Genomic DNA, 43,047 nt, shown 5'->3' with positions numbered 1-43,047 from the left:
GTAATACGGGACGAACTTGTGGGCGCATTCGGCTTGCGCATCGCGAGTGGTGCGGCGGGCGGCTTGCCATCCCTCGCGGAAAGCCCATTTCCAAAACGGGTCGAGCCCTTGCCCGCGATCATTTCCGAGTGCATCTAACGCCGCCTCGCATTCCGCATCGTTTGGCGTCTTGTCGTTTGGATGTTGGTGCATTACGCCGCCCCCTTGTTCACTGCCTGTTCGATGGCACTACCGGGCAGTGTGTCCTTATAGAAGTTGATCGCCTTTGCAGCCAATTCGATCAATTGGCCTTCGAACGAATCGGCCGTTGTCGAATTCCACATCTCGACCACATCGTGCAAGTCCATCACGAACGGCTTCGCACGCGGGGCGCACTCGGCTTGCGGGGCGGTGTAGACGATGCGCACTTTGTCCGGGCAGTTCGTCAGGTTGTTGCGATAGCTGACCTCCGATTGGTCCCGCCAATCACCGCTCGCGAGCCGATACTGATACACCGCCTCACCCTTGCCGCCATCCGGCACGGCAGACGATATAGCGGCGCGGGCTTGCCACATGCGCCACGACATATCGTTGTTGGTGATCGCCTGCTCTGCGACTCGCTTCGCAATGTCGGTGTTCTCAATGATAGAAAGCTCGTTCATGAGCGCCGCAATGAACTGCTCACGCTCCGCTGCTACGTCTGCGCGGTCATTGGTATTGGTCATGGTGTCTGGTCCCGTTATTTGATGGTGATGTCAGGAACGATCACCGACGGCTTGAAGATCACCCTGTAGTGGTAGGCACTGACATTGGCCCCTTCAAGTTGCTCGACGAAGTACGTCACGTTGTCGGAGAGGCCCAGGAAGTGCTTTTTGAAACTGGACGGCCCCGTCTTGCAGGTGATCGACACTTCCCGGCTTTTGTCGGCGTTGCCGAGCGAGCACAGGCCTTCGATGCTCAACATGTAGTCGCCGGTGATGCCGTTGTAGAACACGACTCGTCGATTGATCTCGAAGTTGTCGGCGGCCTTCGACAGGTTCCGTGACGCCACATCCGCATCATTGCAACCAGACAGGGATGCCAGCAGAGCAACCAACAACACAGACTTTTTCATTTTTCATTCCTTTCGTAGGCGCATGAGAGCAGGATCGCCTTTTCAAGCTGACGCACGCGGCTTTCAAGGTCTTCGATTCGCTGCTCTAGACTGCGTTTTTGTTTAGCCGTGCAAGACCCGAGGCAACGGCTGCTGGTGAAACAATCTCCGCTTGCGACCGTGCAGTGCGAGTGCGGGTAGAACTCTCCGTTATGTTTAGGCATGGGGTAGGTGCGTGAGAGCGGCGGTCTTGGCGGGGGTCATGCGTCTAGATCCGACGCCCGCGAGTGCCGCGATGCTCGTTGATCGCCATCTTGCGAACGATCTCCGATTCAAGATCGATCTCTTGCCACTTGGCGAGATCGGCCACGCGCAGGATGATGTCTGCGAGTTCCTCGCCGAACGCGTCGGTCGGCTTATCGCCTCGGCACTCGTTGACGGCCTCGCCGACCTCGGACGCGATCAACGCGAGTGCTTCGAGCACGGTCTTGTTATGCCAGCCCATGCGCTCAACCCAGTCGTACTGTCGGTCGCACATTTCGCCAATCGTCAATTCGCTCATGTTCATCTCTCTATCGTGTCCGGCGCTGTGCGCCATCAAAGCTTCTTGAATTCAACGACCCATACCCACGGGTCGGACGCCCACGATTCGTTGCCGTTGATCGACGTCCACAGGCGGACGAAGCGCTCGCGTGCGTAGCCCGGGATGCTCGTGTTCGTGCGATCCACGCCTTCGGCAAGTGCGTCAGCATCTGTTATGTCGTGCAGGCGCTCGACGCGCACGCTGGTCACTTCAAGCGTGATGCGCGACGCATAGCGCGGCATGTGGATGGACGGCCTCCACTTTCCATCGATGGTCGACTCGGTCGCATAGCCGGCGGCATAGGCGAATGGGCCATCCTCGTCACGCGTGGCGCCGATAGCGGCGGGAGCGTGGTTCCACGTCTCGCGGACCCAAAGGCTATCTCCGGGCATGCCGTAGGGGCAGGGGATCAGGTCTATCTCCGGGAAGTCGGTGCCGATGCCCCGACGCACGAAAACGCCAAATCGGCCTTTCTTCGGGTGGGGCGAGGAGATCCGCCCGAAGAAAGGCGGGACTTCGAACGCCCAGCCATCTGAGGGTTGTTGCGCAATCACGCGCCTCGTCTGTGTCTTACTGCCGTCTAGCAGCGCGCGCACCATCGGGCCGCTGAAGAGGATCGGTCGTTCGCTCATGATTTCTCTCTATCGTGTCCGGTGCTGTGCGCCATTAGTCGGCGGTTGCCTTCACGGCGCGTTTGCCGCGCCAGCGCCATCCGGGTGCGATCGCCTTCGTGCTCATGCGCTGCCAGCGCTGGTCGCGAGTCATCGGTTCGACCTCGTCCGGATCGCCGCCAAAGTTCTCGGGAACGATGAACGCCCAGTAGTGGACATCGATCCAGATTGACCGGGGGCATTCCTCAGTCCACTCGGGCTCGTAATACCCGCTCATGTAACCGAAGACGGGCGAGCCCTTGATGTCGACGTTGTTCGGATGCTCCTTGCGCGGGCAGGTGCGTACATCGTCGTCAAGATCGGCTTCAGTCCAGCCCGAGGTGCCATGCGATCGCAACAGTTCAATCGCGCGCTTTGCCTGCTTTTTGTAGATCCGTCCGTTCATGAAATTCTCGTTATTCAGTGAATCACCAAAGACAAAGCAAACACCGCTGCGATTACAGCAAGCACGATGTCGGAGCTGGTCACGCGGGTTGTTCGGTCGGAACGCGCGCAGCGTCGTACTGGCGGATGGCCCATGCGATCGCGTACAGGTTCCAGAGGAAGTGGAATGTGTACTCGTTGCAGTTCCATTCCCAGCAGTCTTCGAACAGGCGCGGGAAGTCCTTCGACTCGAAATCATGCATGTGTCTGAACGCTTCGCCGCCGTGTCCGTCTTCGACGTAATCGAAGATCTCGTCATTGATCTCCTGCCAGAGATCAGCGCGCTGCTCTGCTGTCGTCTCGTAGCCCTCGAGACAGCTATCAACCCGGTCCTTCACCCGAGCCTTGAATTGCGATGCAGAGAACCGCTCAGCTGCACCCTTGCCGTATCCGTCGCAGCTGACAGCCTGGAGCTTTTCAGCCCAATATCCCTCGTTGACGTACAGCTTCTTCGGGTCATTGCCGCGATCAGTCCGGAAGAACTGAAACATATCGGTCAGGCGCGAAAACACATACGTCCCGCAGTCGCCACGAATGCAGAGCGCACCGGGCCACGTCAAAATCTCGAACCAGTAGCTGCTGTCGCCGTCCGCTGCGCGGAACTTGATGTGCCGATCGACACCGTCGTCACGGACAACGGTCATCTTGTGGTTGGCGACGTCGCGTTCGAATCGTTTTTGATCACAGGTCATGCTGTTCTCCGAATAAGTGCCGGATATAAGCGCCGGCGCGCTCTCCACTGTTTGGGGCGCCCACCATCCAGCACGTCGGAGAACACGCGATTTCGCCAATTCCTATTGGCTGGTGGGGGCGCTTGAAGGGTTAGGCGGCTTGCTGGCGGAGCATCGCTTGCTCGCCTGAAACCGCTTCGATATGCCGAATCAGAGCAGCGCAAATCTGCGGGAAGATTTCTTCGTGATAGAGCTTTGCTGCCTTGCCCGTGGCGGCATGCACAAAGCCGAGACTTGCCAAGCCATCGGCGGTCAAGGAAATGGGCGCCAGGCGCTCATTGATCTGTCCGAGGCGCAGTGTGGGCGCGGCATCGGAAGTGATCCGAGCAGGGGCGGTCCACGGGGCGAATTGCTCTTGCTTCGCCGAAATCGGCGCGGGCGATGTAGTCACCGGCGCCGGTATCTTGGCTTCAGCTTTCTCCTGCTCTTCCTTGCGGATCCGTTCGCGCTCTGCTTCGATCCGTTTTTCCTCTGCAGCCTTGTGATCCGAAATCCGCGTCCGGATTACCAACTGAAGGTCTTCAATCGGCTTTCCAACCAGAGCCAGCTTGTCGGCAAACAGGAACTCATAGCCGACCGACTCATCCTTGATACAAGCAAGACTCGTCCGGATTCGCTTTGCGGACGCGTCAGCCTCAATCTTGGCGTTTGCGAGAACCGTGTTCGCCGCGTCCTGGATGCTAGCCACGGTGCGTTTTCCCTTCGCCGCACCCGCGAAGTCCGGTGCCGTCAGCACGATCCAAGGACCGCCGGTCTCTTCCTTCAGGCCGGCGATGTGCTGCTCATACATCGCCTTTGCCTTCAGGATGATGCCTTCCTTGATTTCGACTTTCCGGCGGCTGACCAGCTTGTCGAGCTCGAGACGAACGGCTCGCGCCTCGCTACTGATTGCGTCGATGGTCTTGAACAACTCATCGATGCTTTGCGTCTGGCTCAGCGCATGCTCTTTCGCCGCTTCAAGGCGCGATTCAACCTCGCCGCACCATTTGACCGTCTTTTCCGCGTCGGCGAAGTGTTGATCGGTGACCAACTCCCGGTTGATGCCTGCGAACACGGCGAGGGCGTGGTCCCTGAATTCGATCAAGTTGCTCGCCGTGACTTTGCCGGTCACCTCGACTCGGAGCGCGGGCAGCGTTTCGGGCGTGCGGCCGATCGGCTTGACTTCGACGGCTTCCGGTACATAGGCGGCGAGATCCTTCTTGAACTGTGCCCACCCGGCACGAATCCGTTCGTGCCATGCCGGATCCGGAAAGACCTCCATGTATTCCATGTTCTCCCGCGTGCCATCCGACACGGTGAAGATCACTTTCTTTGCGCCCGTCACCATCATGACCTGCTGGCACTGCGGCTGGTGCTCCTCCGGGAGAATCTTGTTGCGCACCGATTCGGCGAGCGCGGCGTTGTGTTGCTTGTGCTCAAACGCCAGTTCCTCCGACATCGTCAAGCCGTCACAGGACGCCGACAGATCGCCATCCGAACAGGTCACCGGATACAGATCTTCGCCGATCAGATCTTCGATGATCGGACGGGCCAATGCTTCGACTTCGTGCCCGTAGTCGAGGATGTTCTTTTGGACCCAATCGCTAAATTCCTTCGCGGTACCGGTATGCTTCATATGAAGCAGCTCGGTGCGCTTAACCTTGGACGACAGGCCGAGCATCGCTGCGGCCTCGCTGGCGCCAAAGTGATGCAGGCGGAAGTTCGCCCATTCGTCCGTGCCTTGGACGAGGTTGTGAATAGTGCGGTCAGTCATTCTCGTGGCTCCAGGCATCGATGGTCATCTTCTGGTCTTCGGAAAGGCGCGTCTTCGTCTCGATCATCTTGACCAGATCGTCCACCGTCTTTTTCTTCTCGACGATCAGCTTTCGCCATTCCGGTGTCTTGGCCTGGAATTGCTCGTCGGAACAAGCAGGAATCTGCTTTCCGCTCTCCGGCTCAGCGCCAGCGGTCTGCTCTGCCTTGTTCTCCATGACCGATTTCCAGGTGGCTTCACCATCCTTGATCGCTCCGTAGATGCCCCGCAGATCGACGAGCTCAGTAGGTGAGCATGCGTCGAGCGAGTGGCCGAGGTAGCGCGTCAGATCCTCCGCCTTCACCCCAATCTCGCCAAACGCGTCGGCGATCTTCTTGCGCTCGGCGGCCGGATCGCGTGCCGCTTCGTCCATGCGGACCGACTTGATGATGTCTTCTGCCTCGTCCTGCAGATCGCCGGGTACGATGCGCAGGCCCAGCGTACGAATCGCCTTCGAGATCAGAGCGGCCCGCTTGTTCAGCAAGTCGTCATCGTTGGCCGTGACCGTGTACGTCATCTTTCCGTAGCTGTTCTTGCGGACTGAAATGTACGAACCGTCATCCATCGGCTTGGAGCGCTCGACGGTCTTGGACACGCGCACGTCGAGCGGATAGGTCACGTTCGATTCCAGATCCGTCACGGCGACGCGGTGCACCTCCTTGGCGTCATCCTCGAAGATCATGGATGTCTCGATCAGCACGTTGGTCATGCAGCGGAGCGCCACCTCGACGAACCGAATTCCGAGGCCCTCGACGCCCTGCCCGATCGGCTTGCGGTAGTACGCGCTTTTGTTGTGCGCGAACGACGGGCGCCGACACTCGCGGATGATGTCCTGACGGACCTGATCCCAATTCCGCGGACGTTGCATTGCCATGATGTAGCGGGCTTCGACCATCGCTTTCGCTTGTGCGGCAACTGCGGTCGAAGCGGTTTCGACGAGCGCCGTCGTCGTCTGATGCGCGCCGAATTCTTGGCGCACGGAAAGTGCTGTGCTCACACAACCTCCGAAGGTTTGTTCTCAATCGCCAAAAGCGACTGAATCTGTCCGTTTATTTCCGTGACCCGAGCGGTGAACGCTGCACGGAGCTTTTCCTTCTCCCGCTCGAGATTCGCCACCAGGCCGGGGCGAAGGTCGAAGTCGTCCGGAATCTCGACCGTGAATTCGTGATCGCAGACCTTGACCGTGTGTTCATCGGAGGCGTCGAAGCTGTAGAAGGTGTAGCTAGGCGCCCTCTCCCACCGGTGTTGCAGGGCGAATATCGCGCCCTTGATCGTTATCGTTGCCATCCCCTACCCCTTGGCTTAAGCCACGTTCACGTACGCAAAGTGCCGTGCGATATGTGGTGCTATATGCGCCGTTCCGATCGCCATCGGCTTGAGGCCGAGCCGTGCGTTGCGCTCTCTTTTCTCGGCCAACTGGGCGTCATTCATCGCAGCCAGATGACGCATCTGCGCTTCCATGCGCTCCGCTTGAGTAAGACGAACGGTTGTCGTCACCAGGCGAAGGTCAACCATTTGTAGGATGGACATTTCAGATTCCCAGAATTTGCTTGATAACCAGTGCGCCGAACGTCCCGACGAGCCCCAATGAAGCGCCGATCAGAACTGCCGTATGCACGCTGATGACGCGGTCGATGCGGCTCTCTTGCTCCAACTTCCGGCGGCCGGCGGCGCTGATGTTGACGATCACACCGGCGCGGTCATCGACGATTTCCCATGCGGTCATTTCGGCTCCTTCACTGCCTGTTCGTTGGCGGCTGTGCACGCTGCTTCAGGGGTATCTCCTTGCCCGCGTGCCAACACCTTGCGATTCCGGTCGTCGTCACGATGGTTAGAGCAAATCCACGCCATCCAGCCGGTTCGCCGCGTGTATGCCAGTTCGAAATATGCGTAGTCGTTCTTTTCCAACTCTTCGGCATGACGCGCTACCAGTTGGCGGATAGCATCACGCCGGGCGCACTCGGCTTGCTCACCGTGGGCGGCGATGTGCTCGATTAGCGACAACTGATCGCGCTTCCAATCGTTCTCGTCGTGCACGTAGCCAAACCGCTCGCACAGAAGCCGATGGAAATTCTTGAAGTCTTGCTCACTCATTTCCCGCTCCGTGCCTGTTCGATGGCGCGCTCCACGTACCGAAGCGCTGCTTTCCAGCCTTGACGCGCGGCGTGCGTCCTTTCATTCAGGAACAGCCAGTGCAGCGGGTGCTGCGACATGTCGTAATTCGCCTCTTGCGCCCACGCTTCAAACTCGTTCTGCTCCTTTCCGTCGCACACGATAGGGATCGCACGCGGTGCGCATTCGGCTTGCGGGGCAGTGAAACAATCCTCTGTCGCGAAGAACCCCCCGCCGTATTGAGGGTGGTGAAACTCCACTAGGTCGCCCATGTTGACCATGCGAATTTCACTCGCCACCGCCTCACTCTTGCCGATGGCTTTCGGTCTGGCGTATAGCTTTGTCCCAATGGGAAGCTTCTTAAGCACTTCCTCTTGAATCACAAGGTCGCGCTCTGCGAATGCATCAGGGTCGCCATACTTATTGACGACCTCCGCCACCGCCTCACCATTGCCGCCCACCGACGCCATAGCGGCGCGAGCAATGTGCAGCGCCATGTCGACCGTCACGGGATCTCCCCAACCGGCCTCGTCTGGCATCACTGAACAGGCGAAGTCAAAGTCTTTCCGGCGCTGTTCCCGCTCCGCCGCATCTACCGTCGTCATACATTCCCCCGTTGCACTCGCGGCATCGTGTCCGCGTCGAGCTTTTCATATCGGTCATCGTCCCAAGACGCTGCTCGCTCGGCCTCAGTCAGCGGCGGCTCACTATCTCCCATCGCTTCGTCTAGGTCGCGGTCTAGCCAGCGGTCGTATGCGTTCCAAATCGCTTTGTTGTTGTTGGACTTACTCATAGCAGTCCTCAATTCGTTAAATAGTGACTCGCCATCATGGCAAGGACCGGCAGCCTGTCATGTCTGCCAGTTTTCAAGCGCTTCTCAGATCAACGGCTTACTTATACTGCCTTCACCCGTTTTAGCTCCACGCTACCTTGCCATCATGGTCCGGGCATCGCACCCGGAAGGCACTTCGGTGAGCCGTGCTGGCAGGGGGGATTTAAACCTTCAGCGCAACGAGGTTGATCAGGTCTTGCACCGTCTGGACCTTCTCGGCGGCCTCGTTATCGTCCAGCTCGATGCCGAACTCGTCTTCCGCATTCATGATCAATTCAAGGAAGTCGAGCGAATCGGCGCCAAGGTCTTTGACGATGTGCATATCGCCCTTGAGGTCCGACAGATTGATGCCTAACTGGTCGCTGATAACGTCCTTGACCCGCTCTTCGACGCCGTTGATAAGAAATTCGCTCATGTTTTCCTCGTTGTTAAAACCGCTCTACCGCCGGGCGGCGCCTTGGATGAACGCCACGGCCATCAATACCAGCGTGATCCAAGCGCCAAGGCCGGCGTAGAAATAGGTCATGTTCAAGTTCATTTCAGGCCCTCGATCGGTTCAAACAGCTTCGCCAGGAAGCGCTCATACGCGGTCTCGTCGACCTCGTTCTGCTTTCGCTGCTGTTCGGTCAGCCATCCCTGCGTGATCTCGACCCAGTAATCCAGAGCATTCTTCTCAAAGCCCATATTTCCTCCTCAGCACCAAACCACGTCACGACTGATATCCACGCTTCGCACAAGACGCGAATTGCGGTATTCGTCGTAATGCGCCGCGAAGCGCAGGATATAAGTCGATACGCGCGCACAGGTACGCGCGCCGAAGTCCTGATAGAACGCCATTCTTACCCCCCTCAAACGGATCATGATGATGAGCCCGATTACCGCCTCGGCTACGCAGCCGATCAAAGCTAGAATGACCACGTTGGCCTCTTAGTAGTGCGAAGGGCGTCGGACAAGGCGACGCGGTTGATATCGTTTGGTTGCAGCGTTTCGTGAATGGCGCTATGGGCCGGCCTGTGTTTCCGGTCTGCTACGGGTTCACCTCAAAGGGTTTCCACCTGCCAGCGCACGTCGCAAGGGCCCGACGAGCCCCGCACAGCGCCATTCACGAAAAACTGCTACACGCGCGGCGCTAGCTACTCCCGGCCTAGCCGGCTCCAGCTGCCGCGTGGTTTCCTACTCAATCCCTCAAGTGTTCTATAGCGCCATCTGGGAGCCAGGCACTTGAGAGATAGGCCCCGATCTTTTCAGCGGTAGGGCGTTGAGCGCTCCCTTGCGGGTATCTCTTCTATCAGGGTTAAAGATCAAACCGCGGTCCAGCTCTGCCGGGGCGGGTGCTGCGTCCCTTGCGGGTTGCGCCGTTTGGCGCGGTGTTTCGGTGTAAATGAACGATAGCAAACGCTCGCGTATAACGCAAGCAAAAGCTATCGCTCATATGCGAAATTTTTTTATCGCTGTGTTGTGGCAACGCAAACGTCGTGCATCACCTAGACTGAGTCGGTGAACAGGAGACGACCATGTCGCCAGCTGATGTGCTGACTATCTTCGAGCGCCTTAATACTGAGGGCCGCGCGGACGTTCCGTTGGATGAGGCATGCGCTGGTTTTGCCGGCTGGCTCGCAGAGAGGTGGGAGGAGTTCGAGGGCGACGACTTGACGATGTTGACGTCTGTTGGTGCCACGCTATGGCGCGAAGGATTTGCGCAGCGCCAGAAATAGAAAACCCCGCTCGGGGCGGGGCGGCGTCACGCGGGGTCTCGGCTCAGCTCATGATGGAAGACGGCGGCGCTACTTGGCCCTGAAGACTCGATAGCATCCAGACATCGGCGAAACGGCTCAGAATGAGTGCCTCCTGCTGGGCGCGCTTCGAATCCTCTCGATCGTCAATGATGACCCTTATATCCGCAGCCGCGTTGGACGGAATCCCTCTCACATCGGCAAGCTTTCTGACCTCTGCAGCCGTCGACTGCGGTTTTGACGACACTACGTCTATCAACTCACCGTCCAGCAAGAAGTGGAAGTCGTGCGAACGGCCGGAGATGCCTGTCATGGGCTGATCGCGCAGCAGATCCAACTTTGGCTTCCATTGTCTGAGGTAGAACTCGACTTCGTTTGCCAGCGTTGTTGCGTCCGTCGTCATGCCGGCATTTTCGGCTTCCCATCCCGCGATCTCCAGAATAGCGGTTACGACGTTGCGAAATGCGTCTTGAGCGTTGGACGCCATTGCAACCGCGGAAATCTCACCATCGTCCGACAGTTCCGCGCCCGCTTCCCTTGCTAGACGACGCAACGGGGACAGCGAGCGATTGTCGCGGAACTTAATTCCTGAGCCGGCGATGTGGAACATCGTATCGCCGCCGTCGAAAAAACGGATCGTCTTCCCCGCCTCTTCCGCGAACACGTGTATCCCATCCCCGTCGAAGTACTCAAAAGGCGTCGAGATGCAATGCACGACGTCGCCGCCTGGCTGCTGCAGGGGGCGGCACTTGAACCCGATCGTCGTGAAAAGTTGGGCGCAGTTCATTGTCTACCGAAGTTTGAATTCCAGAGGCGACTCGATCACCTCGTCAAACTGAATGTTAACCGCATTGCAAAAATGCTCAAGTGCTTCTTCGAATGTTTGCGGGAACGCTGAGGATCCAAAGCAAATCCGATCCGTTCCGATATGTTCGTGTGGCCAGTCATGGTCTTCCGGATCGCAAAGCGGAACGTTGCTTGTATCAAGCTGGTACGCCCGCTTCGGAGCCCCGAACTCTAACCGGAAGAGAGAAAATTTGAAGCTTTCCCTGAGTGGCCTGACGCTCCGTTTGCATATTAGTTCCACCGTCAGAGCCTTTTTATACAACCCTCCCGGCGTGATGACGCCGGTGACGAGTGCCCAAGACTCGATCCGGCCGCTTGACAAGGCGATCCATGCTGCCTCTGGGGCTGACTTCTGGACAGCCAGAAGTTCATCGGCCTCCTTTCGAGGAAGATCTAAATGGTTCGCCATCGAGTGCAGTTCGAAATCGACATGAAACAGTTCGCGAGGTTTCCGTGGAAGCTTTTAACTCCACTCGGGGACGGCACAGGGGCGAGAATGGACGGCGCAGGGCGACCTAACATCTAGACGCTTCGGTACATCCCAGATCCGCGCGGCACGATCGCGCCGACTCGATGAATGCTGAGCACAATGTTCAGCGGTCGGGTCATTGGCGGGACGCCATTGTTGATGGACCCAAGACAGATTTCATCGTCTCGGACCCATAGCAGCTCCTTGACGACGGCGCTCCCGTCTGTGAACTTCACCACGACGTCGTCGCCTGGCAGCGCTTCGAGGCCCGGCTCGACAACTATATATTCACCGCTCTTGATTCTAGGGCGCATGCTATCCCCACGGACCCTTAATCCATATGCGGTCGGATCGGGCGAATAAATGTGGAGCCACCCGTGACCCTGGCCCGGCGGATAGTCGTCGATGCTTATGAAACCGTCCGGCCCTCCCTGCACTTCCCCGACCACAGCGATATCCCTCCCCGCCCTGAGGCTCAATGGCTCGCTAACGTTTGCTTCTGTTTCTGGCGAGACATTGATGCTAGGCCGATGGTCACCGGGCGAAGTCGTGATAAAGCCGGACTTTTGCTCTATATTCGGTAATTCAGTGGGTGCTGAAATATGCTTACCAAGTAATTCTTCCTCAAGGCCGAGGTCGAAGTACAGCGGGGCCAGCTTCAGATCAGCCTCCAGCCTGCGCGCTACGCCTTCTCGGAAGCCCTTTCCGCTCCGATAGTTCGCGTTGAGGATCTGCCGCAACCGTACTGGATCTTGATTGTGCATGCGTGCGAACGCCGCAACATTTCCTCCCGCCTCTTTGTCGACGAGCTCTTTTAGCCTCTTCCGGCGATAAGCATCGATATCCATTTGCGCATTACACCCGAAAACTAGCATTTGCTGTGTTCGCAAAAGCTATCTTTTGACGAGCATCTGCTTGCTTTGTGCGAAAGCAAATGCTATCGTATACGCCATGGATATCTTTCACGCCTACCTCAAGAAACTGACCAAGGACGAGCGCCAGTCGCTCGCCGATCTGGTCGACACATCGGTCGCCTACCTCTGGCAGATCGCCTACAAGCAGCGCCGCTGCAATGAGTCGATGGCTATCGAAATCGAGAAGGCGTCGAAACGAGCTGTCCGCGTCGAGGACCTTCGGCCCGACGTTGATTGGGCCTACATCAGGGACTCGGCTCGATCCATCGCTGAAAGCGGTGCCGACATTGTAGACCGATTGAAAGCTTCCGACGACGTGCAGCCTCCTGCGGGAGGCACGAATCGGAAGCGCAAGGAGGCGAAGCTCCGGGTTTAGAAGGTTGTTGTCCATAACGGTTTTTGGTTTTCGTTTTATCGGAGGTCGCATCCTCCCTTTTTTTGGTCGTTAGCAGAAACCCTAACCGACCCTAATTTGGCGGGACGCTAAGGGAAGAAGTGATGAGCCGTTATCTATCAATGGTTTAAGGGCGCTAGCCGGCACCTGGCCAAAAGAGCCAGACCGATTCAACCAAAACATACGAGGGCGCTAAACAGCGCTTCTGGATGCAAACCAAATTGTTCTACGAAGACGAGTTTGAAGCCCTCCAGCTGATGGTTAGCAGCAGCGGCAAGTCGGTCAAAGAGATCGCCGGGCACCTGTGGCCCGACATGAAGCCCGAAAGCGCCTACGCGAAGTTGAAGGCGTGTCTGAACCCGAAGGGCGACGAGAACTTCCGGTTTAGCCAAGTCCTCGAACTCATGCGCTTCTGCAACTGCTACGACCCGCTCTATTACGTATGCGACGAGACCATGCATGCCCGGCCGGATCGCAAGGCGCCCGAGGATGACGTGGTGAAACTCACGGAGACGATCCAGGCGGCTGCCGACGTGCTCACCAAGGCATCGGCTGCCCTTGAGCGCATCCAGAATCAAACGGCCATGATGCGGCCGGTTCCGCGGAGAGCAGCATGACCCGCGCGCTGATCTTCCTTTGCTCCCTCATCTGCATGTGCGCTCTGCTCACGTGGGTTGGCAGTCTCCTTATTGAGAGGCTGTAATTGAACGACCTGCCGGAACCGCTGACGCCAGCTGACTGCGACTTGAAGGATTTCCCCTTCATGCCGCTCGAAGTAGCACGCTTACGCCGCTCGAAGGCATGGCTTGTGGCAAAGCGCACGCCGGCGCTCGCCTTTTACATGATCAACCTTTGGACGGCGTCCTGGCACGACAAGCCTGCTGCGTCGCTCGAAGATGACGATGACGTGCTGGCTGACCTCGCCATGTGTGACCCGCACAAATGGACGAAGCTGAGAGCCGATGTCCTTCACGGATGGGTGAAGTGCACCGATGGTCGTCTCTACCATCCTGTTGTCGCTGAGAAGGCTCTTGATGCGTGGAATTCCAAGCTCGATCAACGATGGAAAACAGAATGCGCTCGCATCAAGAAACACAACGACCGGCACGGGACAAAGATCCCCCGTCCTACTTTCGACGAGTGGATGTCCCAAGGTTGTCCCTCGGGACAGCGACTGCCTGTCCCTAGGGACAACTCCGGGACAGACTCCGGACAAGTTGGGGAAACGCCATCCAAGAGAGAGGGAGAGGGAGAGGGACAGAGAGAGTCTTTAAAAACTACCGTACCTACCGGTACGGGCGCCGAAGCGCCGAGCGGGATGAGTTCGCAGGAATCGATTTTCAGGATTGGCGTGCCTTGGCTGGTCAGCCATGCGGGCACAAACGTCAAAGAATCGAACATTCGCTCAATGTTGGGCGGTGCTGTGAAGCAACTTGGCGACGATGGCGCGTGGGCAGTGGTGCAGGACTGCATGCGCGAAACGCCGATTGAGCCTGTCGCCTGGATCGCGGCTGCAATCAACGCCCGCATTCCTGCTGGCAAGGGCAAAGGGAAGCAGAGTCGCCACAGCGGCTTTGACAAGATCGATTATCGAGATGGGGTGAACGATGATGGAAGTTTCTGAGGCGAAGGTGTCCCGTACGAGCGAATGCGACCGGCATGGATCGTACGAAGAGTCGGGCGTGACGTTGCCGTTCGGATCGCGGCGCACGATCTGGTCCGGTTGCGTTGCCTGCAATGCGGAGCGGCGTGAGACCGAGGAGAAGCGGCGTATCGCTGAAGAAGAGGCTCAGCGCCAGCGCCGCCTCGAGCAGCGTCTGAGCACGTCAGGAATCCCGCTGAGGTTTCGCGACCGGACCTTCGATAACTTCGTCGCGGATACGGATGCAAAGAAAACCGCGCTGCAGATTGCAGCCGAATTCGTCGACCAGTTCGCTGATCATGCCGAGCGCGGAACGACGGTGATCTTTTCCGGCAAGCCGGGAACAGGCAAAAGCCACCTGGCGCTCGCCGCGGCAATGGCCGTCATGAAGTCGTCGACGGCGCTCTACGTCAACGCGCTCGATCTGATCCGCATGGTTCGCGACACATGGCGCCGTGATTCCGAGATGACGGAAAGCGCCGTTCTCAACGAACTTTCGGCCGTAAGCCTACTGGTGATCGACGAGATCGGCGTTCAGTACGGCACGGAAGGCGAGCAAGTCATCCTGTTTGACGTTCTGAACCGCCGGTATCGCGATTTGATGCCGACGATCCTGCTGACGAACCTCGGCAAGACCGGCATGAAGGAATTCCTTGGAGAGCGCAGTTTCGACCGTCTCCGCGAAGGCGGGATCTGGGTGGCGTTCGACTGGGAATCCCACCGCGGCGCCCGCAAGGCAGCATGACACCGGAGCAAGCGGCCGAGGTCGTTGCCGAAATTGCAGAGTGGCCTTTGCCTGAGCGACGGGCCTACATCAAGCAGATCCGAGAAGCGTTCGGCGATGCGGCGGCAAAGCAGATCGAGGCTGGGCTAACCGAATTGTGGAATCGTAGGTAAGGGAGCGATGGAAATGGAACGAGGTACGGGCGTGGCGGATAGTACTCCTCAAAACAAGACGATTCTCGCGATCGATCCGGGAACAGAGAAATCCGGCTGGTGCATTTTTCAGGATGGAAAGGTGTCCGACTCCGGCATTGACGAGAACGACGTCATCTTGAGCCTCGTTTATGGATGGCTTGGCGGCCCAATGGCGATCGAAATGGTTTCCAGCTACGGAATGCCTGTCGGTCGGGAAGTCTTCGAGACTGTGCTTTGGATCGGGCGATTTGTCGAGGCACATCAATCGCCGGAATCTGTCCGCCTCGTGTACCGCAAGGACGTGAAGTTGCATCTGTGCGGATCGCCGAAGGCAAAGGACGGAAATATTCGTCAAGCCCTGATCGACATGTTTCCGCGCACTGGCGGAGGGAAGACGCCGCAGGTTGGTACCAAGAAGCAACCCGGTCCGCTTTTCGGCGTGTCGTCGCACGCTTGGTCCGCGCTTGCGGTTGCCGTCTATGCGACGCATCAACGTGAACTGGAGGCCGCCTGATGGCCCGCTCCCAAAAGCCCCGCAAGAAGTACCAGCCGGCTCGCTGGCTCGAGCGCATGGTCAAGGCTCAAGAGACTCGCATGGATGTCCGGCCGTTGGATGACGACAAGCAGCGCGACCTAGGCATCGCCTTTCGCGTCGCGTTCGACCTGATGATCCACGGGGGTGACGAAAGCGCATGGCACACGTTGGCTCAAGCGCTGAATATCGCCCTCGTCCTTTGCGAAGACGACTTCGGGAAGGCATACGAGCCCGACCTGAAGGCGGCGCTTGAGGGCCTGGTCCGCGCGAAGGAGCGATTTAACCGAACCGGCAAATGGGGATTCGACGGCGGCGCCATCCAGACGATTCGCTTCGGTCTGGAACTGCACGAAGAGCAGATGCGAGTAGCGGAGCGGTCGGCTGTTCGTCGAGCGATTCGCGAAGTCGAGCGTCGCATTGACAACGGTGATGTCTATCAGGAGGCCGCTTGATGTACACAAAACCATGGCTAGTTTCCGAAGAAGCGACGCTTCGAACAATGTGGGCCGCCGGAGTCGATCCGAAATTGATCGCGTCCTACATTCCCGGAAGGTCAAGGGACGCAATTAGCAGGCATGCGCTCCACTTGGAACTCAATCGCCCCCACTGGTACAAGCCGCCTAGGCCCCACACCAACTGGGATCAAGTCGAACAAATCATGACCGATGCCGGCTGCCCACTGAAAGCTGATCGGATAGCCGAACTATCCGGCCTGCATGGCTCGGTCGTTTACAAAGTCCTCAATGATCGACGAGGAAGGCTCGTCTACGTGGCCGACTGGCTCATCACTACGCGAAAGCCGGCTGCCCTGTGGATGCTTGGTTGCAAACCGGACGCCCATCATCCGCTACGAGGGAAACAGAACCCCTTCGCCGTTGCCGCCGGCCTCGTGGCGATTCCCGAGGGCCGGCGCGGTCGCATCTATCAACAGTCGATGAGCATCACTGACAAGGAACTCGCGGCATGAAATCGCAAACCGAAACGACTCAGCTTGTCATCGGTATGAGCCACCGCGAGATGGTGGACATCATGCAATCGGCGGGGATCTTTTGCTCGCCAGATCGCTTCTGCCGAATCCTGCAGGAAGCGCAACGCCGCGCCCTTGCTGAACGAGCACTCGAACGCATGGCGGAGAACGCGGAGGAGCTTAGGTTGGATGACGTGGAGCCGGAAAGTGAAAAAGACTGATTGGTTCCCGCCAGAGAGTAAGCCCGTTCGCGTCGGCATCTATGAAAGTCAGATTTTCGACGCCGGTTGGATGTACGACTGGTTTGTCTGGTGGGATGGGCGGATGTGGCGCGACAAAGAGAGCGGATGGACGCTGGAAAATCAAAACATCACTTGGCGTGGAATCGAGGCGAAAAATGAAGAGCAGCGCTGAATTGGTAGTCAAGCTGGGTCAGTTGCACACGAAGATCGAGGAAGCATCGGCCAAGGGGTTTAAGACGGACGCGGCAATGAAGCTGCTCTATGAGCTCGAAAGCGTCGTCGATTCCCTGCTCGCTGTCGGTACGGCTGAGTTTGTGGCGCGCGAGGTGACGCAATGACCATCGCACCGTATCTATTCGCCATCGGATTCGCCATCGGCGGCATTCTCTCAACGCGCCGGATCGGCCTCGGCGACTGGCGCTACTGGTCGATTATGGCGCTGGTCGGCGCCGCTGCGGTGGTCGGGAGGGTCTCGTGACTGCGCCGACCAAGATCCTATTCCTCGACATCGACGGCGTGCTGAACAGCCATCGAACCGTGACTATTCACGGTGGCCCGACTGAGTTTGGCGGCAAGCCTCGCGGCGGCGGATTCCCGCACGACTTTAGCGAGTCCGGCATGAAGAAGTTCGACCCGGTTGCGGTCGCTCTGATCCGCCAAGTCTGTATCGAAACAGATTGTTCAATCGTCCTCTCTTCGGCATGGCGAGTTTTGTTCAGCGCTCACGAATGCGCAAACAGTCTTGATCTGCCGATTATCGATAAGACGCCCAACCTCGCCGACGTGCGCGGAGCCGAAATCAAGGCGTGGCTCGACCAGCATCCGGAAGTCGAGCATTACGCGATCGTCGATGACAACAGCGACATGCTGGAATCTCAGCGCAGCAACTTCGTGCAGACGGACGGGCTAGAAGGCCTCAGCTATCGCGATTTCTGTGCGCTGCGTGACATCTTGGACGGCCGCGGCACAGGGCATCAACGCAAGGCTTTGGTGTGGGAGGACATGTGAGCGACATCCAGACTGCATTCCAAGGCGAGCTGCAGCTCGCAGGATGGTCCGAGACGCATAACGGCGGCTGCAAAGTCACGTTCTGGCTGCCGGATGCGACCGAGCTCGACGCGTTTCGCTCCCTGACGGTTCGCAAAGGCAACACCGCCGGCCACCGCTTCATGGCGGCGCTCGTCGAAATTGGTGACGATGAAACACCAGTCCAACGCGAGCCGGAGCCGGAGAAGCCAAAGGGCGGCGCCCTAGCCGTTCTCGCCGGCCGCCTCTGTATGGATCCCGAGTTTTGGCGCTTCCTTGAGAACGAATACGGCGTTTCCTTTCATGCTTGCCAGGCAGCGAACGAAGCCGCTCAATGGATTCGCGAGCAATGCGGTGTAGCGAGCCGCGCCGAGCTCGACCATAACGAAGAAGCCGCCGCCACGTTTCATCGCGTGGTGCGCGGGCCTTGGCAGAAGTATTGTCAGCGTCGAGGTGCTGCATGAAAAGCCATGCGATCGAAGGGAAATCGACTACGACAGAGCGTGCACCGCAGGGAATCTCGCAGGGCGCAAAGATTCGGGAGGCGTTGTGAAACTGAATGACCTTTCCGGGCAGAAATATGGCCGCTTCACAGTTGAATCTATCGACCCTACAAGGAACAAGGAGGGGCGCATCAAATGGATATGCATCTGTGATTGCGGGACTCGATTCTCTACCACGGGCCGGAATATCAAAAGTGGCAACACGCGTAGTTGCGGGTGTCTTCGCAAGGAGACGTCGATCGAGGGCCTTAAGGCGCGGGGACAGATTGGTAATTCGCTAATCCAAGCGGCCGGATCCAAGGCTTCCACAAAACATGGCATGCACCGGACGCGGACTTACCATTCTTGGAACAACATGAAAATGCGTTGCCTGAATCCGGGGGCGGACTCCTACCCAGCCTATGGCGGAAGGGGAATCAAGGTTTGCGAAAGATGGTATTCCTTCGAAAATTTCCTAGAAGACATGGGTGAATGCCCGGACGGGTTCTCTATTGAGCGAAAGGAGGTGAATGGAGATTACGAGAAAGGAAATTGCGCATGGGCGTCGATGGAGGTTCAACAAAACAACAAGCGCAACAACAGATTCATCGAGTATCAAGGTAAGACGCTGACAGCGACGCAATGGGAAAGACTATTTGGTCTCCGGAATGGAACGGTTCTGCAACGGCTTAGACGCGGTTGGCCCATAGACCGAATATTCGAGAGGCCCCGAACATGCGCGCGGAGCGTTGCATGAAGCGATCCCCACTCCAACGTAAGACGCCGATGACGCGCGGCTCCTGGAAAAGCTCACCGGTCAAATCAACGGACTGGCGCGAGGATCTGCGCAGCGGCGGGATAAAGCGGCGCATCAAGAAGCCCACGGTCGCGGAAGGATCGAAATACCTGGCGGCTTGCCGCGAAGAGCCCTGCTACCTCAACGTCATGTGCCCGTGGACGGATTGGGCTGACCCGACTGTCGTCGATTGCCATTCGAACCAGGCCAAGCATGGCAAAGCAGGCGCCCGCAAGGCGGATCACGAATTCACCGTTCCCGGCTGCGCCAAGTGTCATTACTGGCTCGACTTCGGGCCTGCACCGTGGGAAGAGAAATGCGCCGTGTTTGACGACGCACTGGAGCGCTGGAAGCCGAGGCGTGCGAGAAAGATGGGATTGATCGAACAACAAGAATTGGAGGTTGCATGATTGACATCGACAAGTTGGAAGAATTTGCAAAGGCGGCCACGCCGCAGAACATCGACGGCGCCGAAATCATCGAGCGTCACGAAGATGGAAGGTGTATCGAATGCCCAGCGTGCGGCGGCGAGGGGAGCGTGGAAATAGAGGCCGATTTCTGCAACTACGATGGCGAAGCGATCGGTCTGCAGTTCTACGGTATCGGTAATGCACATGGAGCCGCCGAAGCTTATTTTCGTGCAGCCAATCCCGCCACAATCCTCGAACTCTGCGCAGAGCTTCGGAGGCTGCGCGCCCTAGTTGAAATGTCAGTCGCACAAATAGCACAACAGCATCCGTAGTACAACTTAATTCGTTGTACAATAGGTTGATTCCAAAGGCAGTAACCAACTACATTTTGTGTCGCGGGGTTCGTGATGTTCAAAGACCAGATCGCAAGTGACGTTCGCAGCTCGAATCTCGCGTGGAACGAGCGCGAGGTTAAATCCATCGACCGCATCACCGCGCTCGGCATGTCGGATCAGTTGGGCGCCGCACTCTTCCGATTCAAGTACGGCTCAGACGGCGCGGCTGGCAAGCGTGCATTGCACCTGTTGACGCACAAAGCGACGCGTAGCCTCGGCATAGAAATGACCTACGCGCGGAAACTCGCGACGGCATGTCTTCTTGAATTCGTGGCCGACACGTGCGAGAAATGCAACGGTACGGGGATCGTCATGAAGTCTGGGCATTCGGACGGCTGCAAGAAGTGTGAGGGATCGGGGCTAAAGCGCTACTCGGATACCGAGCGCGCGCTTGCCGCCGGCCTCCCGATAGATAGCTTCAAGGCTAAGCATCTAAAAAAGTTCGATCAGGTCATGACTTGCCTGATGGGATCTGTCGCGGCGACGGGCGGGAAGGTGCGCCACTTGCTTAGGGAGGCGGCGTGAGCTTCGTTAAACGCTTCGAACGCAACACCGTAGGCCGAGACTTCGCTGTTGGCGACATCCACGGACATTTCACCGCGCTTCAGAATCGACTGGCACAGATCGGCTTTAATCGCGACGTCGATCGACTGTTCAGCGTGGGTGATCTGGTTGACCGTGGCCCGGAATCCGATAACGCGCTAGAGTGGATTGACCTGCCGTGGTTTCACGCCGTCAGAGGGAACCACGAAGACATGGCTATTCGCTGGCCTAGCGGCAACATGGACAGCGCGCACTATGCGGCAAATGGCGGCGGCTGGAACGTTTCGAATCCGCGCTATCTGCAACTTGCGTTCTCCGGCGCGTTCGACGCACTGCCCATCGCAATGGAAGTTGAGACAGAAGCGGGCCTAGTTGGCATCGTGCACGCTGACTGCCCCTTTCCGACCTGGCGAGACTTTACGGTTTCTATCGACGACTCGAACCTGTCGAATAAGATGCGCAAAGCCATCTTTGAGGCGGCTCTGTGGTCGCGTGAACGCATTCAGGATGAAGACCGCAGCGGCGTTGCCGGCATTCGGGCGCTGATCGTCGGCCATACGCCGTTGAAGAATCCCGCCGTTCTGGGCAACGTGCACTACATCGACACGGGCGGCTGGTTCCGTGACGGGTATTTCACGTTGATCGACTTGTCGACGCTGGAGACGATTCCGCCGATACCGGGGAAACTGGATTGGGCGGCATAAAACAACATCTAGTTAAAAACTTGTTTCAAACCACAACACGTGGTATATACTGTGCCCGTACCGTCTCGCATTAAGGATGTTTGGGGCGGTAGAGCCTAAGGGCTCCCATTTTTCTCCCGCAGCGGTCTCGCTCGCGCCAAAATTCCCGAAGCCACCCTAACCCGGTGGCTTTTTTGCGTTCAAGCCATGCGCTTCCCTGTCCCCCTCGAATCCGGAATGTACGGGAACCCCGAGCACGTGCTTGAGCAAAAGCAAGCGCAAGAGGCCAACGAAAAGCGCAAGGCTAGACGTACGCTAACCGTTCGGCCTGAGTGGAGCGAAGCACGAAAGGCGGTGGAGCAACTTTTCGAGCGGCTTGATGAACACTGAAACCGAAAATCTGATCGACTCGATCGAGCAAGACATCCAGCGCGTCAGGAACCTTGACGCTGCGCTGAAGGCGTCGCTAATCGCCAAGCTCGACGAACTGCGTAAACTGGTGAAGTAATGGACGAGATCCTAGAGGCATTGGCCGCCGGCCCGTTGCTCGCCGCGGCGTGGCACCTTGGGATGTGCCGTGCGCTCACTGCGTGGGCGGACTTCCTGGTCGACCTGAGCGACGACTGATTAAGTAATGCAGACGCCTCAAAACGAGGCCTCTCAATGAGGCGCCCCGCGAGAACCGTTCCTCTAAGCCACGAGCTATGGAGGGGCATACGTCAAGCGCGGGGCTCCTCCTTGAGAGCTAGGCATGTCAAAGCCGACAGCGGGCGGCCGGGACTACGACAGCCCGGCGTAAGACTGCCATTGAGCGAATTCCCGCCGCTCTCACCAATCCCCTACCTGCATCACCTCCTTGCAGGTTTAGCCCGCCACGAGCGGGCGTTTTTATTGGAGCAACGACGGCAAGGAAGAAGACCGTTGTCATCGTGGAAGAGCCTACTGAGACTTGTAAGTCATGTAGGTGTAGCCGGTTCCTTGAAAGCAAAGACGACACGGCTTGGTTGTGCCGCCTCATGCCGCCAACCGTGATCTACGACATTGTCGAGCAGAAGCCAGTCAGCAGGCTGCCAGAGGTGGCCGCCGATCACTGGTGCGCACAATTTCAGCCGAAATTGAATTCTTGAGGGAAATCTGTGGACACAAACGACTTGTTGAAAGCCGTGAAGGACCACGGAAGCCTTCGCGGCGCCGCCGCAGCACTCGGGATTCCGGAAAGCACGCTGCGAGGTCGTCTCCGCGGTGCTGTTCCGCTCTCTGAGAATCAGCGCAAGTATCGCGATGACTGGACCGCTGATGACTGCATCGCCGAGCTTCAGCGAATCGCTAAGATCGACGAAGACAAGGTTATCTCCCGGAACTACTTCCGCGTGCATTCGGAAATCTCCGAGTCCACATGGAATAGGCATTTCGGAACGTTCCACGAGTTCAAGCGTCAGGCCGGTATCGTTCTGTCGCGCCACGCTCACGGTCTCGAGCGCGCGATTGCCAAGCACGCCAGCAAGGACGTGCAGCGCCGCATGAATGTGGAAAAGTCGGGCTGGGAAGACGCTTATCTGCGCCCCAGCTCGAAGCGGTTTCAGACGGTCCTGGTTGCGTCGGACATTCACGACATCGAATGCGATCCGTTCTGGCGTCGCTGTTTCATCGATACGGCGAAGCGCGTACAGCCGGAAAAGGTCGTCATTAACGGCGACGCACTGGATCTGCCTGAATTTGGCAAGTACGGCGTCGACCCGCGCGAGTGGGATGTGATCGGCCGAATCAAGTGGCTGCATGCCTTCCTAAACGACATCCGTGTGTCGTGCCCGGAAACAGAGATCATCTATGTCGAGGGAAACCACGAAGCGCGCCTGATCCGCCACCTCGGCGAAGCGACGCCCGCGCTTAAAGTCGTCCTTTCCGACCTGCACGGCTTCACGGTGCCGAAGCTGATGGGCCTTGACGCCTACCAGGTGAACTATATCGCCCGGATGGATCTTGCCGCGTTCAGTGAGCGAGACATGAAGCAGGAGTTGGCGAAGAACTATCTGGTGATGTACGACTGCCTGATGGCGCACCATTTTCCCGAAGGTAGGAATATGGGCGTGCCGGGTTTCAATGGGCATCATCACAAGCATATTGTGTGGCCGTTCTACTCGCCGCAGTTCGGGTCGAGCGAATGGCACCAGCTCGGGTGCGGTCATGCCCGCGCGGCGACTTACTGTGCCGGCGAGAAGTGGGCGCTGGGCTTCATGCTCTGCCACGTCGACACGCAGAAGAAACACACGCAATTTGAGTACGTCGAGCTCCGCGACTTCGCGATGATCGGCGGCCGGTTCTACGAGCGACAGAAAACCGAATTAATGGCGGCATGATGACTCCCGAAAACTTCGCATACTGGTTAAACGGGTTCGTCGAGCTGACGCAAGGTCAGACTCCGAATCCTGCGCAGTGGAAGGCAATCCAAGAGCACCTTGCGCTAACGTTGAAGAAGGTGACGCCGCCAGTTGGTATAAAGCAGGAAATCAAGGCGCCGGCCGGCACGGACGCGGAAAAACTCTTCCGTGACTGGAGGGTGGCAACGCCGATCGATTGGGCCCAGACGCCCTACACCGTGACGTGCACGTCAGGCTTCGCGCAGGCGGACGCCAAAGGCGTGCTCATCTGCTAACCGTTTCCCGCCGAGGCCTATCTGGCCTTGTCACCCCGCCCGTCGTGCAACGCGACTGGCTGCCGAGCGATCGGCACCAATTCTGAGATTGAGCGATGGCATTCCCGAACTCGCAGTCAAACCCGAACGGCGCAATTCCCGTTTACATCACGTCCGGTTCTGGTGGCGGCGGAGGCTTGGCCGGGCCTGCCAAAGCTGGCGTAAGCGCGAAGGGTACTGTCGGCACGACGTCGGCGGCCATCATCGCCGCGGGCGCATTCGCGGGCTGGGTTACGGTCCAGAACACGAGCCCGGCGAACACGCTGTTCGTGTCGTTCACGGCACCGGCAACGGCGACGGATATCGCAATACTTCCTGGCGCGGCTCTGACGCTGCCGTTCGGGCCGACCAATGCGCTGAATGGCATCGGTTCGGCTGCCGGTACGACTTTCGCCGCAGTGGGGTATTGAATGCGCAAGATCCTACTTCTGCTGGCGCTGCTGCCGTCGCTCGCGCTCGCGCAGCTGTCGCCGCCGCCCTACAACCCAGCCAACGTCAAGATCACTGGCGGCACGGCGGCATTCTCAGGAACCGTGAGTACGACCGGTAACGTGAATGTCCAGGGCAACGTTAGCTCGACGTCTAACACTCAACCGGCTAGCCCCACAAACTCAGGGGTTGCGCTAAATGCGACACCGAACATCGCCGATGTGCAGATGTTCGATTCGACGCGCGCAGCTAATGACAGGACCGCGGAGTGGATATTTTTCAATGGCGCCGCAGCGTTACGTTTTGCAAATGACGCGCATAGTGCTGTGCTCGTCCCGTTCTCGGTGACTGGCGGCCAGGGCTCTGGTATCACGGGCATCACGTCAAACAGCGGAGCCGGAAGCTGGACCCACACCGGCAATATGGCCGTATCGGGTGCGCTGATAGCCGGAAGCGGGACGCTGAATGTCTACTCGCCCGCTGGCGTAGCTGTCACGACTCCGCACGTGGTGACTGGTACTGTGACGCTCGCCGCAGGAACTGGAACGGCCACCTTCACCGGCAACGCCGTGTTTAGTAACACGACTTCTTACGTATGCACGGCGACGAATACATCTACAAATAGTGCCGTGCGCGCCACGAACGCGTCTGCATCGTCCGTCACGTTTAACTCCGGCACGGGCGCGGACGTTATCGCGTTTCAGTGTATCGGCAACTAATCAGTAAGGGCCTGTGCCCCTAGGCGGGTATGGCTAAATCGACGTACACCACAGCTATCGCGACCAAGATATGCGAAATGCTGGTCGAAGGTAAATCGCTCCGCCAGATATGCGAAGAACCGGGAATGCCTAATAAGGCAACGGTTCTGCGGTGGCTCGCGGATGAAAAACGCGCTGTCTTCCGCGACCAGTACGCACGCGCACGCGAGATGCAGGCGGAAGCGATCGCTGATGAGATTCTCGAGATCGCTGACGACGGGCGCAATGACTGGATGGAAATCGTTGGCAAGGAAGGCGACACGGTTGGTTGGCGTGTGAATGGCGAGGCCGTTCAACGATCACGTCTGCGAGTTGATTCGCGTAAATGGTTGCTGTCGAAGATGCTTCCAAAGAAGTACGGCGAGACGAAAGACTCTGGCGAAGACAGCGGCGATGTAAAAATTCATGGCGGATTGCCCGAGTAGGAGCAGATTCCTCCGACCCCTTGCGGGTCTATAAGAAATAATCTTCTTCTATGCCTGATATCTACCTGCCGACATTGCACGCCGGTCAGGTGGACATCTACAAGAATCGCACGCGCCTTAACGCTGTTCGATGTGGTCGGCGCTGGGGCAAGACCAAGCAGATGGTCACGATGGGCGGCGACGCTGCCGCCAAGGGGCGAAAGGTCGGCCTCTTCACTCCAGAACATAAGCAGCTTCTTGAGCCATACGATGAGTTGCTTGACATTCTGCAGCCGATCAAGAGGCGCGCGAGCAAGAACGAAGGAACGATACGCACTAAGACGGGCGGAATCGTTGACTTCTGGCAGCTAGACGATAACGAGCTGGCTGGCCGCGGTCGTGAATACGACCTGGTGATGATCGATGAGGCGGCGTTCACGAAGAACGGCCAGATGATGAAGATCTGGGAGAAGTCGATCAAGCCGACTCTCCTGACTCGCCGCGGAAGCGTTTGGGTGTTCTCTACCCCGAACGGTGTGGACTCTGAAAACTTCTTCTATCGCGTCTGTAACGACGAGAAGCTAGGTTTCGCGCAGTTCCACGCCCCGACGAGCAGCAATCCGTATGTCCCGCCTGATGAGTTGGAGAAGGAGCGGCTTAATAATCACCCGCTGGTCTGGCAACAGGAATTCGAGGCCAAGTTTGTTGACTGGTCTGGCGTTGCTTTCTTTGAGTACGACAAGCTAACCGTCGATGGTAAGGGCGTTCCCTACCCTGAGCATTGCGATGGCGTATTCGCCATCATCGATAGCGCGATGAAGGACGGAAGCGGCAACGACGGCACGGCTGTCGTGTATTGCGCGCTTTCGAAGCACGTCGGTCATCCGCTCATCATTCTGGATTGGGACATCGTCCAGATAAATTCAGACCTGCTCGTAACCTGGTTGCCGAACGTCTTCACTCAGCTTGAGCACTACGCAAAGCTGACCAAGGCCCGTGCCGGATCGCTTGGCGCGTTCATCGAGGACAAATCCAGCGGGATAACGCTAAACCAGCACTCCTCTCGCGTTGGCTGGCCGGCGCAGCCTATCAATGGCGATATCACTTCGATTGGCAAGGATGGGCGCGCGGTAGCTTGTTCTGGCTCCGTGTACCGCGGCGAAGTGAAGTTTTCCGCGCATGCATTAGACAAAGTCGTGGAATACAAGGGTCAAACAAAGAACCATCTTGTCTCGCAAGTGGTTGGCTACCGGATCGGCGATAAGGACGCGCACAAACGCGCGGACGACTTGGCAGACGGTTTCATGTACGGCGTCATCATTGGTCTGGGCGGTCCGGACGGCTTTTAACTCATCATCCCCATGGCAGAAATCCTAATCCACGGTTCGTCGCTCTCTACGAGCCTGATGGATCTGCTTGTAGCGGATGGCATCTTTCCGGGCCACGAGCCGAGTTACGCGCTCTGTAAGACGATCTACGCGTTTCACCCGCTCGGCGGAAAGGTCGTCGACCAGCCCATCCAGATCGCGATGAGCCAGGCGCGGAAGATTTCTATTCCAGACAGCCCCGAGGAGCGCGTGCGCGATGCCTTCGAGCGCAAGTGGAGAGAGATCAACGCGGACACGTACATTGCGAACACGTGGAGGCTGGCGAAGATCTACGGCGCGTCGGCGATTGTGTACGGTGCCGAGGGTGTCGATACGGACAAGCCGATTCCGCCGGAGAAATTGGCGAAGGCTGATCTGTACTTCAACGCGCTCGATCCGCTGAATACGGCCGGTTCGCTCGTATTGAACCAAGACCCGAACGCGCCGGACTTTCAAAAGCCTGTGCTCGTGACGGCATCGGGCCAAAAGTATCACCCGTCGCGTACGTGCGTGTTCTTCAACGAGGCTCCGCTGTACATCGAGTTCACGAGCTCGGCGTTTGGCTACACGGGCCGATCGGTCTATCAGCGTGCGCTCTACCCTTTGAAGTCGTTCGTGCAGACGATGGTGGCCGACGACATGATCGCCCGCAAGGTCGGCGTGATCGTCGCCAAGATGAAGCCGGCGGGCTCCATTGCCGACCGTGCGATGGCTGTTCTGCAGGGCGTCAAGCGTAACGTCGTCAAGGAAGCGCAGACCAACAACGTCATCAACATCACGCCGGAAGAGGAGATCGAGACGCTGAATCTGCTGAACGCGGACGGCGCGATCACGACGGCGCGAAAGAACATCCTCGAGAACATCGCCGCGGCAGTGCCGCAGCCGGCCAAGCTGCTCAACTCGGAATCGTATGCCGAGGGATTTGGCGAAGGCAGCGAAGATGCAAAAGAAGTGGTTCGATACATCGAGCACGAGCGCAAGTCCGTGCAGCCGCTGTACGACTTCTTTGACCCGATCGTGATGCGCCTGGCATGGACGCCCGAGTTTTTCGGGACGATTCAAGCGACGGTTCCGGAATACAAGAACGTCAGCTACGAACAGGCGTTCTACCAGTGGAAGAATGCATTCTCCGCCGAATGGCCGTCTCTCATCGTTGAGCCAGAAAGCGAACTGGTGAACGTGGAGAAGGTCAAGTTTGAGGCGATCGTCGGCGCGCTTGAAGTGCTGATGCCGCAGGCGGATCCGGCCAACAAGGCGCGTCTGGTCGAATGGGCGGCTAACAACCTGAACGAATCGAAACATCTGTTCACGAATCCGCTCGTTCTCGACTATGACGACTTGGCGAACTACGAGCCGCCGACGCCAGAACCTGAGCCGAGCGAACCGCGTCCGCACAACATCTGATGGCCAAGCAAACATTCTTTCAGGTGATCTCCGAGGCGATCCGGGAGTTTGAGACCAACGGCTTCGACAGCATCGAGCGCCTGACGTTCTGGGTCGACAAAATCCGCAGAGCCGCGGTCGAAACACTGACGCCTGAGAGCGTGCTCAACGAGGAGCTGACCCGCGTTCTGACGGGCACGTATAAGCGGCTCATCGATGACGGCCAGATTCTCAAGGCCCATCCAGGTGTCGGCCGCTTCACCGTCGATCGCCTGAAACCGAAGCTGCGCACCGAGCTCGACCGGCGCCTGATGGTGTCGCGGAATCTGATCAAGCTGAACCGTCAGCAGATGATCGAGAAGACGACGCAGCGCTTTGCTGGCTGGGCGTCTTCGGTGCCGGCGGGCGGCAGTCGTGCGATCGACACGAAGGACGTCAAGGAAAACATCCGTAAGGCTATGACGTCGCTTCCGTTTGAGGAGCGCCGCGTTGCCATCGATCAGGGTCATAAATTCGTCGGGTCGCTCAACGAGATCATCGCTGTCGACGGCGGCGCAATTGCAATGCGCTGGAATTCACAGTGGAAGCGCAGAGGTTACGGCTACCGCGTCGAGCACAAAGAGCGCGACCAGAAAATATATCTGCTGCGTTCGAGCTGGGCGAAGGAGAAAGGCTTGGTCAAGCCAGGACCCGCGGGCTATTACGACGACATCACGAAGGTCGGCGAGGAAGTTTATTGCTCGTGCTTCGCGACTTGGATCTATAACCTGCGCGACCTCCCCGACGACATGATTACCGTGGCCGGCAAAAAATCCCTTGAAGAAGTCCGCGCGAAAATTGCTGCGATGAAGAGATAAACCATGCCGCTTGGAAAAGGATCGTCGCAAGAGGCGATCAGCAAGAACATCGCGACCGAGCGCGAGGCGGGCAAGCCAGAAAAGCAAGCCATCGCCATCGCCTATAACGTCGCAGGCAAGAGCAAGGCCGATTCGGAGCCCATGCAAGCCGCCGGCACGCTGATTGTGGCCAACGGCGCCGTCCTGTTCCTGCGCCGCGGCGCTGGAGGTGATCACCCCGGTGAGTGGGCCTTCGCAGGAGGGAAGCAGGAGCAAGGCGAAACCGCCGAAGAAGCCGCCCGCCGCGAGACCGCCGAAGAGACCGGATACGAGCCGCACAAGCTGGTCGAGATCGCCAAGACCGACGAGGGCGGAGTCGAGTTCACGACGTTCTATCACGAGTGCCGGCCGTTCGAAGTCGCGCTGAGCGATGAAAGCACGGAATGGGCGTGGGCGCCGATTGGGTCATGGCCCGAACCGCTCCACCCTGGCTGCCGGTTCGTGCTCGAGTCGGATGCGTTCAAGTGCATCCGCAAGGCGCACATGACGGAGACGGAGGTTGCGCAGGCGATCGCCGCGGGCGATTTCACCTCGCCGCAGTTCGTGCGCAACATGTGGATGTTCGATATCCGCATCACTGGCACGGGCACATCGTTCCGGTCCAAGGATAACGAGTACGTCTATCGGCCGCCTGAGAATTACCTCAATGATGAGTTTCTGGCGCGCTGTAATGGCCTGCCGGTCATTGTTGACCATCCCGAAAAGGCGACCCTCGATTCGCAGGAGTTTAACAACCGGATCGTCGGCACTGTTCTGTTGCCATACATCAAGGGCGATGAGGTTTGGGCCGTAGCGCGGATTTATGATGAAGCGACCGCGACATTGATGTCGCAGGAACAGCTCTCGACATCGCCCTCCGTCGTCTTTCGAAATCCAGATTTAGAGAATTCCACCGTTACTTTAGACGGTGGGCAACCCCTCTTAATTGAGGGAAAACCGATCCTGCTCGATCACATCGCTGTATGCGAGGTGGGCGTGTGGGACAAGGGCGGCCCGCCAACCGGCGTATCCACCAACCACGTTCAGGAACCTGAGATGACTGAAGAAGAGCGTAAGGCCAAGGCGGACGCCGAGGCGAAGCAAGAACTCGAAGCGCGTGCCAAGGCCGACGCTGAGGAAAAGGCTAAAGCTGACGCCGAGCAAGAGAAGGCAAAAGCCGATTCCGAAAAGTGGGACAAGTTGATGTCTGCAGTCGATTCGATCTGCAAGCGCATGGACTCGTTCGAAGAGAAGAAGGCTGACGGCATGCCCGGCGACGAGCTCGAGCCGGTCGGCGACAAGAAGGCTGATGCCGACGAGAAGGACGCCAAGGAGAAGGAAGCCGAGGCCGCCAAGCTGAAGGCAGAAGCGAAGGAAGAAGAAGCCAAGGCCGACGCCGAAAAGTCCGCCCTGCTCGCGCGCGTTTCCGACCTCGAAAAGATGCTCGTGGCAACCGCGCAACTCACGCCGAAGCCCCTGAGCGATTCGGACTACGCCGCGATGGCTGATGCCCAAGCCAAGGCCGACAGCGTCTATTCGGCATTCGGCAAGCAAGCCCCGCGCGCGCTGAACGGCGAAGACCTCCTGTCGTATCGCAAGCGCCTCGCTGCTGGCGTGAAGGCACACAGCGACCAGTGGAAGTCGATCGACATCAGCAAGGTCGATGCTGCCGTGTTCGAAATCGCTGAGCCGAAGATCTACGCCGACGCGTTCGAAGCCGCTGCTCATCCGTCCGCATCGCCCGAAGGCGGTCTGCGCGCGGTGACGAAGGACACCGGCACCGGCCACAAGATCACGACGTTCTACGGCCGCCCGAGCGACTGGATGGATTCGTTCCGCCCGCCGCGTCTGAAAGGCAAGATCAACGTGCAAAAGAGCCACTGAGCTCGTAGTCGCAAACCAACAGGCCGCCATCGCGCGGCCTTTCTCATTTCTGGATAGGAAAACATGGCACTGAATACGCCCTTCTTTCCGTACGCGACTACGAACGCAGCTGGTTCGTTCTCGGTACAAAGCGCCGGCTACGTGCAAGGCGTCTACTTCGACGAGCCGGCCCTGCGCTACTCGCTCGCCCTCGGCACTCTGTCGCCGACCGCAACCGGCCCGATCTGGGGCGGCGTTCCGATCTCGGAAAGCATTCCCGGCGCGCCCTCGGACACCACGACCGGCGGCACGGTCATCCAAGCGTCCGCAGTCGCAAACATCACCGGCTTCACGGTGTTCAACCAGGCATATAGCTGGGTTGGCTCGCCGCAAAGCCAAGTCCCCCTTGCTGGCTCGGCCGGCATGACGGTTCCGTTCTTCCGCATGGGTTCGGGCGTGCGTCTGGCTGTTGCGATGGACCCGTCGCTCGTCTCGCTCGACGGCGGCCTGATCACGCAGCAAGTCTCGTGGGACTTCAACAACAACGTCCTGCAGCCGTTCAACGCAGCAACCGCAACCGTCGCGATCACCTCGCAAACGGCAACGTTCGACGCTCCCTCGGGCACGTGGACGGTCGTAGTCGTGGCAGGCGCTGCCTCGCTGGTCGGCGGCGTTGGCGACTCGATCAACATCTCGGGCGCGACGAACGCCGGCACCGGCGGCGCTGGTCTGATCAACGGCACGCACGTCGTGACGGCGTTCACGGACAGCCAGCATTTCAGCTATCAAGTCGTGGCTCCGGCTGGCGCAATCGGCGCGATCGCTGGCACGCAAGTGCTGAACCAAGGAACGGGCGTTCTTCCCGTCAAGGTGCTGTCGACCAACGTCGGCAACAGCATGACCGTTTCCTTCAACCCCACCACTGGCGCAGCAACCTGGAATCGCACCGGTTCGGCGGCCATCATCCTGCTCTGAGGCTAAAACATGGCTAACATCGTACCGGCACAAATTCGGGTCAGCCCGAGCTACGTCGTTCCCGAACTGCTCCTGCAATACCAGCAGGCTTCGGGCGCATTCGAAACTATCGCCACCGGCGACCCGCTCGTTCGCCTCGGTGAAGACGACCTCGCGGTCTACATCAAGCGTCTCGACCTTCGCACGGAAGTGCAAGTCGGCCAGTTCGCGGCGAACCAGCTTCCGAGCTGCACGATCGTCTACAACGAGATCAGCACGCCGACGTACATGATCCGCTCGCGCGCGGAATACGATCACCACGACACGGCCGCTCTGGGCCGCGTTGGCGCGTCGACCGTCGAAGCGCACCGCCTGGCGATGCGTCAGGGCACGTTCCAGCAACAGCGGAACCTGCTGCTGTACGGCGCGAACCCGCTGAACGGCGAAGGTCTGCTGAACACGAACGGCGCCACGGCACTGAACCTGCCGGCCGACATGAACGGCAACACCACCGTTTCGACGTACGACAACGGCGCGTTCGCGTTCTTCATGCTTCAGCAAATCGGCGCGATCAAGGTCCGCACGATGCAGATGGGCATGCCGGCGCGCTTCTCGGTCGTGATGCCGCAGCGCATCCTCGAATCGATCAGCTATCAGGGCATCGTGCAACTGACGCAGTTCCAGCGTGAAGGCGCAGGTTCGAAGTCGGTTCGCGGCCTGGTGGATGACGTGCTCGAGTGGAACGAGGACGAAATCACGTGGGGCGCGGATGACACGCTCGTCGGCAAGGGCGCCGGCGGCACGGACATGATCGTCATCAGCATGCCGGAAGTGAAGAAGCCGAAGGCGAACAAGATCAACACGAACGTGTTCGCCGAGCTCACGCCGGGCCTCGAGGCATGCAGCCTCCAGCTCGTCGACCGCGCTGCGCCCACGGAGATCATTGCACCGCTCCCCGCTGGTGCTGTGGACGTCGTGTCGGAACTGCGTTCGACGTCGGGCTGGGCCGCGCGTCCGGAAGCTCTCACGCTGATCAGCGCGGGCTTCTAATCGGTTGTCCCACACCTAGGCGCCGGAGCCGAAAGCCCGTTCCCTGCGGGTTGGTGTGGGCATTCAATACAGGGATTCTTTTCAGGGAAAGAAGCCATGACGTTGTATGTAGGCAATCTCACGAAGCAGGTTTTCGAACTTCATTTCTGGGTCGAGAACACCAAGAAGCCGATCGTCGTTAAGATCCAGCCCGGCAGCCAAGCGAACGTCTATCCGCAAGGCTCCCACCTCGATCACGAAAACATCGTCGGTCAGCACAAGATGTACGGTCTGACTCAGGTATCCGAGATCGACCGCCGCAAAGAATTCGTCGGCCATTGCTATCAGTTCGACACGCCGATCCCGCTTGATCGCCTGTTCACGACGATGGAGCGCAACGACGACATGCTGTACGACCAAGCGCTCGAGCGTCGCAAGGAAGCCGCGCTGGCTATGGACGAGACGATGAAACGAACCGCGCAAGAAACCGACACGAAACTGCAGAACTTCGAGGTCGAGCTTCAGGAAGTCGAGCAGAAAGGCGTCGACACGCAGGTTCACGAAGTCATCACCGTGGGCGACGGCGAGCAGCAGCAACGCCGCCGCGGCCGTCCGCGCAGGAGCTAAATGTGTTCTTTTTCCCGCCACCTCCCGGCGCCGGCGGTCTTGCCCCGTGGCAGACACAGACCCAGCCGAACACCGCCGATCTGTACACGTTCCTGACGACGGTGGCGGGCGTTCCCACGGCAGCGCTGCCGTCGAATAGTCCGTATCTGGCGTGGGCACTGAGTTTTTCCGAGGAGAACACGTTGCTCGTGTTGCGGGCCGTGGGGCAGGACTATTACTGCTTCGCGGTCTACCTGCTCGCGACGTCGTTCCTGATCAACTGGGCGCCGGATCAGCTAGGCCAGACGTTCTTCGCTGATCTGCGCAACACGTGGAACATTTCGGGCTTCGTGGGCGGCATCGTGCAGTCCACGGCCGATCAGGGCACGTCGGAATCGATGACGATGCCGGACTTCCTGAATGGCCTGACCCTCGGCCAATTGCAGGCTTTGAAAGACCCATTCGGGCGTCAATGGCTTGCGATGTCGCAAGAACTCGGGCCCATATGGGGCATTAGCTAGGAGTGACCGATGGCAGCCGCCCGCGACTATGCAACACCGCACGCTGACGGAGGCGGCAGCTATTCGGCGCCGAAGGTCTACGCGAGTAACGCACCCAGCAGGATCACGCTCAACCTCGGCGTGATCGATATTCCGTATTCAAACGCCCCGCCGGCGGAGAAGGTGCCGCAGGCGAAGAAGGGCAAGGCGAACAAGCCGCTCAAGCCTAAATCGTCCGGCGGCACGAAAACAACTGGCGACGTTGCCGAGATCCTTGAAGATAAGTACGGGATCATGGACACGTTCGCTTATGTCCAGCTTCCTGACATCGCGAAGGCGCTGGAGGAATCGATTGCCGGGTCGCTCGAAACCCTGCTGATGGGCGGTATGCCTAGCGCGAATCCGTTTGCCTCGGCTGAATCCAAAATCACCGCCATGTTCAAGCAATTTTTGGCGACGGGCGCGATTGAGCATATGGGAATTGAAGGCGTTCCGACGCAAGCGGCGCTGAACGGCGTGAATCACCGCCTGAAGCACCCGTATGCGAAGGGGAATCCGCGGCGAGAGTCGTTCATCGATACGGGGCTCTATCAGTCCCATTTCTTGGCGTGGTTCTCTTAAATGCCGTCGATCACAGAGTCCCTAAATTCGCAAAGCCAGCTTGCGAGCGGCTTAGCGGCCGGCGTGAATACGCTGTCGCTTAGTCAGACCATCCCATTCACGCGCTATACGCAAGCCGTCCTACCGCTGGACGGATACGTGTTCTACATCAACACGGGCGAGGTTGTAAGCGTCCAAGGCTCGTTGCACTATTCGACGGACCAGCAGCAGAACGAAGACGAAACGATCGATGTCAACCGCGTCATCTTCACCGCACTGAGCCAGATTGATCGATTCAATCAAGTCGCGCCAACCGACTTGTTCGTCGGCACGTTCGAAGGAATCCGGTTCTCGTTCAACGCGCGCGGATCGTTCTACGAACAGGCGAACCTGTTTCACTATCTTGGGAACGCGGTCTACCCTGCCCTGGCGTCTCAGCTAGTCGAGAGCGCTGCCGACTTACCGACCGAGCCCGTCGTATCAAACAGCCTGCCGATTTGGCTGAGCCAGAACAGTTTCGCACCGGTCTATCCATCGTTCCTCGTGCCGTCGAACGTCGTGCCGCCGTACATCACGGCACACATCGAGCCGGATCTGACTGAGGTCCCGTCGTTCCCCATTTATGGATGGCCAGGCACGACCGAGCCGAATTCAGGCACGGCGCCGCTTCACGATCTGCCGAGCACGCAGCTGGCGAAGGACAACGTCAGGCTGACGCTGTATGGCTTCACGAATCAGATGGCGATTCAGTATCTCGCATCGCTGATCGATCACTCGCTGAATGTCGAGGATTTCGGTTTTGGCAACTCCCCGGCGATCAAGGACCAGAAGCGCACGCAGTCCGAGCTCAACGTGATCGCCATGAAGAAGACGATCGATATCGTTGCGTGGTACTTCCAAAGCACGGCCGACGCCGTTGCGCGTCGCCTGATCCTGTCCGCCGGATTCTCTTCGATTACCCCATAAGCGGGGCATCCCGCTTCGAACAACTCACCCCGCTCCGGCGGGGTTTTTCATTTCTGGAGTCTCGTATGCCCCAAGGTCCGATCGCTGTAAACCCCATCAGCAACACGCAGACCAAACTCAATGTCACGGCGAAGACTGTGATTAACGTTGGTCCCGGCCGCGTCGCAAAGATCGTCTTCGTCGTTGCATCCACCGCCGGCACCCCTGGCGTCTATGACGCGGCCACGACTGCCGCTGGCGTTGCCGCTACCGCTCTATGGGCCGGCGCTGCGGTTACCACGATCGGCACTGTTGTCCCTCTCGATATGGCCTACACGAATGGTCTTGTGGTCGATCCGGGCACGACCGGCGTGGTTTCGGTTTCGTTCATCTAATCCCCGGAGGCCGCCCACATGGCGCAATTTACAACCCCGACGATCGTAACGGTTAATACGATCGTCACGCGAGCGCCTACGCCCTCGCAGCTTCAGCAAAGCGGCGCCATCGTATCCACGGGCGGCACCACTCTCGCACCAGGCACGTTTCAGTTTTGCGGTCTGCTTTCGCAGGTCGAAGATATTCTTTCGGCGCCGGCGGCACTGAGCACCCTCGCTTGGGCAACTGGCACTGTCACCGCGACGACCGCCGCCCCGATCGGATTGGCTACCGGCCAGACGTTCACTACGACGATCACTGGCGCGGTGCCGGCTGGCTATAACGGCACGTACACCGCAACGGTCACTGGCGCTAGCGCGTTCACCTTCGCTCTCGCGACGAACCCTGGCGCGGAAACGACTCCGGGTGTGTTTCTGCCGCCGGACGCTGCTTTCATCGATGACGCTGCAAGGACGTTCTTCGCTCAAGGCCAGACAATCGGCGTGTTTGTGCTCGAGCTCGGCCCGCAAACGACCGCTGCCGACGCAATCACGGCTCTGCAGACGTTCATCACGAACAACAGCAACCCGCAAGTCTTCTACGCGTATTTGCTGGATCCGTCGTGGGACGAAGCGTCGGCGGCTGCCCTGAACACGATGACGGCGAATTTCGAAAGCCCGAGCGGGCAGACGTATTTCTTCGTCACGACGACGGTCGCGAATCTTCCGACCTACGCCACGAACAAGGCGGTCATCGCGATGGTGCCCAGCCCGAAGCAAGCGGCGACCGAGTTGCAGGCTGCAGCCATGTTCTATCAGTGGCTGGTGAACAAGCCGGGCCCGGCGAACCAGCTGGCGCCGATGGCGTACCGCTTCGTCTTCGGCGTGACGCCGTGGGATCAAGCCACGAGCACGACGGACATCAACACGGTCCTGACCAACTTCGGAAACATCATCCTGACAGGTGCCGAAGGCGGCATTTCGACGGCGTGCATCTTCAAGGGCACGACGATGGACGGCCAGCAGGCGGCGTTCTGGTACGGAATCGACTTCTTCCGTATCCAGGTCAAGCAAGCCCTCGCCGCAGCGATCATCAACGGCTCGAACCAGAACCCGCCGCTGCTCTACAACCAGAACGGCATCAACACGCTGCTCGCGGTTGCGCAGAACGTCGGGAACTCGACTGTTGCATTCGGTTGCGCACTGAGCGTCGTTGTCAACGCCGTGCCCTTCACGACGTACACGACGCAAAACCCGAACGATTACAACGCGGGCGTCTATAACGGCTTCTCCGCGACGCTCGTTGGCGTAAGCGGATTTTTGACGATCACATTCGAACTCGACGCGGTCGAATTCGTGGCGTAAGGACATCTCATGGCTAATGTACCTGTGGTAGCACAAGGCGTCCTGAACCGCGTTCGATGCTCCGTGATCGTTCCGAGCAACCCGGCGCTGAACATCACGGCGCCGTTCATGGGCCGCTCATTCGCTCGCATCGAGTTCGAAGGCGATTTCGTTCAGCAGATCGAGACCGGGACGGGCGCAGTTCGCTCGCCCGAGCCGTTCGTCATGGCGACGATTTCGGTTGGCCTGTTGCGCACTCAAGCGCTCGCAAGCAATTGGATGATGCAAGCGCAGACCAATGGCTTCTTGGGCGACGTGACGATCCATAGCGATACGGCAGCTTTCCAGCCGATCACTATCAACGAGGCGGTTTTGCGCCATCTCGACCCCGGCGCTTTTGACGGCACGGACCCCATCGTGAGAGTTACGGTGCGTGGCACGTTCCCGATCAACGCCGACATGTGGAACTTCGCTTAACGCTTTGCGCTGCGGCTAGGAACGCGATCCGAAAGCCGGCCCCCTTACCGGTTGCCGCAGCCTCTTCTAAGGGCTGACTGAAGGGAATCAGACATGAAGATCAACGAGAAACGGCACCTTGTGTTGCCGATCGTGACCGACCTGGTCACGAAGAAGGTGGAAGGAAAGGATGTGACCGAGGAAGTGGTTCGCATCTATGCTCATCACACGCCGGTCTCGCGCGAGGTATTCGAGGCGAATTATCGAATCCTTGCCGCAACCAAATCGGCGCTGGCGAGCAAGGGTTCGCACTACCTGATGTCGTCGGGCCCGCGCATCGCGGCTCTGACGCTTCGGGATGAAGGAAAGAAGGATGCAGCGGCGCGAGGCTCGTTCGATGAGCAAGGGCGCGTCGTGGACGAAGAGACCCCCGCTTTCTTTGCTGAACTGAAGCGCCTGACGATGGTGCTTTGCCCTGGTCAGCAAGGGTGGGACATGCTGCCCATCGACGCAGCCATCGGTGCCGGCAAGATCGACGCCGAGGATTGGGAGGAGGTGGCTTCGAGTCTCGTTTTTTTTACTTGTCATTATGCGATGGCGAGAAAAGCCGATCGCGAGACGACGGCGAACGGAACAGCTTCACTTCTGGGGTCGTCGATTTCATCCTTGGCACCTACGGAATTCATCGCCTCCTTGCCGAGCTGGACGCCGGCCGCACCTACGATGCCGGTACAGTCTTCGATTCCATCCTAAGCTACATCACGGGCGAGGGATTCACGGAGACGTTCGAACGATACGAAACCCCATACCGGTCTGCACTTGAATACCGGCAAAGATATTTGCTGGAAGGTATGAAAAGGTAAGCCATGGCGGCAAAATCGATAATCACCGTCGACGTCGACGACACCAAGTTCCGCGAGTTCCAAGCCCTCTTCCAGAAGTATCAGTCGCAGCTTTCGGATATGCCGGAGGACTGGAAAAAGGTCGTCGACGTAATCGATGATGCCAGCGGCGGCATGGATCATTTTTCGAAGTCGTCCAAGTCGTCGAAGGACTTCCTCATGATTGCCGCCATCCAGGCGGATGCCATCTCGAAGGCCATGCTCAAAGCCACCGGGGTGCAGGACAAGTTCAATACAAAAGCCAAAGACGGCGCGATCCAGATGACGCGGATGCAGAAGGCATCGGCGGCTATGCACAAATCGATGTCCGGCATGAGCTCTATCCTGCTCAAGCTGGGCACAGTAGGCGCGAGCGGTATCGGAACCGCAATCGCCGCGGTCTATGGCGCAACGAATCAACTGGCCGGACAGAATCTTCAGGCCCGCGGGCTCGGCCTTCGCATCGGCCAAACGCAGGCGTTCGGGGCGAACTTCGAAAAGTTCGGGCTTGGCGCGTCGGACCTCGGCAACGTTGCGAACGCGCAAGGCGACGTCAGCAAATGGCGGGCATTTATTTCCGCCGGCCTGACGCCTCAGCAGATCCAGAACGAGGACGCGGAGCAACTGACGTACGACTTCTCCCGTGCTGCAAGCGGGAAGTATCGCGAGTGGCAAAAGTCAGGTATGCCGGCCGCCTCGATGGCGCAGGCTTACGGCTTCACGGATTTCCTCTCGCCGCAGCAGTTGAGAACGGGTGCAAGCTATAGCGACTCGGACTGGATGAAGGCTCAGCAGAAGACGATTTCCGCTGCTAAGGCGATGGAAGTCAATCAGGGCACTGCGGATCAGGCGTCGGACGTTAAGGCGGCGCTGAAGGCAGATTGGGCGCAGGTACTCAACACTTTCAACGAGCAGCTTGCTGCGGCTAGTCCTGAACTGAAGGTCATGGGCGATGCTGCCGCAGTCGCTGCGACCGCGCTGCTGAAGGTGGCGGGTCCGCAGGGCAAGGAATTGCTGAGGGCCCTTGAAGGTCCGCCGGTTTCACGCGCCGATGCTGCAAAATCCAATACGCTAACGGGAGGCTTGGCTAGACTCGGTTACGGACTACGCGACATTTTTACGCTTGGTTCAATCAAGTCCGGCGGCTCCTCCCCCGCATTCTCGGTGGACTCAAATCACCCGCTTGGGACGATTGGCAATTCTAATGCGGCGGCCGGCGGCGCTGGGCCGGCCGCAGCTGGCAATCGTTTAGCGTCCATGATCGACGCCCAATACACGGTCGAATCAAGCCGCGGTAAGAAGCTCCTTTCTAAGAAAGGCGCAATGGGACCGATGCAGTTCATGAAGGCTACGTGGGATGAATGGGGTCATGGAGATGTCAATAATTTGCATGATGCCCAGGATGCAGCAAGGCGATACGACACGTTCCTGCTGAAGCGCTATAACGGCGATAACCGCAAGGCTCTTGCTGCCTATAACTGGGGAATGGGACACCTTGATAAGGACATCGCTGCGCACGGTGCAAACTGGGAGAAGTTTGCGCCAAAGGAAACACAGGATTACATCAACAAGATCGTGACTTTGATGGCGAAGGGCGGCCAGACCGTCAACGTCAATATCACGAACCAAACGGCCGCGCGTGTAGCGGTTTCACAGAACGCGGCGCAGCACTGATATGGCAAATCAACCGGCATTCGCTACGGTCTATGACCTCGCCTTCCAGGTGTCGCCTATCATCCTGGTCGACGGTATCGCGTCAACCACGCTGGGCGGAATGCTGCCGATTATTGCTCTGGTGGGTCAATCGGCAGCGTTCCTGCAAGGCGCAGCGTCTGATGGCTTCTCGACCAGCGATTTCTTCGCGCGATTCGTTCCGGTTCCGGGCTCGACGCTCGTCAATCAGCAGATCGCGACCTATCCTTTTGCCAATCAGCAGACGGCCGCTAACGCGACGATTCAGCAGCCGTTGAACATCTCGCTGCGCATGATTGCGCCGGTCAAGGATACGGCGGGCTACCTAACGAAAACCGCCATCTTCACCAGTCTGCAGAATTCGCTGGTGGCCCACAATGCGGCCGGCGGAACATATCACATCGCCACGCCGGCCTACATCTATAAAAACGCGATCCTGACGTCGATGACGGATACGACGGGCGGCGCCGGAAAGCAGCAGCAGATTGAGTATCAGCTCGATTTTGTGCAGCCCCTAGTCACGGGTCAGCAGGCAACTGCAGCGCTCAATTCCTTGATGAGCAAGCTTTCTAGCGGCGCCTCAGTATCCGGTGCAACGCCTGCTGCGGGATCGTCGTTCTGGTCGAATGCCGCGGTCGCCGTGGGCTCGTCTGCGCAGAACGCTGTCTCTAACGTGACGGGCATTGCGGGCGTCGTGAACACTTATCTGAGCAGCGCACTGTGACTTTAATCCCGTTCACTCCCAACAACCTTTCGTCGCCGCCCTTCTCTACGCAGCTCACGCTCGACGGCGGAAGCTTCGTTGGAAATGTGACGTGGAACATAGCTGGACAGAGATGGTATTTGTCCATTCTTGATAGCTCTGGCACGATGTTTTGGTCCGGTGCGATGGTCGGTTCCCCGCTCGGATTTGACATCTTTTTGGCGCCGGGCGTGTTCTCTTCGTCGACGATTCTGTTTAGGGCGGACACGGGAAACTTTGAGATTGTCCCATGAGCCGATTCTACGAGCTCTCTCTCACGCCTCAAGGCACCACGACGCCGACGCGGGTCTTCACTTCGCACCCGAAAGGAGTCTACGACCCCGCGGCGCTGGAAATCGAGTATGACGCGTTGGTCGGCCCGTACGGCACGCCGAGCGGCGCCTCGACGGTCACGCTTCGCGGAATCTCGCTGAAGGATTTGACCCAGTCGCAGCAGTTCGCCGGCATGACGCTCGAACTAAAAGCGGGCATGAAGGCGGGTCTGCCGCTCGTCAATCCGGCGCAGGCCGGGACGATCCTGAAGGGGCAAATTTTCCAGTCGTATGGAAATTGGGAAGGCGTAGAGCAAACGCTGGATTTCGTTGTCATCCCGGCTACGTTCACGATCGACAATCCGGGGAACTTCGTTCTTAACTGGACCGCCGGCACGCAACTTTCCACGGCGCTGCAACAGACGTTTTCGGTTGCCTATCCCAATATGCCGGTGGATATGCATATCAGCAGCGATTTCGTCCAGAACTTCGACGAGATCCACGTATGCGGCACGCTTGACCAGTTGGCGCAGGCTGTATCGGAAATCACCGAGGGCGTTTTCGATAACCCGGTGACGATCGGCATTCAAGGCGGCCGGGTCGTCGTTTTCGACAAGACGTTTTTGCCTACGCCGATCCAACTAGCATTTACAGATTTCGTCGGGCAGCCAACGTGGATTGCCGTCAACACGATTCAGCTAAAGATGGTTGCGCGCGCCGACCTCGTGATGGGCGGAATGGTCCGGATGCCGCAGGGGCTTCAAAACCTGCCAGGCTTCGTGACAACCAGTTCGAATTCGTTCCCGTCGACCATCAAGAATCAGACGACGTTTCAGAACAATTTCATCGTGTCCGAGCTGCGCCAGATCGGAAGTTTCCGTTCCGCCGACGCAACGCAATGGGTCACGATCGCTAACTGCATCATGAATCCAAATGGCTGACAATTACGCGAAGCTTTGGGTTCAGAAGAGCTCGAATCAGTTGGCGATCAACCGGGCTCAGCAAGCCATCTCGAACACCGGGCGCGCGCTTCCCTGCCGAGTCGTCAGCGTCTCGGGCTCGATTGTCACGGTTGCGTTTGAAGTCAGCGCGGCGCCGCTGACGCTCCCGAACATCACGATCCCGAAGGCGGAGAGCCCGTGGATCCGGATGCCGACTCAGGTTGGCGACAAGGGCGTCACGATGCCGGCCGACGCCTACCTTGGCGGCGTTTCGGGGCTCGGCGGTGGCGTAGCGAATCTGACGCGCCCCGGCAACCTTAGCGCGCTCGTGTTCGTGCCGATCAGCAACGCCGGATCAGGCCCGATCGATCAGAACGCGGCGCAGGTTCAAGGCCCGAACGGCGCGATCATCCGCACGACGCAGGGCACGAGGTCCGAAATCGTCACGAACACCGATGGAACGACCGTTACCTTCGGGACGTCGACCATCGTCGTGAATGGAACAGAGACCGCTCTGACGTTCGGCGCGACATCGCTGGTTCTCAACGCGGCCGGCATCACGATGACGTTCGGCGCAAATACCATCGTGCTGAACGGTTCGGGACTGAGCATCAACGGCGAGAGCTACGAGAACCATACGCACGGATACTTCCCTGGCACTGGCACGAAGGTTCAAACCGATCCGCCGATCAACTAGCGCTGCGAATACGTGCCCTTGATGCCGTCGTA

The 43,047-nt window shown here is 58.6% G+C and carries 64 protein-coding genes (1 of these 64 cut by a window edge); 43 read left to right on the top strand and 21 right to left on the bottom strand.

Going from position 1 to position 43,047, the window contains the following annotated elements; translation table 11 throughout:
• The 17 genes from BG61_RS43690 to BG61_RS41985 form a co-directional block, all read right to left on the bottom strand.
• Window positions 1-192 (bottom strand): hypothetical protein (locus tag BG61_RS43690; protein ID WP_206540598.1); only part of this gene is annotated, 192 nt, incomplete at its 3' end.
• Complete coding sequence (locus tag BG61_RS17840; protein ID WP_035939380.1) at window positions 192-704, bottom strand: hypothetical protein; 513 nt, start codon at window positions 702-704, stop codon at window positions 192-194. The genes BG61_RS17840 and BG61_RS43690, both read right to left, overlap by 1 nt.
• Window positions 705-718: 14 nt before the next feature.
• Window positions 719-1,093, bottom strand: coding sequence for a beta-sandwich lipoprotein (locus BG61_RS17835; RefSeq protein ID WP_035939382.1), 375 nt, complete (start codon window positions 1,091-1,093; stop codon window positions 719-721).
• A 247-nt stretch (window positions 1,094-1,340) separates the two neighbouring features.
• Entirely contained in the window at window positions 1,341-1,640 is a 300-nt protein-coding gene (locus BG61_RS17830) for a nucleoside triphosphate pyrophosphohydrolase family protein (protein WP_051672610.1), read from the bottom strand.
• A gap of 29 nt (window positions 1,641-1,669) precedes the next feature.
• The gene (locus tag BG61_RS39770) at window positions 1,670-2,287 is read right to left on the bottom strand and encodes an ASCH domain-containing protein (protein ID WP_035939383.1); all 618 of its coding nucleotides are present in this window, start codon (window positions 2,285-2,287) and stop codon (window positions 1,670-1,672) included.
• A 34-nt stretch (window positions 2,288-2,321) separates the two neighbouring features.
• Window positions 2,322-2,711, bottom strand: a complete 390-nt coding sequence (locus tag BG61_RS17820) for a hypothetical protein (protein WP_035939385.1) — start codon at window positions 2,709-2,711, stop codon at window positions 2,322-2,324.
• Between the two features lie 79 nt (window positions 2,712-2,790).
• Window positions 2,791-3,441 carry a hypothetical protein gene (locus tag BG61_RS17815; protein WP_035939386.1) on the bottom strand — a complete coding sequence of 217 codons (651 nt, stop codon included), beginning with the start codon at window positions 3,439-3,441 and terminating at the stop codon, window positions 2,791-2,793.
• A gap of 130 nt (window positions 3,442-3,571) precedes the next feature.
• The gene (locus BG61_RS17810) at window positions 3,572-5,233 is read right to left on the bottom strand and encodes a YqaJ viral recombinase family protein (RefSeq protein WP_035939388.1); all 1,662 of its coding nucleotides are present in this window, start codon (window positions 5,231-5,233) and stop codon (window positions 3,572-3,574) included.
• On the bottom strand, window positions 5,226-6,269 hold the full coding sequence (locus BG61_RS17805; protein WP_035939390.1) for a hypothetical protein: 1,044 nt from the start codon (window positions 6,267-6,269) through the stop codon (window positions 5,226-5,228). The genes BG61_RS17810 and BG61_RS17805 overlap by 8 nt, the downstream gene beginning before the upstream one ends.
• The gene (locus BG61_RS17800) at window positions 6,266-6,559 is read right to left on the bottom strand and encodes a hypothetical protein (RefSeq protein WP_035939391.1); all 294 of its coding nucleotides are present in this window, start codon (window positions 6,557-6,559) and stop codon (window positions 6,266-6,268) included. The genes BG61_RS17805 and BG61_RS17800 overlap by 4 nt, the downstream gene beginning before the upstream one ends.
• A 15-nt stretch (window positions 6,560-6,574) precedes the next feature.
• Window positions 6,575-6,802 (bottom strand): hypothetical protein, encoded by a 228-nt coding sequence (locus tag BG61_RS17795; RefSeq protein ID WP_035939393.1) that lies wholly within the window; start codon window positions 6,800-6,802, stop codon window positions 6,575-6,577.
• A 1-nt stretch (window position 6,803) separates the two neighbouring features.
• On the bottom strand, window positions 6,804-6,998 hold the full coding sequence (locus tag BG61_RS17790; RefSeq protein ID WP_035939395.1) for a hypothetical protein: 195 nt from the start codon (window positions 6,996-6,998) through the stop codon (window positions 6,804-6,806).
• A complete protein-coding gene (locus tag BG61_RS43685) occupies window positions 6,995-7,366 on the bottom strand; it encodes a hypothetical protein (RefSeq protein WP_206540601.1) in 372 nt (123 codons plus the stop codon). Before BG61_RS43685 ends, BG61_RS17790 begins: the two co-directional genes overlap by 4 nt.
• On the bottom strand, window positions 7,363-7,989 hold the full coding sequence (locus BG61_RS17780) for a hypothetical protein (protein ID WP_035939396.1): 627 nt from the start codon (window positions 7,987-7,989) through the stop codon (window positions 7,363-7,365). Before BG61_RS17780 ends, BG61_RS43685 begins: the two co-directional genes overlap by 4 nt.
• A gap of 390 nt (window positions 7,990-8,379) precedes the next feature.
• Window positions 8,380-8,631, bottom strand: coding sequence for an acyl carrier protein (gene acpP, locus BG61_RS17770; RefSeq protein ID WP_035939400.1), 252 nt, complete (start codon window positions 8,629-8,631; stop codon window positions 8,380-8,382).
• A 119-nt stretch (window positions 8,632-8,750) separates the two neighbouring features.
• Window positions 8,751-8,900, bottom strand: coding sequence for a hypothetical protein (locus BG61_RS42850; protein WP_161783683.1), 150 nt, complete (start codon window positions 8,898-8,900; stop codon window positions 8,751-8,753).
• A 9-nt stretch (window positions 8,901-8,909) separates the two neighbouring features.
• Window positions 8,910-9,134, bottom strand: coding sequence for a hypothetical protein (locus BG61_RS41985; RefSeq protein WP_035939401.1), 225 nt, complete (start codon window positions 9,132-9,134; stop codon window positions 8,910-8,912).
• A gap of 596 nt (window positions 9,135-9,730) precedes the next feature.
• Here BG61_RS41985 and BG61_RS17765 point away from each other — a divergent pair.
• Window positions 9,731-9,931 carry a hypothetical protein gene (locus BG61_RS17765; protein WP_035939403.1) on the top strand — a complete coding sequence of 67 codons (201 nt, stop codon included), beginning with the start codon at window positions 9,731-9,733 and terminating at the stop codon, window positions 9,929-9,931.
• A gap of 43 nt (window positions 9,932-9,974) precedes the next feature.
• Here the strand turns inward: BG61_RS17765 and BG61_RS17760 are convergent, their stop codons facing one another.
• The 3 genes from BG61_RS17760 to BG61_RS41315 all read right to left on the bottom strand — a co-directional run bounded on the left by BG61_RS17760 (window position 9,975) and on the right by BG61_RS41315 (window position 12,112).
• Window positions 9,975-10,736 carry a DUF1828 domain-containing protein gene (locus BG61_RS17760; RefSeq protein WP_035939404.1) on the bottom strand — a complete coding sequence of 254 codons (762 nt, stop codon included), beginning with the start codon at window positions 10,734-10,736 and terminating at the stop codon, window positions 9,975-9,977.
• A gap of 3 nt (window positions 10,737-10,739) precedes the next feature.
• The gene (locus tag BG61_RS17755) at window positions 10,740-11,204 is read right to left on the bottom strand and encodes a hypothetical protein (protein WP_035939405.1); all 465 of its coding nucleotides are present in this window, start codon (window positions 11,202-11,204) and stop codon (window positions 10,740-10,742) included.
• A gap of 113 nt (window positions 11,205-11,317) precedes the next feature.
• Window positions 11,318-12,112 carry a S24 family peptidase gene (locus BG61_RS41315; RefSeq protein ID WP_051672608.1) on the bottom strand — a complete coding sequence of 265 codons (795 nt, stop codon included), beginning with the start codon at window positions 12,110-12,112 and terminating at the stop codon, window positions 11,318-11,320.
• A 103-nt stretch (window positions 12,113-12,215) separates the two neighbouring features.
• Between BG61_RS41315 and BG61_RS39305 the strand changes: the two genes are divergently transcribed.
• The 42 genes from BG61_RS39305 to BG61_RS17545 all read left to right on the top strand — a co-directional run bounded on the left by BG61_RS39305 (window position 12,216) and on the right by BG61_RS17545 (window position 43,015).
• Entirely contained in the window at window positions 12,216-12,554 is a 339-nt protein-coding gene (locus tag BG61_RS39305) for a transcriptional regulator (protein WP_052040599.1), read from the top strand.
• 239 nt (window positions 12,555-12,793) lie between these two features.
• On the top strand, window positions 12,794-13,189 hold the full coding sequence (locus BG61_RS17740) for a hypothetical protein (RefSeq protein ID WP_129572324.1): 396 nt from the start codon (window positions 12,794-12,796) through the stop codon (window positions 13,187-13,189).
• A gap of 86 nt (window positions 13,190-13,275) precedes the next feature.
• Window positions 13,276-14,196 (top strand): DUF1376 domain-containing protein, encoded by a 921-nt coding sequence (locus BG61_RS39300; RefSeq protein WP_051672606.1) that lies wholly within the window; start codon window positions 13,276-13,278, stop codon window positions 14,194-14,196.
• Window positions 14,180-14,959, top strand: coding sequence for an ATP-binding protein (locus BG61_RS17725; protein ID WP_035939408.1), 780 nt, complete (start codon window positions 14,180-14,182; stop codon window positions 14,957-14,959). Before BG61_RS39300 ends, BG61_RS17725 begins: the two co-directional genes overlap by 17 nt.
• Window positions 14,956-15,111, top strand: a complete 156-nt coding sequence (locus BG61_RS44975) for a DUF7696 family protein (RefSeq protein ID WP_420912377.1) — start codon at window positions 14,956-14,958, stop codon at window positions 15,109-15,111. The genes BG61_RS17725 and BG61_RS44975 overlap by 4 nt, the downstream gene beginning before the upstream one ends.
• A gap of 13 nt (window positions 15,112-15,124) precedes the next feature.
• Window positions 15,125-15,646 (top strand): hypothetical protein, encoded by a 522-nt coding sequence (locus BG61_RS17720; RefSeq protein ID WP_063741053.1) that lies wholly within the window; start codon window positions 15,125-15,127, stop codon window positions 15,644-15,646.
• On the top strand, window positions 15,646-16,119 hold the full coding sequence (locus tag BG61_RS17715) for a hypothetical protein (RefSeq protein ID WP_035939410.1): 474 nt from the start codon (window positions 15,646-15,648) through the stop codon (window positions 16,117-16,119). Before BG61_RS17720 ends, BG61_RS17715 begins: the two co-directional genes overlap by 1 nt.
• Complete coding sequence (locus BG61_RS42845) at window positions 16,119-16,634, top strand: hypothetical protein (protein ID WP_035941768.1); 516 nt, start codon at window positions 16,119-16,121, stop codon at window positions 16,632-16,634. The genes BG61_RS17715 and BG61_RS42845 overlap by 1 nt, the downstream gene beginning before the upstream one ends.
• On the top strand, window positions 16,631-16,855 hold the full coding sequence (locus tag BG61_RS17705) for a hypothetical protein (RefSeq protein WP_035939415.1): 225 nt from the start codon (window positions 16,631-16,633) through the stop codon (window positions 16,853-16,855). The genes BG61_RS42845 and BG61_RS17705 overlap by 4 nt, the downstream gene beginning before the upstream one ends.
• Window positions 16,842-17,048 carry a hypothetical protein gene (locus BG61_RS41975; RefSeq protein WP_129572325.1) on the top strand — a complete coding sequence of 69 codons (207 nt, stop codon included), beginning with the start codon at window positions 16,842-16,844 and terminating at the stop codon, window positions 17,046-17,048. The genes BG61_RS17705 and BG61_RS41975 overlap by 14 nt, the downstream gene beginning before the upstream one ends.
• Complete coding sequence (locus BG61_RS17700) at window positions 17,032-17,214, top strand: hypothetical protein (RefSeq protein ID WP_035939417.1); 183 nt, start codon at window positions 17,032-17,034, stop codon at window positions 17,212-17,214. The genes BG61_RS41975 and BG61_RS17700 overlap by 17 nt, the downstream gene beginning before the upstream one ends.
• Window positions 17,211-17,354, top strand: coding sequence for a hypothetical protein (locus BG61_RS42840; RefSeq protein WP_161783682.1), 144 nt, complete (start codon window positions 17,211-17,213; stop codon window positions 17,352-17,354). The genes BG61_RS17700 and BG61_RS42840 overlap by 4 nt, the downstream gene beginning before the upstream one ends.
• Window positions 17,351-17,884: an HAD domain-containing protein gene (locus BG61_RS39295; RefSeq protein ID WP_051672605.1), complete on the top strand. Its 534-nt coding sequence runs from the start codon at window positions 17,351-17,353 to the stop codon at window positions 17,882-17,884. The genes BG61_RS42840 and BG61_RS39295 overlap by 4 nt, the downstream gene beginning before the upstream one ends.
• Entirely contained in the window at window positions 17,881-18,366 is a 486-nt protein-coding gene (locus tag BG61_RS17690; protein ID WP_035939419.1) for a hypothetical protein, read from the top strand. Before BG61_RS39295 ends, BG61_RS17690 begins: the two co-directional genes overlap by 4 nt.
• Before the next feature lie 771 nt (window positions 18,367-19,137).
• Complete coding sequence (locus BG61_RS17680) at window positions 19,138-19,590, top strand: hypothetical protein (RefSeq protein ID WP_035939587.1); 453 nt, start codon at window positions 19,138-19,140, stop codon at window positions 19,588-19,590.
• Window positions 19,587-19,922 carry a hypothetical protein gene (locus BG61_RS17675; protein WP_035939421.1) on the top strand — a complete coding sequence of 112 codons (336 nt, stop codon included), beginning with the start codon at window positions 19,587-19,589 and terminating at the stop codon, window positions 19,920-19,922. Before BG61_RS17680 ends, BG61_RS17675 begins: the two co-directional genes overlap by 4 nt.
• Window positions 19,923-19,997: 75 nt before the next feature.
• The gene (locus tag BG61_RS17670) at window positions 19,998-20,510 is read left to right on the top strand and encodes a DnaJ-like cysteine-rich domain-containing protein (RefSeq protein WP_035939424.1); all 513 of its coding nucleotides are present in this window, start codon (window positions 19,998-20,000) and stop codon (window positions 20,508-20,510) included.
• Entirely contained in the window at window positions 20,507-21,232 is a 726-nt protein-coding gene (locus BG61_RS17665) for a metallophosphoesterase (RefSeq protein WP_035939426.1), read from the top strand. Before BG61_RS17670 ends, BG61_RS17665 begins: the two co-directional genes overlap by 4 nt.
• Before the next feature lie 358 nt (window positions 21,233-21,590).
• The gene (locus BG61_RS44640) at window positions 21,591-21,719 is read left to right on the top strand and encodes a hypothetical protein (protein WP_267908537.1); all 129 of its coding nucleotides are present in this window, start codon (window positions 21,591-21,593) and stop codon (window positions 21,717-21,719) included.
• A 628-nt stretch (window positions 21,720-22,347) separates the two neighbouring features.
• Window positions 22,348-23,568, top strand: a complete 1,221-nt coding sequence (locus tag BG61_RS17660; RefSeq protein WP_035939428.1) for a hypothetical protein — start codon at window positions 22,348-22,350, stop codon at window positions 23,566-23,568.
• Entirely contained in the window at window positions 23,565-23,864 is a 300-nt protein-coding gene (locus BG61_RS17655; RefSeq protein ID WP_035939429.1) for a hypothetical protein, read from the top strand. Before BG61_RS17660 ends, BG61_RS17655 begins: the two co-directional genes overlap by 4 nt.
• A gap of 95 nt (window positions 23,865-23,959) precedes the next feature.
• Window positions 23,960-24,313: a hypothetical protein gene (locus BG61_RS17650; protein ID WP_035941766.1), complete on the top strand. Its 354-nt coding sequence runs from the start codon at window positions 23,960-23,962 to the stop codon at window positions 24,311-24,313.
• Window positions 24,314-25,051 (top strand): hypothetical protein, encoded by a 738-nt coding sequence (locus tag BG61_RS39290; protein WP_051672604.1) that lies wholly within the window; start codon window positions 24,314-24,316, stop codon window positions 25,049-25,051.
• 77 nt (window positions 25,052-25,128) lie between these two features.
• Window positions 25,129-25,515 (top strand): terminase small subunit-like protein, encoded by a 387-nt coding sequence (locus tag BG61_RS17640; RefSeq protein ID WP_206540597.1) that lies wholly within the window; start codon window positions 25,129-25,131, stop codon window positions 25,513-25,515.
• Between the two features lie 50 nt (window positions 25,516-25,565).
• Window positions 25,566-26,843, top strand: coding sequence for a hypothetical protein (locus BG61_RS44015; protein WP_035939433.1), 1,278 nt, complete (start codon window positions 25,566-25,568; stop codon window positions 26,841-26,843).
• 57 nt (window positions 26,844-26,900) lie between these two features.
• Entirely contained in the window at window positions 26,901-28,265 is a 1,365-nt protein-coding gene (locus BG61_RS17630; RefSeq protein WP_051672603.1) for an anti-CBASS protein Acb1 family protein, read from the top strand.
• The gene (locus tag BG61_RS17625; protein ID WP_035939437.1) at window positions 28,265-29,101 is read left to right on the top strand and encodes a hypothetical protein; all 837 of its coding nucleotides are present in this window, start codon (window positions 28,265-28,267) and stop codon (window positions 29,099-29,101) included. Before BG61_RS17630 ends, BG61_RS17625 begins: the two co-directional genes overlap by 1 nt.
• 3 nt (window positions 29,102-29,104) lie before the next feature.
• Window positions 29,105-31,003, top strand: a complete 1,899-nt coding sequence (locus BG61_RS17620) for an NUDIX domain-containing protein (protein WP_051672602.1) — start codon at window positions 29,105-29,107, stop codon at window positions 31,001-31,003.
• A gap of 141 nt (window positions 31,004-31,144) precedes the next feature.
• Entirely contained in the window at window positions 31,145-31,957 is an 813-nt protein-coding gene (locus BG61_RS17615; protein ID WP_152565225.1) for a hypothetical protein, read from the top strand.
• A 9-nt stretch (window positions 31,958-31,966) separates the two neighbouring features.
• The gene (locus BG61_RS17610; protein WP_035939441.1) at window positions 31,967-32,986 is read left to right on the top strand and encodes a hypothetical protein; all 1,020 of its coding nucleotides are present in this window, start codon (window positions 31,967-31,969) and stop codon (window positions 32,984-32,986) included.
• Between the two features lie 96 nt (window positions 32,987-33,082).
• The gene (locus BG61_RS17605; protein WP_035939443.1) at window positions 33,083-33,592 is read left to right on the top strand and encodes a hypothetical protein; all 510 of its coding nucleotides are present in this window, start codon (window positions 33,083-33,085) and stop codon (window positions 33,590-33,592) included.
• 2 nt (window positions 33,593-33,594) lie between these two features.
• Window positions 33,595-34,092, top strand: a complete 498-nt coding sequence (locus BG61_RS44010) for a hypothetical protein (protein ID WP_051672601.1) — start codon at window positions 33,595-33,597, stop codon at window positions 34,090-34,092.
• A gap of 9 nt (window positions 34,093-34,101) precedes the next feature.
• A complete protein-coding gene (locus BG61_RS41310; RefSeq protein ID WP_035939445.1) occupies window positions 34,102-34,692 on the top strand; it encodes a hypothetical protein in 591 nt (196 codons plus the stop codon).
• Window positions 34,693-34,830: 138 nt separating this feature from the next.
• Window positions 34,831-35,637, top strand: a complete 807-nt coding sequence (locus tag BG61_RS17590) for a hypothetical protein (protein ID WP_241486491.1) — start codon at window positions 34,831-34,833, stop codon at window positions 35,635-35,637.
• Window positions 35,638-35,702: 65 nt separating this feature from the next.
• Window positions 35,703-36,011 (top strand): hypothetical protein, encoded by a 309-nt coding sequence (locus BG61_RS17585; protein ID WP_035939448.1) that lies wholly within the window; start codon window positions 35,703-35,705, stop codon window positions 36,009-36,011.
• A gap of 18 nt (window positions 36,012-36,029) precedes the next feature.
• Complete coding sequence (locus BG61_RS17580) at window positions 36,030-37,355, top strand: hypothetical protein (protein WP_035939450.1); 1,326 nt, start codon at window positions 36,030-36,032, stop codon at window positions 37,353-37,355.
• 63 nt (window positions 37,356-37,418) lie between these two features.
• Window positions 37,419-37,811 (top strand): hypothetical protein, encoded by a 393-nt coding sequence (locus BG61_RS42835; RefSeq protein WP_035939452.1) that lies wholly within the window; start codon window positions 37,419-37,421, stop codon window positions 37,809-37,811.
• A 93-nt stretch (window positions 37,812-37,904) separates the two neighbouring features.
• Window positions 37,905-38,543 (top strand): hypothetical protein, encoded by a 639-nt coding sequence (locus BG61_RS17570; RefSeq protein WP_035939455.1) that lies wholly within the window; start codon window positions 37,905-37,907, stop codon window positions 38,541-38,543.
• Between the two features lie 113 nt (window positions 38,544-38,656).
• Window positions 38,657-40,345, top strand: coding sequence for a lytic transglycosylase domain-containing protein (locus tag BG61_RS17565; RefSeq protein ID WP_035939457.1), 1,689 nt, complete (start codon window positions 38,657-38,659; stop codon window positions 40,343-40,345).
• A gap of 1 nt (window position 40,346) precedes the next feature.
• Complete coding sequence (locus tag BG61_RS17560) at window positions 40,347-41,087, top strand: hypothetical protein (protein ID WP_035939459.1); 741 nt, start codon at window positions 40,347-40,349, stop codon at window positions 41,085-41,087.
• A 268-nt stretch (window positions 41,088-41,355) separates the two neighbouring features.
• Window positions 41,356-42,318: a hypothetical protein gene (locus tag BG61_RS17550; RefSeq protein WP_232256426.1), complete on the top strand. Its 963-nt coding sequence runs from the start codon at window positions 41,356-41,358 to the stop codon at window positions 42,316-42,318.
• Window positions 42,311-43,015: a hypothetical protein gene (locus BG61_RS17545; protein ID WP_035939461.1), complete on the top strand. Its 705-nt coding sequence runs from the start codon at window positions 42,311-42,313 to the stop codon at window positions 43,013-43,015. The genes BG61_RS17550 and BG61_RS17545 overlap by 8 nt, the downstream gene beginning before the upstream one ends.
• Here the strand turns inward: BG61_RS17545 and BG61_RS17540 are convergent.
• Window positions 43,012-43,047: the final stretch of a hypothetical protein gene (locus BG61_RS17540; protein ID WP_035941763.1), read on the bottom strand. Its footprint extends 306 nt past the window's final position; the window shows 36 of its 342 coding nt (coding positions 307-342); its start codon lies off the right edge, out of view; its stop codon occupies window positions 43,012-43,014. The two genes, BG61_RS17545 and BG61_RS17540, sit on opposite strands and share 4 nt — an antisense overlap.

The organism is Caballeronia glathei, from assembly GCF_000698595.1.
In the GTDB taxonomy this organism is placed as follows: domain Bacteria; phylum Pseudomonadota; class Gammaproteobacteria; order Burkholderiales; family Burkholderiaceae; genus Caballeronia; species Caballeronia glathei.
The sequence above is the reverse complement of the archived record's forward strand: the minus strand, read 5'-3'. Positions and strand labels throughout refer to the sequence as shown.

What these genes read in the sequence shown, in the direction of transcription:
- BG61_RS17720 (WP_063741053.1), top strand. Translation starts at nt 15,125, where the DNA reads ATGGAACGAGGTACGGGCGTGGCGGATAGTACTCCTCAAAACAAGACG.
- BG61_RS17620 (WP_051672602.1), top strand. Translation starts at nt 29,105, where the DNA reads ATGCCGCTTGGAAAAGGATCGTCGCAAGAGGCGATCAGCAAGAACATC.
- BG61_RS17700 (WP_035939417.1), top strand. Translation starts at nt 17,032, where the DNA reads ATGAAGAGCAGCGCTGAATTGGTAGTCAAGCTGGGTCAGTTGCACACG.
- BG61_RS39305 (WP_052040599.1), top strand. Translation starts at nt 12,216, where the DNA reads ATGGATATCTTTCACGCCTACCTCAAGAAACTGACCAAGGACGAGCGC.
- BG61_RS17815 (WP_035939386.1), bottom strand. Translation starts at nt 3,441, where the DNA reads ATGACCTGTGATCAAAAACGATTCGAACGCGACGTCGCCAACCACAAG.
- BG61_RS17680 (WP_035939587.1), top strand. Translation starts at nt 19,138, where the DNA reads ATGAAGCGATCCCCACTCCAACGTAAGACGCCGATGACGCGCGGCTCC.
- BG61_RS41315 (WP_051672608.1), bottom strand. Translation starts at nt 12,112, where the DNA reads ATGGATATCGATGCTTATCGCCGGAAGAGGCTAAAAGAGCTCGTCGAC.
- BG61_RS17820 (WP_035939385.1), bottom strand. Translation starts at nt 2,711, where the DNA reads ATGAACGGACGGATCTACAAAAAGCAGGCAAAGCGCGCGATTGAACTG.
- BG61_RS42840 (WP_161783682.1), top strand. Translation starts at nt 17,211, where the DNA reads ATGACCATCGCACCGTATCTATTCGCCATCGGATTCGCCATCGGCGGC.
- BG61_RS17610 (WP_035939441.1), top strand. Translation starts at nt 31,967, where the DNA reads ATGGCTAACATCGTACCGGCACAAATTCGGGTCAGCCCGAGCTACGTC.
- BG61_RS17780 (WP_035939396.1), bottom strand. Translation starts at nt 7,989, where the DNA reads ATGACGACGGTAGATGCGGCGGAGCGGGAACAGCGCCGGAAAGACTTT.
- BG61_RS17725 (WP_035939408.1), top strand. Translation starts at nt 14,180, where the DNA reads ATGATGGAAGTTTCTGAGGCGAAGGTGTCCCGTACGAGCGAATGCGAC.
- BG61_RS17655 (WP_035939429.1), top strand. Translation starts at nt 23,565, where the DNA reads ATGATGACTCCCGAAAACTTCGCATACTGGTTAAACGGGTTCGTCGAG.
- BG61_RS17630 (WP_051672603.1), top strand. Translation starts at nt 26,901, where the DNA reads ATGGATCTGCTTGTAGCGGATGGCATCTTTCCGGGCCACGAGCCGAGT.
- BG61_RS17565 (WP_035939457.1), top strand. Translation starts at nt 38,657, where the DNA reads ATGGCGGCAAAATCGATAATCACCGTCGACGTCGACGACACCAAGTTC.
- BG61_RS17715 (WP_035939410.1), top strand. Translation starts at nt 15,646, where the DNA reads ATGGCCCGCTCCCAAAAGCCCCGCAAGAAGTACCAGCCGGCTCGCTGG.
- BG61_RS17605 (WP_035939443.1), top strand. Translation starts at nt 33,083, where the DNA reads ATGACGTTGTATGTAGGCAATCTCACGAAGCAGGTTTTCGAACTTCAT.
- BG61_RS44015 (WP_035939433.1), top strand. Translation starts at nt 25,566, where the DNA reads ATGCCTGATATCTACCTGCCGACATTGCACGCCGGTCAGGTGGACATC.
- BG61_RS17795 (WP_035939393.1), bottom strand. Translation starts at nt 6,802, where the DNA reads ATGTCCATCCTACAAATGGTTGACCTTCGCCTGGTGACGACAACCGTT.
- BG61_RS17670 (WP_035939424.1), top strand. Translation starts at nt 19,998, where the DNA reads ATGTTCAAAGACCAGATCGCAAGTGACGTTCGCAGCTCGAATCTCGCG.
- BG61_RS17580 (WP_035939450.1), top strand. Translation starts at nt 36,030, where the DNA reads ATGGCGCAATTTACAACCCCGACGATCGTAACGGTTAATACGATCGTC.
- BG61_RS17800 (WP_035939391.1), bottom strand. Translation starts at nt 6,559, where the DNA reads ATGGCAACGATAACGATCAAGGGCGCGATATTCGCCCTGCAACACCGG.
- BG61_RS17640 (WP_206540597.1), top strand. Translation starts at nt 25,129, where the DNA reads ATGCTGGTCGAAGGTAAATCGCTCCGCCAGATATGCGAAGAACCGGGA.
- BG61_RS42850 (WP_161783683.1), bottom strand. Translation starts at nt 8,900, where the DNA reads ATGGGCTTTGAGAAGAATGCTCTGGATTACTGGGTCGAGATCACGCAG.
- BG61_RS39290 (WP_051672604.1), top strand. Translation starts at nt 24,314, where the DNA reads ATGCGCAAGATCCTACTTCTGCTGGCGCTGCTGCCGTCGCTCGCGCTC.
- BG61_RS17560 (WP_035939459.1), top strand. Translation starts at nt 40,347, where the DNA reads ATGGCAAATCAACCGGCATTCGCTACGGTCTATGACCTCGCCTTCCAG.
- BG61_RS17840 (WP_035939380.1), bottom strand. Translation starts at nt 704, where the DNA reads ATGACCAATACCAATGACCGCGCAGACGTAGCAGCGGAGCGTGAGCAG.
- BG61_RS43685 (WP_206540601.1), bottom strand. Translation starts at nt 7,366, where the DNA reads ATGAGTGAGCAAGACTTCAAGAATTTCCATCGGCTTCTGTGCGAGCGG.
- BG61_RS17830 (WP_051672610.1), bottom strand. Translation starts at nt 1,640, where the DNA reads ATGAACATGAGCGAATTGACGATTGGCGAAATGTGCGACCGACAGTAC.
- BG61_RS17585 (WP_035939448.1), top strand. Translation starts at nt 35,703, where the DNA reads ATGCCCCAAGGTCCGATCGCTGTAAACCCCATCAGCAACACGCAGACC.
- BG61_RS41310 (WP_035939445.1), top strand. Translation starts at nt 34,102, where the DNA reads ATGGCAGCCGCCCGCGACTATGCAACACCGCACGCTGACGGAGGCGGC.
- BG61_RS39770 (WP_035939383.1), bottom strand. Translation starts at nt 2,287, where the DNA reads ATGAGCGAACGACCGATCCTCTTCAGCGGCCCGATGGTGCGCGCGCTG.
- BG61_RS44975 (WP_420912377.1), top strand. Translation starts at nt 14,956, where the DNA reads ATGACACCGGAGCAAGCGGCCGAGGTCGTTGCCGAAATTGCAGAGTGG.
- BG61_RS17755 (WP_035939405.1), bottom strand. Translation starts at nt 11,204, where the DNA reads ATGGCGAACCATTTAGATCTTCCTCGAAAGGAGGCCGATGAACTTCTG.
- BG61_RS17650 (WP_035941766.1), top strand. Translation starts at nt 23,960, where the DNA reads ATGGCATTCCCGAACTCGCAGTCAAACCCGAACGGCGCAATTCCCGTT.
- BG61_RS44640 (WP_267908537.1), top strand. Translation starts at nt 21,591, where the DNA reads ATGAACACTGAAACCGAAAATCTGATCGACTCGATCGAGCAAGACATC.
- BG61_RS17675 (WP_035939421.1), top strand. Translation starts at nt 19,587, where the DNA reads ATGATTGACATCGACAAGTTGGAAGAATTTGCAAAGGCGGCCACGCCG.
- BG61_RS17625 (WP_035939437.1), top strand. Translation starts at nt 28,265, where the DNA reads ATGGCCAAGCAAACATTCTTTCAGGTGATCTCCGAGGCGATCCGGGAG.
- BG61_RS17810 (WP_035939388.1), bottom strand. Translation starts at nt 5,233, where the DNA reads ATGACTGACCGCACTATTCACAACCTCGTCCAAGGCACGGACGAATGG.
- acpP (WP_035939400.1), bottom strand. Translation starts at nt 8,631, where the DNA reads ATGAGCGAATTTCTTATCAACGGCGTCGAAGAGCGGGTCAAGGACGTT.
- BG61_RS42845 (WP_035941768.1), top strand. Translation starts at nt 16,119, where the DNA reads ATGTACACAAAACCATGGCTAGTTTCCGAAGAAGCGACGCTTCGAACA.
- BG61_RS17835 (WP_035939382.1), bottom strand. Translation starts at nt 1,093, where the DNA reads ATGAAAAAGTCTGTGTTGTTGGTTGCTCTGCTGGCATCCCTGTCTGGT.
- BG61_RS17760 (WP_035939404.1), bottom strand. Translation starts at nt 10,736, where the DNA reads ATGAACTGCGCCCAACTTTTCACGACGATCGGGTTCAAGTGCCGCCCC.
- BG61_RS17765 (WP_035939403.1), top strand. Translation starts at nt 9,731, where the DNA reads ATGTCGCCAGCTGATGTGCTGACTATCTTCGAGCGCCTTAATACTGAG.
- BG61_RS17705 (WP_035939415.1), top strand. Translation starts at nt 16,631, where the DNA reads ATGAAATCGCAAACCGAAACGACTCAGCTTGTCATCGGTATGAGCCAC.
- BG61_RS17790 (WP_035939395.1), bottom strand. Translation starts at nt 6,998, where the DNA reads ATGACCGCATGGGAAATCGTCGATGACCGCGCCGGTGTGATCGTCAAC.
- BG61_RS17570 (WP_035939455.1), top strand. Translation starts at nt 37,905, where the DNA reads ATGAAGATCAACGAGAAACGGCACCTTGTGTTGCCGATCGTGACCGAC.
- BG61_RS17550 (WP_232256426.1), top strand. Translation starts at nt 41,356, where the DNA reads ATGAGCCGATTCTACGAGCTCTCTCTCACGCCTCAAGGCACCACGACG.
- BG61_RS17545 (WP_035939461.1), top strand. Translation starts at nt 42,311, where the DNA reads ATGGCTGACAATTACGCGAAGCTTTGGGTTCAGAAGAGCTCGAATCAG.